This window comes from Oceanicella sp. SM1341, assembly GCF_003448965.1.
GTDB lineage: Bacteria > Pseudomonadota > Alphaproteobacteria > Rhodobacterales > Rhodobacteraceae > Paroceanicella.
On record NZ_QRGC01000021.1, the window covers coordinates 1 to 57671 of the forward strand.

Consider the following 57671-nt stretch of genomic DNA (forward strand, 5'->3'; position numbering starts at 1 on the left):
GCTGCCGCCCGCCCCGCCGCCCGCGCCCGGGCCGGCGGAGACCCGGGTGATCGAGCGCGTGGTGCGCGAGGTGCCGGTGCCCGAGCCGGCAGCGCGGGCGCCGCGCGGGCCGCTCACCGCCGAGGCGGTGTCGAAGATCGGCAAGCTGCCGGAGCGCCGCCGCGCCCATACGCTCTTCGGGCAGAGGAGGCGCTGAGATGGCCACGCTCGACCTCTCGCTCGTCACCCTCACGCTGCGCAACCTGCTGCATGCCAACGTGCGCCGGCTGCTGGGCGGCGTGCCGCCCGACATGCTGCAGGTCACCACCATGCCGCCCGAGCAGGTGGAGGCCGGCACGCCGACGCTGAACCTCCACCTCTATGCCGTCCGTGAGGACCCGCATTTCCGCAACGCCGTGGGCCTGGCCGGTGCCGTGCCGCCCATCGCCGGCCAGCCGATGGCCCTGCGCCTCTACTACATCCTCACCCCGCACATGACCGTGTCCGAGCAGTTCGACGCCGAGACCCAGCAGCGGGTGATGGGCATGGCGCTCAAGACCTTCCACGACCACCCGGTGATCTCCGACACGCTGGCAGTGGCGCCGAACCCGGTGGAGGGCCCGCTCACGGTGATGGAGCCCGCGCTCGCCGGCGACGGCAACCGCATCGAGGTGTCGCTGCGCCCGATGGAGCCGGAGGAGGCGGTGAATTTCTGGGCCGCGGAGGACCAGCGCACCGCCCGGCTTTCGGCCTTCTACGAGGTGCGCACGGTGCTGATGGAGCCCGAGCAGCCGGCCTCGGCGCGCGGCACGGTGTTCGACGTGGGGATCTACGCCCGGGTATCGGCGGCGGCGCGCATCACCGGCTCGCGCGCGGTGCTGCCCTTCGAGATGCCGGCGCAGACCGGCTTCGGCGCCCGCGAGATCGCGGTCACCCCCGCCCGCGCCACCCTGCGCGCGCCGGCCACGCCCGGCCGCCCCCGGGTGCGGGTGAGCGGGCACAACCTCACCTCGGGCGATGCGCGGGCGGTGCGCATCCGCGCCTTCTCCTGGGACGCGGCGGAGGTGATCGACCCCGCGCTCAACCCCGACTGGGCCCTGGCGCTGGAGACCAACGAGATCAGCTTCGTCCCCCAGGCCGAGCTGAGGGTGGATGACGGCGCCGGCGGCGTTGCGGTGCGCGCCATCCGCCCCGGCGGCCACGAGATCGGCCTCGATGTCACCAGCTGGCGCGGGCAGGGCACCGCCCGGCTGGAGGCGCGCAGCGATGCCGGCACCGCCGTGATCGGCCTCGCGCCGCACATCACCGGCTTTTCCGGGCCGGACGGCAACGGCCGGCTGCGCCTCAACGTCGACCCGGTGGTCGACCTGCTCGCGCCGGGCACCTCCGTCACCCTCTCGGTCTCGGGGGAGATCTACGCCGCGGTGCCCGCGCTGCCCGCGCCGCCGGCCGACCGCGGGCTGTTCCGGCTCACCGCCGCCTCCCTGCGCTTCGGCCCGCTGTTCGACGCCGCGCAGCCCGGCGCCCACCCGGTGCGCCTCTCGGTGAACGGCGTGGAAGCGCAACCCTTCTGGGTGGAGGTCTGAATGCCCGACGGAACCCGCCAGCCGAGCCCCGAGACCGACGCCATCCGCATCACGCGCGACGTGGCCGCCCGGCTCGAGCGCTTCGCCGAGGCCGGGCCCGGCGCCGCCCTGCCGCCGCTCGACCTGCCCGATGGCCCGCGCGCCGTGCTCTGCGGGCTCTTCGGGCTGACCCCGGCGGAGCGCGCGCTGCTCGACCTGTGCGTGGCGGTCACGCTGGAGCCGGCGCTGGAGGAGCGGGTGTCCGGGCTGCAGGGCCGCCCCTGGCGCCCGCAGCCCACCGAGGCGCTGGCGCGCGCGCTTTACGGCCTGGCCCCCGGCGCGATCTGTCGCCCGGCCGGGGCGCTGGCGCGCTGGCAGCTGGTGCAGCCGCTGCCCGATCCCGCCGGCGCCGCGCCCGCCTTCCGCGCCGACGCGGCGGTGGCAGACTGGATGGACGGCCGCGCCGCACTCGACGACGGGCTCGTCGGCCTGTGCCGCCTGCCGGCGGAGCAGGGCCCGGTGCCGGACTGGCCGGTGGCCGAGACCGCCGCCGCCCTGCGCGCGCTCGCGGGGCAGGGCGGGCCGGTGCGACTGGTGCTCGTGGGGCCCCGGGGCAGCGGGCGGGCGGAATTCGCCGCCGCGGTCACCGCCGCCTTCGGCCACGGCGCGCTGGAAGTGGAGGGCGCGGGCCTGGCACCCGACCTGTGGCTGCGCGTGCAGCGTTTCGCCCTGCTCACCGGCCGGGTGCCGGTGTGGCGCGGGGTGCCGCCGGCCTGGCCCATGCTGCCCGAGGCCGCGCCGCTGCAATGCCTGCTGCTGGAGGACCGTGCCGCCGCCCCGCGAGATGGCGCGCTGGTGCTCGAGCGGCGCCAGCCCGCCCTCACCGCGGGCGCGCGGGCCGGCATCTGGCGCGCGCTCACCGGGCAGGCGCTGCCGATGGCGCTCGCCCGCGCGCCGCTGGCCGAGCTGCGCGGCATGGCGCCGCTCGCCGCCGTGCCGGGCGCGGTGGAGGGAGCGCTGCGCGAGCGCGCGCATCTCGAGCTCGCCGGGGCGGGCCGCGTGCTCAGCCCCCGGGTGGGGTGGGAGGACCTCGTGGTGTCCGACAGCCTTGCCGCCGCCCTGCGCGGCTTCACCGCCGAGGCGCGCCGGCAGGCCGCGCTGATGGCCGACCCGGACTTCCGGAGGCTGTTTGCGCGTGACGCCTCGCCCTCGGCTCTCTTCACCGGCCCGCCGGGCGTGGGCAAGACCATGGCGGCGGAATGCGTGGCGCGCGAGCTGGGCCTGCCGCTGCTGGTGGTCGATGTCTCGCGCACGCTGAGCAAGTACATCGGCGAGACCGCGAAGAACCTCAGCCGCATCTTCGACGAGGCCCGGCGCTTCGGCTGCCTGCTGTTCTTCGACGAGGCCGACGCCTGGTTCTCCCGCCGCACCGAGCTGAAGGACGCGCAGGACCGCCACGCCAACGCCGACACCGGCCACCTGCTGCAGCTGGTGGAGGCCTACGAGGGCTGCGTGATCCTCGGCACCAACCGGCGCGGGCATATCGACGAGGCCTTCCTGCGCCGCATCCGCCACGTGATCGAGTTTCCCCGCCCCGAGCGGGCTGAGCGGCTGCGCCTGTGGCAGGGGCTGGCGGAGCGGCTGTTCACGCCCGCCGAGCGCGCGGGGGCGGCGGAGGCGCTCGCCACCTGCGCCGAGCGCTTCCCCCTCACGCCCGCGCAGATCAAGGCGGCCCTGCTCACCGCGCGCTACGCGGCCGCGCCCGGCACGCCGCTCGATGCGAGCCTCCTGCTCGGCGCGGTGGCGCGCGAGCTGCGCAAGGAGGGGCGCGGCCTGCCGCCCGATCTCGCCACGCTGGCCGATGCCCGCATGCCCGTGACGCACAGGGAGAGACCCGATGTCGCCTGACGGATACCCCCGCTCGCCCCGGCTTTTCCCCGGCGCCTTCGTGCAGCTGCTGGAGGATATCGTGGGGCTGGTGCCCAACATCGTCGCCTTCCAGTACAACCCCGAGACGGTCACCCGCAGCCTGCAGCCCTGGAACCCGTTCGAGGTCGACCAGGCCGACCGCGGCGCCCAGGCCCCCACCGTGCAGCCCTATGCCCCGGAGGAGACCTTCAGCTTCACGCTCGACTACCACGCCGCCGACGGGATGGAGGCCGGCAACCCGCTTGCCACCGGCTTCGGCGTGCTGCCGCAGATCTCGGCCCTGCGCAAGCTCACCCAGCCCAGCGAGGGCCTGCTGGGCGATCTCGTGGCCTCCGCGAAGGCGCTCGCGGGAAACCCCGGCGCCGCCGCCACCCGGCCCACGGTGCCCATCACCCTGCTGATCCTCGGGCCGGGGCTGATCACCCCGGTGCGCCTCACCTCCATCTCGGTGGAGCAGAAACAGTTCAACCCGCTGCTCTACCCCATCCACGCCACCGTGGCGCTGGAGATGACCGTGCTCACCCCGGATGTCTTCAAGTGCCGCCACACCGTGGCGAATGACGCCGCCATCGCCTGCTACAACTTCACCCGCACGCAGGAGGACGCGCTGGCGCTGGCCAATATCGCCAACTCGGTGCTCGGCCTCGCCGGCCCCCTGCCGCTTTAGGAGCGCGCCATGTCCGTGTTCGACCCCGACAGCCGCTACGTCCGCTTCGCGAAGGTGGTCCCTGCGCGCGACAGGCGGGGCCGCGAGGTGCAGGCCCTCACCCCGGCCGAGATCCCCGCGCGCCCCGAGCTCGGCGAGCACCTGCGCCGCGAGGGCCAGCGGCTCGACCATCTCGCGGCGCATTACCTCGACCAGCCTGCCGGCTACTGGTGGCTGGTGCACCACAACGGCGTCCTCTCGGCCGACGTGCTGGCCGAGGCGCCGGTGATCCGCATCCCGGTGAAGGGCTGAGCCATGGGCTTCGGCGCCATCATCACCACGGGAGACGACAACCTCCCCCTGCCGGACAGCCTCGCGCAATGGCTCGCGGAGGTGCGGGTGGAGGAGGAGCTCTCGCGCCCCACCAAGTTCGCCCTGCGCTTCGAGGATGACCTGTGCGGCGACCGCCCGGCGGTGGAGGGCCGCCCCGAGATCGCGGCCAACGCCATGGTCTCGGTGCTGGTGCCCGACGGCAACGCGCTCGCCTGCCTGGTGCGCGGCCGCATCACCCGGGTGGAGAGCACGGCGCGGGTGGGGGGCGTGGGCTCCTCGCTCACCGCGCACGGCGAGTCGCGCAAGGTGGAGATGGACCGCGAGACCGTGCAGGCCACCTGGGAGGGGCAGGAGGCGCAGATCGTCACCTCCATCCTGCAGGGCTACGGCTTCGAGCCGAAAGTGGCCGATGTCACCACCCGCACCTACACCGCCGCCGAGCAGCTCAACCAGCGCGGCACCGACCTCGCGCTGCTCGACAAGATCGCCGGCGAGAACGGGGTGGAATTCTGGCTGAGCTACAAGGTGAGCCCGCCGCCGCCCCTGCCGCCGGGTGCCGGCTACGGCATCGAGGAGACGGCGCATTTCCGCATCTCGCCCGAGGTGCCCTCCGACACGCCCTTCGACATCGGCGAATTCTCCCTCACCCCGCTCGACGCCGACGCGCCCTCGCTGCGGGTGAGCGTGCCGGGGGATGACTGCCCGAACGTGAACCTGTTCCGCGCCCGGGTGGAGAGCGAGCGGCCGAACCGCGCGGTGGGTGCGGCCATCGACGCCGCGAGCGGCGAGACCGGCCGCACCGACACCAGTGCCGACCCCGCCACCGTGGCCGAGGGCCGCACGCTCGACGCGCTCGACGGCGTGACCCGCACCATCGTCACCTCCGGGCCGGGCGATGACGCCGACCAGTCGCGCCGCGACGCGGCCGCGCTGCGCGAGGCGTCGTGGTTCGTGGAGGCCACCGTCTCCACCTCGGCGCAACTGCTGAAGGGGCGGGTGATCCGCACCCACCAGGTGGTGAACGCGCGCGGCGCCGGCCCGCGCTTCTCCATCCCCTACCAGGCGAAGACCGTCACCCATGTCATCACCGCCGCCGACCACATGATGGACATGACCCTGCGCTCCAACGTGATCGGCGAGGAGGCCTGACATGCCGCGCGACGAGGATCTCTACGCAGCCCTGCAGGACCGGTTCTTCGGCAAGTACCGCGGCGAGGTAGTGAACAACACCGACCCCGAGAAACGCGGCCGGCTCGAGGTGCTGGTGCCCAACGTGATGGGCCCGCAGGCGGTCTGGGCGCTGCCCTGCGTGCCCTATGCGGGCCCGGGCGAGGGCTTCTTCGCCCTCCCCCCCGCGGGCGCCAAGCTCTGGGTGGAGTTCGAGGGCGGCGACACGAACTTCCCCGTCTGGACCGGCTGTTTCTGGGGCTCGGGCGAGATCGACGCGCCGGACGCGGGGCCGGCCGTGAAGTTCCTGCGCACCCCCGCCGCCACGGTGCGCATCGACGATGCCGCCGGCACCGTGACGGTGGAGACCACCGATGGCGCCCGCCTCACGCTTGGCGCCGGCGAGATCCGGCTCGAGGCGCCGCAGGTGACGCTGGAGGCGAACGGTGCGCGGCTGGTGCTCACCCCCGCCGGGCTCGACGTGATGAACGGCGCCTTCGCGGTGAACTGAGGAGAGGAGGACCACGGATGGCAAACCCGGTCGACAGCCTTCCCGGCGGCGTCTCCGACGCGCTCGGCATCCCGGCGAGCTCGAAGATCCCCGGAAACAGCCGCGTGCGCTCCGACACCGGCTTCCTCGGCGTGCTGACGGACGTGCCGGTGTTCGGCGCCCCCACCGCCACCGGGCAATGGATCGTCGGCGCCGCGCGCTGCCGGGCAGGGGGCATCCCCCTCGTCACCCAGGCCTCGGCGGGCATCGGCATCGCGGCCACCGCGCCGCTGCCGCCCTCCACCGGGCCGATCCGGGTGCAGATCCCCTCTGCGCGGGTGAGGGCGCTATGAGCGGCTTCCGGGTGCAGAACGCCATGCGCTTTCCCTTCGCGGTCCACGTGGCGGGCGGGCGCATCCGCGAGGAGGCGGATTACGAGGAATACATCCGCCAGCTCATCCGCCAGGTGCTGCTCACCAACCCCGGCGAGCGGGTGAACCGGCCGCAGTTCGGCTGCGAGCTGCGCCGGCTGCTCTTCGCCCCGCTCAACCCCGCGGCGGCCACCTACGTGCGCACGCTGGTGTTCCAGGCGCTCACCCGCTGGCTGTCGCAGTTCATCCGCCCCGAGCGCATCGAGGTGCGGGTGAACGAGAGCCGCCTCGACGTGGAGGTGGAATACACCGTGATCGCCCGGGGCGAGCGGCGCTTCCTCAACGTGGAGCTGAGCCTGTGATGCCCGACCGTCGCGCCCTCCTGTGTCAGCAGCCAGCGCCCCCGGCCCTCACCGGCATCGACTTCGTGCAGGTGCTCGACCACACGGTGCAGACCGTGCTGCGGGTGTTCTTCATCATCGACCCCGACCGGCTGGAGACCCCCGGCACCGGCCTGCCGGCCATCCCCGAGGCGGCCGCCTTCGGCCCGGCCGATCTCTCCGCCCTCTCCCTCGCCTCCACCGCCGGCGGCGCGGAGGTGGAGATCCTGCGCGCCGACTGGCTGAGCGTCACGGTCGACGGCCTCGCCCGCACCGTGCTGGAGATCGAGGTGGAGGCGCCGGGCGATTTCACCCTCTACCGCGTGGCCCTCGACCACCCGGGTGTCGACCGCTTCTTCGCCGCCGCCACCTTCAGCTTCAAGCAGGCCTGCCCCACCGGGCTCGACTGCAAGGGCTGCTGCCACTGCAGCCCGGAGGCGCTGCGCGACGTGGCGGTGGACTATCTCGCGCGGGACTGGTCGAGCCTGCGCCGCGCGCTGCTCGATTTCGCCGCCGCCGAGTTCCCCGAGTGGGAGCACCGGGTGGAAGCCGACCAGGCGATGATGCTGCTCGAGATCCTCGCCGCCCTCGGCGACGAGTTCGCCTACCTGCAGGACGCCTATGCCCTCGAGGCCACGCTTGCCACCGCGAGCCAGACCCAGAGCGTGCTCGACCTCGCACGCCTGGTCGACTACGCGCCGGACCGGGGGGCTGCCGCCACCACCCCGCTCCTCCTCACCCTCGGCCCCGGGGCGGAGCGCTGGTCCGAGCCGGGCGACCCGCGCCAGGCCATCGCCCCCGATCTCGCCTTCGCCGCGCGCGAGGATGTGGGCGCCATCCCCTTCCGCCTCGCCGAGCGGGTGTTCCTGCACCCGGCGTGGAACGCGGCCCCGCTCTACCAGCCCGACAGCGGCACGCCCTGCCTGCCCGCCGGTGCCACCGAAGCCTGGCTGAGCATCGCGCCGCCCGTGGCGGGCCAGCTCCCCCCCGAGGTGGTCTTCGCCGATCCCGCCGACATCTGGCTCGGCCGCCGCGCGGTGCTGCGCTCCGGCCTCGGCCGGCCGGAGGAGCCGGACCGCGCCCATGCCCTCACCATCACCGAGGTCGAGGGCTGGACCGACCCGCTCGACCCCGCGTCCGCCCCGCTCACCCGCATCGCCTGGGCCGAGCCCTTGCCCTTCCAGGTGCCGGTGGCCTTCGCCGCCGTGTATCTCAACGCGGTGGAGGCCGAGGCGGGCGAGACGGTGGAGGAGACCTTCCGCATCGGCCCGGACAGCGCGCTCGCACAGCGCTTCGCCGGGGCCGACGCGGGCCAGATGCGCGCCCTCACCGCTCTGCCACGCGCCACCGAGCGGCAGGGCGCCTGCTCGGGCGGGCAGCGCGGCCGGGTGCTGCGCTACGGGCTGCTGGAAAGCCCGGTCGCCGGCCTCTCTTGGCGCGGGCAGGCGCCGGTGCTCACCCTGCTGGAGATCACCCCCGATCTCTCGCTGCCGCAGGTGGTGGATTTCGCGCCCGACCCCGCCTCCGAGCTCTGGGACTTCACGCCCCGCATCACCGACGCCGACGCCGAGGACCGCGCCTTCACGGTGGAGGCCGGGCTCTGGCGCGAGGTGCTGCGCTTCCGCCGCCCGGCGGGCGACGTGGTGCACCGCGACTACGCGGGCGACGCCGGCTTCTCCCTGCGCTTCGGCGACCGCGATTTCGGCATTGCCCCGGCGGACGGCACGGTGTTCCGCGCGATATACCTCTCGGCCCCCGGCCTCGCGGCGAACCTGCCGGCCGACACCATCACCCGCACCGCCCGGCCCGGCGGCGACGGCACGCCCACGCTGCCGGGCGTGACGGCGGTCACGAACCCGTTCCCGGTCACCTCCGCCCGCGCGCCCGAGAGCGTGGAGAGCATCCGCGCCAACGCCCCCGAGGCCTGGCGCGCCGTGCTGCTGCGCGCCGTGCGCCCGGAGGATTACCGCGAGATCCTCGGCCGCAGGCCCGACCTGCAGGCCGCCCGCGCCACCCCGCGCTTCACCGGCAGCTGGACCACGGATTTCGTCTCGGTCGACCCCGTGGGCGCACAAACCCTCTCGCCCGCCCTGCGCGCGAGCGTGGAGGCGGAGATCGACTGCATCCGCCAGGCCGGCCGGCAGGTGTGCCTGCGCGACGCGCACTACCTGGCGCTGGACATCCGCATCGAGGTCTGCGCCGCGCCCGAGGCCTCCAACAGCCGGCTGGTGCGGCGCATCACCCGCGCGCTCGCTGATTTCCGCGACGCATCCGCCTTCTTCCACCCCGACCGGCTCAGCTTCGGTGACGATCTCCTGCGCTCGCGCCTCATCGCCCGGGTGCATGCGGTGGAGGGGGTGCGGGCGGTGGAATCGGTGCAGGTCCGCCGCCGCGGCCTGCATGGGTTCCGCGAGCTCGAGGCGGTGCTTCCCGTGGCCCCCCACCAGATCCTGCAACTCTCGAACGACCCCGCCCACCCGGAGCGCGGCCATCTCGAGGTCAGCGTACACGGAGGCGGATGATGCCCACCTGTCCCTGCGACGCCCACCCGCCCGACACCTGCCCGGAGATCCCCGCCGGGCTCACCGACCTGCCGCTGCCCGCCACGGGCTTCCCCGAGTTCCGCCGCGCCATGCTCGAGGACATCGCCGGGCGCCCCGCGCTCTCGGGCTGGTCGGCGGAGGCGGAGCAGGATCTGGGCGTGATGCTGCTGGAGATGTGGGCCTATGTGCTCGACATCACCCGCTTCTACGACGCGCGCATCACCGGGGAATTCTACCTGCCCACCGCGCAGCGCCGGCTGAGCGCGGAGCGGCTGGTGCGCCTGCTGGGCTACCAACCGCGCCCGGCGCTGAGCGCGCGGGTGTGGCTGGCGGCCGAGGCGGGGGGCACGGGCGCGCTGCCGCTGCCGGTGGGCACCGCCTTCCGCTCCGAGGCCTTCGGCGACGAGCCGCCGCAGGTGTTCTCGCTCACCGAGGCGCAGGAGATCCGCCCCGAGCGCAACGGCTGGGCCCTGCGCCCGGTGCCGGGCAGCAGCTTTCCCGGCCGGCTGCTGGCCGGGGCGGGGGATGCCGGCCTGCCGAAAAGCGGCGTGGTGGCCTTTCGCGTGGGGAGCGAGGCGGTGCATGCGGGCCGCATCGTCGGCACCCGCACCCTCACCGGCCCCGACGGCGCGCGCTACCGCGAGACCGAGCTGGAGGAGGGCACAGGCCCGCTCGCCGGCCGGGCCGTGGCCGACATCCGCCAGCGCCTGATGGGGCTTGAGGCCGGGCCCACCGCCTTCGGCGACGGTGTCTCGGGCGGCGCACTGGTGCTCGACGGGCTCTACCCGCAGCTGCGCCCCGGCCAGATCGCGGTTCTGGAAACGGGCGGCACGCTCTACCCGTTCATCATCCCCGATGCCGGCGTCTCCACCAAGGCGGTGGTGGTGGGCCGCACGCCGGCGCTGAGCGAGCCGGAGGTGCCCGCGCAGGACATCACCGCGCCTGCGAGCACCGTGGCGCTCCCCTCCGGCTTCGCGCCCGTGCCCGGCGCCACTGCGCGCTGGCGGCTGCATTTCAACCCGCTGCGGGCCGGCCGGCCGGCCGCACCTGCGCGCACGCAGCTCTCCCAGCCCGATCTCGGCGCCGGCATGGCGCTGGAGATGCCGGCCCGCCCGGGGGGGCAGGCGCTCTCCGGCCCCTTCGTGCTGCAGGGCGAGGCGCCGCGCGGCGTGCTCGTCTCCGGCCAGGTCACCACCGACCCGGTGACCGGCGAGGCGCGCTTCTCCCCCGGCACCGGCATCGCCGCCTTCCCCGACGCCCTGCGCGCGCCCTTCCGGCTGCGCGGCAACCTCGTGCGCGCCGTGCGCGGCGAGCGGGTGGCGGGCGAGGTGATCGGCTCGGCCGACGCGGGTGCTGCTCTCAACCGCTTCCGGCTGAAGAGGAAACCGCTCTCCTGGGTGGAAGACGGCAGCGCCCCCGGCGGCATCCGCCCGCTGCTCGAGGTGCGGGTGAACGGCGTGCTCTGGGCCCGCGTGCCCACGCTCTACGCCGCCGGCCCGGCCGACCGGGTGTACATGCTGGAGACGGAGGAGGACGGCGCCACCCATGTGCGCTTCGGCGACGGCCGGCGCGGCGCCGTGCCCGAGACCGGGCAGGGCAATGTCACCGCCACCTACCAGCACGGCGCGGGGGCCGCGAAGCCCCCCCCCGGCAGCATCCGCCAGATCGTGAAGCCGCCCAGGGGGCTCGAGCGGGTCGTGAACCCGCTCCCCGCCGAGGGCGGGCGCGACGCGGAGACGGCCGAGGAGCTGAAGCGCAACGCCCCCGCGGCCGCGCTCACCCTCGGCCGGGCGGTCTCGGTGCAGGATTTCGCCGCACTGGCGCGCAGCTTCGCGGGGGTGGTGAACCTCTCCGCCGGCTGGGCCTGGGACCCGCGCCGCCAGCGCGCCCTCGTCTCCATCCGGGTGATCGGCGACGCGGAGGACGGCTCGGGGGTCGACACCGTGGCCCTCGAGCGCTGGCTCGCCGGGCAGGCCGCGCCCGATACCCCGGTGCGCGTGCAGCCGGCGGTGGCCGATGCGCATGCCCTCGCCCTCAGCCTCGCCGTGCGCCCCGATCACGAGGCGGCGACCGTGCGCGCCGCGGTGCGCGATGCGCTCTTCGACATGCTCTCGCCCGCGCGGGTGGAGGTGGGCGGCGTGCTCTACCGCTCGCGCCTGATCGCCGCCGCACAGGGCGTGCCGGGGGTGGAGGCGGTGACCGCGCTGCGCCTCGACGGTGCCGAGCTCGCCTGGGCGCTGCGCGTGCAGGCCGGGCATTACCCGCGGTTCCACAGCGTGACGGTGAGCTGAGATGACCCTCCACACCCTCCCCGACACCACCCCCGCCGACGACGGTTTCGAGGCCTTCTACGCCGAGAAGATCTGGGCGCTTGTCCCCGGCCTCTACCGCGACGAGGACGCCCGCAGCCGCACCCCCGGGGCCCTGCGCGCGCTGGTGGAGGTGCTGGCGGGCCAGGCGGCGGCCGAGCGGCGCAGCATCGAGCGGCTGCGGGCCGACGCGCAGGTGACCGATTGCGATGACTGGGCGCTGCCCTACATCGGCGCGCTGCTCGCCACCCGCCTCGTCTCCGAGCTCAACGGCGCGGGGCGGCGCAACGACGTGCTCAACACCATCCGCTACCGCAGGTTGGGCGGCACGCTGCGCCTGCTGCCGCTGCTCGCCGACGACATCGCCGGCTGGGACGCCGCCGCCTCCGAGGGCTGGAAGCGCCTGTTCCGCCTGCCGCACGGGCTCGACTGCCCGGCGCCCGAGGGGCCCAGCACCGGCAGCCCGCAGCACGGGCTTCCCCGCATCGGCCGCGGTCGCCCGGCCGAGCTTGCCGGCACGGCGTGGGACGAGTTTGCCCGTTTCCCCGATGTCCGCCGCCTGCGCGGCGAAAAGGGGCGCTACGGCATCGCCAAGGTGAACCTGCACATCTACCGCCAGTTCGCCTTCCGGGTGCTGCGCGGCACGCCGCACCGGCTCGACGACCGGCACTACACCGCCGACCCCTCGGGCCGCGACATCGCCCTGTTCCGCCCCGGCCGCCCGCTCACCGGGGGTTGCCGGCAGGGGGCGGAATGGGAGCTGCGCGGGCCGATCTCCTGCGGGCTCATCAACGAGGCAGGTTACCGCCCGGGCCCGGAGGCCGCCGCCGCCTCCATCGGCGCGGGCCTGCTCGCGGTGGCGGGCGAGACCTTCCACGGCGCCGCGGCGCTGGTGGCGCGGGCCGAGCACATCAACGGCGCGCCCCTCACCGCCGCCGAGGGCCGGGGGCTGCTCGAACACGCGCTGCTCGAGGCCTCCGCCCGCGCCCAGCTCCTGCCCGACGCGCTGGCGCTTGCCATCGGCACCGACCCCGAGGACACCCTGCCGAGGCCGGACCTGATGGGCGGCGACCTCTCGGCCTGGGAGAGCCTCGACCCCGCGCCCTGGCCCTGGGTGCGCGCCGTGGTCGACCCCGCCCGCGGCCGCATCTGGCTTGCCGAGGCGCCGGGCGCGGAGGCGGCGCTGCACCTCACGCGCCATCACTACGGCCTGTTCGCCCCGCTCGGCGCCGGCACGCATGAGCGCGGCGCGGGCCTCGCGCGCGAGGGCCTCACGCCCTTGCCCGACCCCGCGCCTGCCGACAATGACCCCGGCCCGGTGCCCGGCCTGCGCCTGCCCGGCGCGCCCGGGCCCGGCGCGCCGGCGGGGCAGGGGGCGTACCAGGTGAACGACAGCCGCACGCATGTGCACCTCGCCGCCCCCGGCCTCACCCTCACCGGCGATCTCACGCTGCAGGCGGCCAACGGCGAGCGGCCCTACCTGCGCCTGCCGCTGGAGCCGGGCACGAGCCGCTGGGAGATCGAGGGACAGGGCGGCGCCCTCACCCTCGACGGCCTCTGGCTGGGTCTCTTCCCCGACGGCCACGGGCCCGTGGCCGACCCCGCGCCGCCCGTGGGCTGCGCGCTCGTGCTCTCGGGCAGCTTCGACACCGTCACCCTGCGCCACATGACGCTCGACCCCGGCGGCGCGCGCGCCCGCATCGCCCCGGGCCTCACCGAGGTCATCCCCGCCGTCACCCTGCTGGTGGAAGGCGCGGTGGGGCGGCTGGTGATCGAAAGCAGCATCCTCGGGCCGCTGGAGGAGAGCCTGCTCGCGGGCTCGCCCTGTGCGGCGAGGGAGATCTGCATCTCCGACAGCGTGCTGGTGGGGGGCGCGGACGGCGTGGCGATCCGCACCCGCTACGCCGCCCTGAGTCTCGCGCGCAGCACGGTGCTCGGCGCGGTCTCGGCGGCGCGGCTGATGGTGGAGGACAGCATCGTGCAGGGCACGCTCGGCGCACAGGACGCGCAGGGCAGCTGCGTGCGCTACTCCGCCGCCGTGGAGACCGCCACCGCCGGCATCCCCAACGCCTACCGCTGCCTGGCCTTCCCGGGTGCGATGCCCGACCACCTGTTCGTCTCGCGCCGCTTCGGCGACGCGGGCTTCGCCCAGCTCTCCGCCACCGCGCCCGAGGCCCTGCGCCGCGGCGCGGAGAGCACCTCCGAGATGGGCGTGTTCCACGATGCCATCGACGCGGTGAAACGCGACGACCTGATCCGCAAGCTCGCCGAATTCAGCCCGGTGAGCGTGATCCCCCAGCTCATTTTCGAGACGTAAAGGAGAGCGGCCATGCTGTCCCTCGACCTGTCCAGAGACTCGTTCCAGCGCCCGAAGAACTTCACCGGCATGCGCTGGCAACAGGGACGCATCCCGCTCGACTCGGAGATGAACGAGGGTGCCGACATCGCCGCCGAGGAGCTGCGCCGCGCCATCCGCGACGTGATCTGCGCCTCCGGCACCCCCGATGACGGCTTCCGCGTCTCCGCCCCGCGGGTGACGGACGGCGCCATCGACTTCGACATCGCCCGCGGCACCTACTACATCGGCGGCCTGCGCTACGACATGCTGGCGCCCGCGCGCTTCCTCGCCCAGCCGGACTGGCTGCAGCTGCCCCTCGACCTCGCGCCGCTGCCCGCCCCGCCGCAGGGCGGCACGCGGAGCGATTTCGTCTATCTCGAGGGCTGGGAGCAGGATGTCTCGGCCACGGAGGACGCGGAGCTCTTCGAGCGCGCCCTCGGCTCGGGCGCCGATGGCGCGGGCCGGCGCAGGCGGCTTGCCCGCGTGCATCTCGTGCCCGGCAGTGCCGACACCTGCGCACAGGCGCTGGCGGATGTGCGCGGCGCGCTGCAGACCGACCCGGTGACCGGCGCGCTTGTCTCCGGCGCGGGGCTCACGGTGGGGTTCACCGACGAGGGTCTGGAGGAAAACCTCTGCGCGCCGCAGACCCAGGGCGGCTACCTCGGTGCCGAGAACGAGAGCTTCCGCGTGCAGCTCACCGCGCCGGACCGCTTCATCTGGGGGCGGGACAATGCAGCCCCCCTCTACCGCGTGCAGCTCGCGCCCGTCGACCCGCCGGCCGACGCCCCGCCGGGCACCCCGGCGCAGACCCGGGTCACCTTCCTCACCCGCCCGCGCGACGCGGTGAGCCAGCCGCTCGCCGGCCAGGCGGTGGAGCTGATGCGCTGGACCACGCGCCTGCCCGACGGCGAGAAACTGGCCGAGCCCATCGGCACCCTCGCCACCGTCGCCACCGACTATTCGCCCGAGGAGGGCACGCTGCTCATCGACCACGTGCTCGACCCCGGCTGGACCGACTGGTTCACCGGCGCGGGCGCGGGCAGCGAAAACCCGCTCGATGACCCGGACATGGCGACGTATTTCTACCTCCGCGTCTGGAGCGGCGGCTCGGGCGAGGCCGGCGCGCCGGACCATCTCATCACGCCGGGGCCCATCGCCCTCGGCACCACCGGGCTGGAGGTGAGCTTCGCCCCCGCCCTCGCCCCCGGCAGCTTCGGCGTGGCGGGGGAGTTCTGGGTGGTCGCCGCCCGGCCGAACGCGCCGGACGTGGTGACGCCCTGGCGTCTGCTGGAGCCGGGCGCGGAAACCCCGCCGCCCGCACCCCCCATGGGCCCGCTGCGCCACCTCGCCGCCCTCGGCATCATCAGCTGGACCGCGGTGGCGGGCGGGGCCGTGCAGGCCACCGTTTCCGACTGCCGCGAGCGCTTCCGCAAGCTGTGCATGCAGCCCACCTGCTGCGAGGTGACCGTGGGCGACGGCATGCGCAGCCACGGCGACGTGAACTCCATCGCCGAGGCGCTGGCCCGCCTGCCGGCCTCGGGCGGCAAGATCTGCCTGCTGCGCGGCCGGCACACCGCGAGCGTGGAGATCACGGGGCGCAGCGACATCCGCATCTCCGGCTGCGGGCCCGAGACCCTGTGGCTGGCCGACGAGAGCCAGGACGACTTCCCCGCCGCCCTGCGCCTCACCGGCTGCGCGCGCATCACCCTGAGCGATTTCGAGATGGAGGCCGAGGCGGGCGACGCGGTGCTGATCGGCGCGCGCGAGGGCGAGAGCGCGGAGGAGGCGCGCTGCACCGACGTGACCTTGCGCAACCTCGCCCTGCGCGGCCGCGACGCCTCGGTGCTCTGGCTCAACGGCTGCGACGGGCTCACGCTCGAGCACTGCCGCATCACCCAGCGCGAGCTCACCGCCGCGCGCACGGAAGACACCGCGGCGGGCACCGACCCCGCGGTCTTCGCCCTGGGCGACGGGCTCACGGTGGAGCGCTGCGAGGTGACGGTGGACCTCGCCATCCCGGCCGAGCGCCGGCCGCTGGGCGGCATCACCATCGGCGGCACCTCCACCCACGTGGCCTTGCGCGAAAACCGCATCACCGGCGGCAAGGGCCACGGCATCACGCTCGGCCATATCGAATGGGTGGCGCAGGACGGCGGCTTCACCGGGGTCTGGACCTTCGGCGGCGGCTTCACCGTCACCCCCGCGGGCTGCCTCGTGCCGGGCTGGTACCCGATCCCGCCGCGCCTCACCATCGACATCCCCGAGCGGCTCGACCCGGTCTCGGGCGGCGAGATCCGCGACATCGACATTGCCGGAAACCTCATCGCCGACATGGGGCTGAGCGGCATCTCGGTGGCGCATTTCTTCGACCTCGAGACGGCGCCCGACTTCATCACCGTCGCGCGCGCCCGCATCCGCGACAACGAGATCACCCGCTGCCTGCGCACCGACCTCGACACGCCGCCGCTGGCGCTGCGCTACTTCATGGGCCACGGCGGCATCGCGCTCGCGGCCTGCGAGCTGATCGAGATCGCGGGCAACCGCATCCATGCCAACGCGACAGACCTGGCCGCGCCGAACTGCGGCATCTTCCTGCTGCTGGCCTCGGGCGCGGTGATCCGCGACAACCGCATCCACGACAACGGCGCGCGGGCCGCCCGCGGCACGGTGCTCGACCCCGGGCGGCGCGGCGGGGTGAACATCGGCTGGTGCGTCACCTACGCGGGCGAGGACACCGACGCGGACGCCGCCGCCGCCCCGCCGCGCATGGCCGCCCTCGAGATGTCGGGCAATTTCGTCGACAGCGGCCACGGCCCGGCGCTGAAGCTCGTCGCCCTCGGCCCGGTGCGGGTGTGCGACAACCGGCTGGTGGGGGCGGGCACCTCGGCGCCCGAGCTCGCGCTGCTGGGCTTCCGCCTCAGCCTCGACGCCTCGATGAGCGGGCTTCTCGGCGTGATCGCGGCTCTCATCGCGCTCGACCCCGTGGTGCGGCGCGACTTCGCGGAGGACAGCCTCGCCCTCACCGAGCTCTTCATCGCCGCCCTCGGCGGCAACGCGGTGTCGATCTTCAACCTCGCCTTCCTCGAGGAACTCACCGGCGGCCTCGACGACGGCCCGCAGGAGCAGAGCCCCCTCGCGGTGGGCGGCGAGACCATGTTCGACGCAAACCAGGTGAGCTTCCGCCCGCACGGGCTGGAGGCGGCGAGCAGCGTCTCCTCCGTGCTGGTGGCGAGCCTCGACGACGTGTCGGTGTCCAACAACCAGCTCGAATGCGAGACCGGCTTCGACATGGTGCTGACCAACGCCTTCGCCCTCGGCGCCTCGGTGCGCATGCTGGGCAACCGGCTGCAGGAGCAGCTCGGCCGCACCCTGTTCTCCGGCTACACCCACGGCCTGCTGCTCAACACCACCGCGATGAACCAGGGCACGCATTGCTTTGCCATCACCACGCTCGGCACCCCGAGCACGCTCAACCGGGTGGCGGCGGCCAACCTCTCGCTCATCGACCAGTTCGCGCTCGGCGACAACCGCTTCTGCCCGCTGCTGCTCGACTATCTCGACGATATCGGCGGCGGCGACGGGCAGGGCGACATCACCATCACCAACGATTTCGTCTCCATCCCCGGCGGCGGGCACACGGCCTATCCCGGCCGGTCGAGCTGGGGGCGGATGAGCTACACCACGACCATGCGGCGCGCCTGAGCGGCCGGGGAGGACATGATGCGCAAGGGCAGCTACCACATCTTCACCGAAACCGAGACCATCGCCGCCGCGGGCCTGCGCGAGGTGGGCGTGCAGGCGCGGGTGGCGGCACTTGGCGGCGCGCTCGCCCTCGGCCGGGCGCGCACCGCCCAGCTCACGCGCGAGCGCGACCGGGCCCTGCGCCGCGGCAAGGCGGCGCGCGCGGCGGAGCTGGGCGGGCTGCTCCTCGCCCATGAGCGCCAGCTCGGCGAGATCGGCTCCGAGCGCGAGCGCGAGGGCATGGTGCCCGCGCCGGTGAGCCCGAACGAGGCGATGCTGCGCGGCCGGGTGACCGAAGCCAAGCGCGGCGTGAAGGGCATCCTGCTCACCCTCCACCGCGGCGACGGTGCGGAGGTGGCCCGCGCGCAATCCGACACGCGCGGCGGCTTCGAGCTGCCCCATGCCCCGCTCGACGCGATCCTGCTGCGGGTCACGAGCCCCTCGGGCGCGCATCTGCTCGACCGCAAGGACATTCCCGCCCCGGGCCCGGGCGAGGCCTGCTACGTGGAGATCCGCCTCGACGGCATCGTGCCCATGCCGCCGCCGCCCAAGGGCCCGGGGCCCGACAGCCGGCCCGGCCATGTCAGCGTGCCGAAGCTCACCGGCGCCACCGAGGCCGAGGCCCGCGCCCTGCTCAAGCAGGCCGGGCTCACCGGCACGCGCAGCGGCGAGGCGCCCGCGCTGCGCATGGCCGGCCGCGTGCTGGAGCAGACCCCCCCGGCGGGCAGCCTCGTGACCCCCGGCAGCAGCGTGGCCTGGGTGGTCGGAGCCGCCGCGGGCGCCAGTTTCCCCGACCTGCGCGGCCAGGCGTTGCGCAGCGCGGTGAAGCAGGTGGAGGAGATGGGCCTCACCGTGCGGGAGGTGGAGATGGTCTCCGACCCGCAGCGCGCCGGCCGTGTGGTGGGCCAGTTCCCCGAGCCCGACAGCCCGGTGGGCGACAAGGACCGCGTGCTGCTGCGCGTGGCCGCGGGCGAGGACAAGGCCGATCTCTCCACCCTCTCCTTCCTCTTCGCCGCCGACCCCCGCGCGCCCGACACCGGCCTGAGCGAGGCCACCTTCCGCCGCCGCCTCACCGATGGTGGCATCGGCAGCGTGAAGGAGCTGAACGCACTGTCACGCGCGAAGCCGGACACGGTGGGCAAGAGCCTCAAGCTCGGCGGGGACAGCGAGGCGCGGCTGGTGCAGCGCATCGTGGCCGACCTGATGGCCCGCTTCCCGAAGCAGGGCTGACGCCCATGGCCCGCACCGCGCCGCCCCAGGCCCCCCCGCAGCCGGCGCGCGCCGCCCCCGCGTCGCGCCGGGCGGCACCCCTGCTGCAGGCCCGGCTCGCCATCGGCCCCGCGCATGATCGCCACGAGGCCGAGGCGGACCGTATCGCGGACCGCATCCTCGCTTCCGGCGAGACCGCGCCGCGCGGCGCGCCCCCGGTCATCACCCCCGTTCCGGCCCCCCGCGCGCAACGCGCGCCCATTCCCTCTCCGCCGCCCTCGACAGCGGTGAGCACCCGCAAGATCCCCGAGGCGGAGGAGGAGAAGGAGGCGCCGGAGACGAAGCTGCAGCGCCGCGCCGATGGCCCCGCCGTGGCCTCCGCCGCCGCCGAAGGCGCCATCGCCCGCATGCGCGCCGGCGGCGGCGCGGCCCTGCCTTCGGCGCTGCGCGATTCGATGGAAGCCGGGCTGGGCCGGCCGCTCTCTGCCGTGCGGGTGCATGACACGCCCACGGCGCACGGGGCGGCGAAGGCGGTGGGGGCGCAGGCCTTCACGGTGGGAAACCACGTGTTCTTCGGCGCCGGCCGCTACCGGCCCGAAACCCGCGGCGGCCGCCACCTGCTGGCGCATGAGCTGGTGCACACCCAGCAGCAGAAGGGCCTCGGCACCGCGGCGCAAACCATGCCGCTGCAGCGCGCGACCGAGGGCGAGGAGGAGGAGGCCGAGGTGGCCGACCCCGGCACCAGCTTCGCCCGCCCCGGCAATGCCGGCGCGCGCATCGAGCTTGACGCGGCGCGCGAGAGCGGCCGCATCTCGCTGCCCCTGCTGAAGGTTCCGCGGGTGGGGCGCGCCTTCAAGGGCACGGCCGACAACAGCCTCGCCCCCGGCGTCGCGGACCCCGATTTCAACCCGCTCCCGGGCAGCGCGCCCTTCATCTGGCGCGGCAAGAACCCCCGCGGCTCGACCACCGCGCGGCAATCCTTCCTGCGCGCTGCCTTCCTGCAGGTGGCCGAGCAGGAGGTGGAACCGGCGCTGCAGGGCCATTTCGGCGCGGTGGAGGGCTGGGAGAACGCCGCCGACGTGACCGCGGGCGAGGATGGCCCGCGCCGCTACTACCTGCGCCGCAAGCGCGGCCGCACCCGCGACGCGGCCTCGCTCATCGTCGGCACCGAGGCCGAGCTTGCCGACCACGAGCTGATCAAGCTCCCCGACTACGACAGCGCGGGCAATTACCACGCCTTCGACGTGGACCACATCCTGCCGCTGCTGCTCGGCGGGCTCGACGGCTGGGAGAATTTCTGGGTGTTCGACCGCTCGGCCAACCGCTCGGAGGGCTCGAAGCTCAACAGCTACATGGAGCGCGAGATCAACGGCGTGCTGGACGCGGCGCGCGAGCGCAACTTCTTCACCGGCCCGAACGCAGGTCTCGCCACCAGTTACTCCGCCATCAAGGACATGCGCGCGCCCTGGGACGTGGAGTTCCGCGCCCTCGGCGCCCTCAGCGTGAGCGGCGACCCCGGCGTGTACTGGACCCGCGCCCAGATCACCGCCGGCGCGCACCTGTCGCTGCTCAAGGCGCTCACCATGGACGAGGTGATCGCCGAAGGCCTCGTTGTGCGCACCGACGAGGCCGGCCGCCCGGTGCGCCCCAAGGTCGTGAGCGTGTTCGCCAAGCCCGGCGGCGGTTTCCGCCAGCGCTTCAAGGTGACCGCCCAGGGGGTGGAGCCGGAGGGGGGCGGGCGCGCGGGCTTCCGCGGCTTCGGCTTCCAGGGCGCGACGGTAACCGACAGTGACCCGCTGGAGCCGCCCTATATCCGCAGGCTGGAGGGCGAGGTGTTCCGCCTGCGCGACGGCGCGCCGCTCAACCCCACGCCGGCCACGGGCGAAAACGGCATCCCGGTGCTGGCGGCAGACGGCCTCGGCTTCTCCGGCTACATCGACCAGGCCGCGCTTGACGCCCGCATCCGCGCCGTGCCGAAGGAGGCGACGGGCATGAGCCCGGTCACATTCCTGCAAACCGGCATCAGTGCCGAGGGCGAGATCTTCGCCGACGGCATCATCACCGCCACCAGGCTGCTGTTCCCCGGGCTCGAAGTGCCGTTCTTCATCCGCGGCACCGATATCTTCGTGGAATTCCCCATCCCCAGCGACCGGCTGAACCTCGGCCCCGTCACGGTCACCGAGGCCGCGCTGCAGATCGGGGTGGGGGACGCGGGCTTCTTCCTCGAAGGCAGTGCCGGCGTGGAGGTGGCCGCCCTCGGCTCCGGCCAGCTCACCGCCCGGGTGCAGCGCGGCACCACCATCCTCGCGGGGGATTTCGACTTCGACCTCGATTTCCTCGACCCCGCGAAGGCGAGCTTCGCTTACGACTTCGGCGCCGACACGCTCACCCTCGGGCTCGAGGCCGGGGTAAAGGAGGGGGCGCTGCCCGGCGTCGCCTCGGGGCGGGTGAGTGCCACCTTCTCGCGTGAGGGCATATCGGTGAGCGGCAGCCTGCTGCTCGGCGGCGCGCTCTCGGGCACCGAGGTGAGCGTGAGCTATGCGCCCGAGACCGGGATCGCGCTGGGGGCCGAGAACATCCCCCTGCCGGTGGCGGCGGTGCCGGGCGTCACCTCGGCCACCGCCTCGCTCTTCGCCCGGCAGGACCCCGGCACGGGGGAGTGGAGCTTCGGCGGCGGCGGCGAGGCGGTGATCGGCATCGCCGGGGTGTCCGGCCGGGTGGGCGTGCTGGTCGACGGCGCGCGGGTCACCATCACCGGCGGTCCGCTCACGGTGGAGAAGGGCCCGGCCAGCGGCACCCTCTCCTTCACCGCCACCAATGCGCCGCTCGACGAGGAGGGCAACCCGGTGGAGGGCGCGGCGCTCGACACTTTCACCGTCTGGGGCGCGGGCCGGGCCGAGATCACCTTCGGCGAGGTGCTGCACGGCGCGGCCGCCATCACGCTGGGGCCGGATGCGAGCCTGCGCATCGAGGGCAGCATCGGCCTGCCGCCCAGCTTCGAGGTGTTCCCCGAGCGGCGCTTCGAGAAGGATCTCCTGCATGTCGAGACACCGGATTTCCCGATCTGGGGCGTGTCGCTCGGCGGCGTGGGCTTCGGCATCTTCGCCTTCGCCGACGCCGACCTGGGCTTCAACGCCTTCATCGGCCCCGGCCAGCTCGTCGACACCGAGGTGACCGCCGCGATGGACCTCGACGCGCCGGAAGACGCGACGGTGACCGGCTCGGCCCGCTTCCTGGTGCCGGCCGGCGCCGGGCTCACGCTCGACATCGGCGGTGGGTTGCGGGCCCGCGCCGCGGTGGCCTACGTGCAGGGGCGGGTGGGGCTCGACGGCGAGCTCGGCATCGACGCCGAGGCCTCCGCGGGCGTGGATGTCGCCTGGTCGCGGCAGGCCGGGCTCACGGTCGCGGCGGATGTGGAGGCGAAGGCGCGGCCGAAGTTCCGCGTGGGCGTGAATGCCAGTGTCACCGCGGGGGTGGATCTCTGGGTGACCGACATCTCGAAGACATGGGGGCCATGGCGGCGCACGCTGGGCGAGTTCGGCCCCGAGATGGAGATGGGCATCAAGGTGCCCGTGGGCTGGAGCGAGACCGGCGGCACCGATTTCTCGCTCGAGGACATCGAGATCACCCGGCCGGACATCTCGGCGCGCGACATGCTCAAATCCGCCTTCGAGGAGCTGGTCTGAGGGGTTCAGAACGGCAGGGGCGCGGCCTCCTTCACCTCGCGGATCACGAAGAAGGTGCGGATCTGGCGCACGCCGGGCAGGGCGATGAGCTGCTGGCCGTGCAGGCGGTTGAAATCCTTCATGCCGCTCACCCGGATCTTGAGCAGGTAGTCGAAGTCTCCCGCCACCAGGTTGCACTCCAGCACCGCCTTCATGCGCATGGCCGCGGCCTCGAAGGCGGCGAAGCTCTCGGGCGTGGAATGGTCGAGCACCGCGCCCACCATCACCAGCGCGCCGAGGCCCACCGGCTCGGGGTCGATGCGGGCATGCACGCCGCTCACCACCCCGCTCTCGAACAGCCGCTGGGTGCGGCGGTGGCAGGTGGCCGGGCTCACGTTCACCCGCTGCGCCAGCTCGGCATTGCTGAGCCGGCCATCCCCCTGCAGGGCGCGCAGGATGGCGAGATCGATTCGGTCCAGATCATGCGTGGAAGGATCTTCCATCATATACCCCGGTAGGTGATGACTCCGCGCATTGAGACGGCATTATGCCGGGAATGCAAGCAGCGTGGCGCTGAAATCAGGAAGCACCTTCCATGCGGGGCTTGCTAGGCTCATGGCCGGACGCAAACCAGGAGACCCCGCCATGTCGCTGCTCGAGAAATTCGACCGCTACCCCCTCACCTTCGGCCCGACGCCCATCGAGCACCTGCCGCGCCTCTCCGAGGCGCTCGGCGGCAAGGTGGAATTCTACGCCAAGCGCGAGGATTGCAACTCCGGCCTCGCCATGGGCGGCAACAAGCTGCGCAAGCTCGAGTACATCGTGCCCGACGCGCTGAAGGAAGGCGCCGACACGCTGGTGTCGATCGGCGGCGTGCAGTCGAACCACACCCGCATGGTGGCCGCCACCGCTGCGAAGCTGGGCATGAAATGCGTGGTGGTGCAGGAGAAATGGGTGCCGCATTACGACGCGGTCTACGACCGTGTCGGCAACATCCTGATGACCCGGCTGATGGGCGCGGATTCGCGGCTGGTCGAGGACGGGTTCGACATCGGCATCCGCCAGAGCTGGGAAAACGCCATACAATCGGTGAAGGACGCGGGCGGCAAGCCCTATGCCATCCCCGCCGGCGCCTCGGTGCACAAGTACGGCGCGCTCGGCTACATCGGCTTTGCCGAGGAAGTGGCCCAGCAGGAGGCCGAGCTGGGCTTCAAGTTCGACTACATCGTGGTCTGCGTGGTCACCGGCTCGACCCAGGGCGGCATGATCGTGGGCTTCGCCGCGCAGGACCGCGCCGACCGGGTGATCGGCATCGACGCCTCCGGCACCCCTGAGCAGACCCGGGCGCAGGTGCGCTCCATCGTCGACAACACCGCCGAGCTGGTGGGCCTCGGCCGCGCCGTGCGCGAGGACGAGATCGTGATCAACGAGGATTACGCCTATCCCGCCTACGGCGTACCCTCGGAGGAGACGAACGAGGCCATCCGCCTCGCCGCGCGCACCGAGGCGATGATCACCGACCCGGTCTACGAGGGCAAGTCGATGCAGGGCATGATCGACCTCACCCGCAAAGGCTTCTTCCCCGAGGGCTCGAAGGTGCTCTACGCTCACCTCGGCGGCGCGCCGGCCCTCAACGGCTACAGCTACTACTACAAGGAGGGCTGAGCGCCCGCCGCCTGACCCCCCGCGCCGCCCGGACCACCCCGGGCGGCGCGCAAGAAAGCACCGCACCCCGGGGAGACCGCAGAATGCCGATCGATATCGTGCCCACCGATGCCGCGCATCTGAAGACCGTCGAGCAGCGCCTGCTCTGGCTGTCGCACTGGATGATCCACAACGCGAACCATGTCCGCCCCAAGGTGGACGGGATCAAGACGGGCGGGCACCAGGCGAGCTCGGCCTCGATGGTGTCCATCATCACGGCACTCTACTTCTCGGCCCTGCGGCCGGAGGACCGGGTGGCGGTGAAGCCGCATGCCTCGCCGGTGTTCCACGCCATGCAGTACCTGATGGGCAACCTGCCGCGCGAGAAGATGGAGGCCTTCCGCGGTTTCGGCGGCGTGCAGAGCTACCCCTCGCGCACCAAGGACGTGGACGACGTGGATTTCTCCACCGGCTCCGTCGGGCTCGGGGTGGCGATGACCTCCTTCGCTTCGCTGGTGCAGGATTACGTGGCCGCCAAGCGCTGGGGCGGGGTGGAGCGGCTCGGCCGCATGGTGGCGCTGGTGGGCGATGCCGAGCTCGATGAGGGCAACATCTACGAGACTCTGCAGGAGGGCTGGAAGAACGACCTGCGCAACACCTGGTGGGTGATCGACTACAACCGCCAGTCGCTCGACGGGATCGTGCGCGAGGGGCTGTTCGGCCGGGTGGTGAAGATCTTCGAGGCCTTCGGCTGGGACGTGGTGCGGGTGAAATACGGCGCCCTGCAGCGCGCGGCCTTCGTGGAGCCCGGCGGCGAGAAGCTGCGCGACTGGATCGACGGCTGCTCCAACCAGGAATACTCCGCCCTCACCTACATGGGCGGCGCGAAATGGCGCGAGCGGCTGATGGAGGACCTCGGTGACCAGGGCGACGTGAGCGCGCTCATCGACCGCCGCTCGGACGCCGAGCTGGCGGCCCTGATGGAGAACCTCGGCGGCAATTGCGTGGAGACGCTGGCCAATGTGTTCGCCGCTGTCGACCATGACCGGCCGACCTGTTTCCTCGCCTACACCATCAAGGGCTGGGGCACGCCCATCGCCGGCCACAAGGACAACCACGGCGGGCTGATGACCAAGGCGCAGTTCGCCGAGTGGCAGGCCCACATGGGCGTGGCGCAGGGCGAGGAGTGGGAGCCGATGGCCGCGGTGCGCGACCCCGAGGGGCTGCGCGGCTTCCTCGGCCGGGTGCCGTTCTTCGCCGGCGGCCCGCGGCGGCTGACGGATGCGCGCCTGCCCGTGCCGGAGCTGAAGGCGCCCGCCGGGGCGAGCCTCTCCACGCAAGCCGCCTTCGGCAAGATCCTCGATGCGCTGGCGCGCGGCGACAGCCCGCTTGCCGAGCGCATCCTCACCACCTCGCCCGACGTGACCGGCACCACCGGCCTCGGGCCCTGGGTGAACCGCCGGCGGCTCTTCGCGCGCGAGGCTCTGGCCGATGCCTTCGTGAGCCATGCCATCCCCTCCACCGCGAAATGGGAGTTCGACCCCGAGGGCCAGCATCTCGAGCTCGGCATCGCGGAGATGAACCTCTTCCTGCTGCTCGCCGCCGCGGGCCTGTCGCACAGCCTGTTCGGCAAGCGGCTGCTGCCGGTGGGCACGGTGTATGACCCGTTCGTGGCCCGCGGGCTCGATGCGCTCAACTACGCCTGCTACCAGGACGCGCGGTTCATGATCGTGGGCACGCCCTCGGGCATCACGCTCGCGCCGGAGGGCGGGGCGCATCAGTCGATCGGCACGCCGCTGATCGGCATGAGCCAGGACGGGCTCGCCGCCTTCGAACCCGCCTTCGCCGACGAGCTCGCCGTGATCATGGCCTGGGCCTTCGACTACATGCAGCGCGACGGCGAGGGCGACCCCGACGAGCGCACCTGGCTGCGCGACGAGACCGGCGGCTCGGTCTACCTGCGCCTCACCACCAAGCCGCTGGAGCAGCCGGGCCGGCGGGTGGACGACGCCTTCCGCCAGGGCGCCATCGACGGCGGCTACTGGCTGCGCCGGCCGGGGCCGAACTGCTCGGTGGTGATCGCCTATCAGGGCGCCGTGGCCGACGAGGCCATCGCCGCCGCCGGGATGATCGGCGAGGTGCGGCGCGACATCGGCGTGCTCGCCGTCACCTCCGCCGACCGCCTCAACGCCGGCTGGACCGCCGCACAGCGCGCCCGGGCCCGCGGCAACGCGGCCGCGCGCGCCCATGTCGAGACGCTGCTCGAGCCGCTGCCGCGCGAGTGCACCCTCGTGACGGTGATCGACGGCCACCCCGGCACGCTCTCCTGGCTCGGCGCCGTGGCCGGGCACCGCACGGTGCCGCACGGGGTGGAGCATTTCGGCCAGACCGGCACGATCGGCGACCTCTACCGACACTACGGCCTCGACCGCTACTCCCTTGCCAATGCGGTGAGCGCCCTCACCGATGGCAAGCGCGCCGCCGCCTGGGCGGCAACCCCCATCGGCTGAGCACACCGGGGGGCGAAACGCCCGCCTCGCCGAGGGGGCTTGCGCCCCCGCAGCTCGGCGGGCGTGGCGAAGGCCCTGAAGGGCCTCCGCCGGCGCGGGGTGTTGGCCGGCGGCGTCGTGGTAAGAAGGGGTCCCGGCTCAGCCTTCCTGCCCGGGCGACCAGCCCGGGCCGCGCCCGACCCTCCCCCCGGGAGGGCGCGCTGGCGATGTCGGTAATGGTTCAGCCGTCGCCCGGGGCTTTCGGGATAAAACGCCCATGCCGGGCGGTGCTGCGCCCACCCAGGGTCGGGCGCGTCCCTCGGTGCTCGGTTCGGAGCGATGAGGGGCTTGCGCACGGTATGACGGCCCCGCAGGTATCCGAAGCCCGAAGCCCGAAGCCCGAAGCCCGAAGCCTGAAGCCCGAAGCCGTGAGTGGCGCGAGGCGCAGCGGAGACCCGGGCGCAAGCCCTCCCCCGGACACGTTCGCCAGGGCTTCACGGAGGTCCGCCACCCGCCCGTCTCTCTGGCGATGAACGCCGCCATCCCGGCCCGCTTGCCCGCCTTCCCCACCGGTGACGCACCCGGCGGAGGGCCACCGGCCCTTCGCCACGCCTGCCGAGCTGCGGGGGCGTGAGCCCCCTCGGCGAGGCAGGCGTTCCCCCCGAGGATCACTCGAAGCTCAGGAACCCCTCCGCTTCGGCGATCGCGGGTGCAGCGCGCAGGGCGGCGAGGTCGGGGGCGCGCGGCGCGAGATCGGGGATCCCGGCGATCACCGCCTCGAGCTCGGCCGCCACCGCGAGCACGCCGATATCGTCGTGCCGCCGGCCGATCACCTGCAGGCCGAAGGGCATGCCCTTCGCGTCCGTCCCGCAGGGGATGGTGATCGAGGGGTGGCCGGCCAGTGTCGAGGCATAGGCCATCGCGAGCCAGTGGTAGTAGCTCGAGGTCGGCACGCCGTCGATCTCGGTGGGGTAGAGCTCGCGCCAGGGCCGGGGGCTGATGGTGACGGTGGGGGTCACGAGATAGTCGGTCGTCTCGAAGAAGCGCTGCCAGGCGCGGTAGAAATCGCCCTGCATGTGCAGCGCCTGGGCCACGTCCTCGGCCGAATAGCCGCGCCCTTCGGCGACATTGTCGGTGACATTGGGGCCCACGAGGTCCGGCTGGGTGTCGACCATCTTCGCATGCTTGCCGAGGAACTGCACCGCGCGGAGCACGGCGAAGATGCGGTCGGCGCCCGTGCAGTCCGGGCTCGCCTCGTCGATGCCGGCGAAGGCGGGGGCGAGCAGGCCGAGCGCCTTGCGGAATTGCGCGCGCACCAGCGCCTCGGTGGGGGCGAAGCCGAAATCCTCGGTGGCGGCGATGCGCAGCGAGGAGAGGTCGCGGCGCGGCAGGGCGGCGAAGCCCGCGGGGTCCCAGGGCGTGCGGCCCCCGGTGAGGATGGTGAACGGGTCGTCGCGGTCCGGCCGGGCGAGCACGGAGAGCATCAGCCCCGCGTCGGCCACCGAGCGGGCCATCGGCCCGGAGGTGGGCAGCGGGATCAGCGCCGTGCCGCGGGTGTTGCCGGGCACCACGCCGGGGCTGGGCCGGTAACCCACCACGCCGCAATAGGCGGCCGGGTTGCGCAGGCTGCCGCCGGTGTCCGAGCCGGTGGCGAGGGGCGCGTAGCCGCAGGCCAGCGCCACCGCCGAGCCGCCGGAGGAGCCCGCACAGGTGCGCGTGAGGTCGTAGGGGTTGGGTGTCACGCCATAGACCCGGTTGCGGGTGTTGGCGCCGGCACTCCATTCGGGGTTGTTGGTCTTGCCCAGCGGCAGGCCGCCCGCGGCGCGCATGGCCGCCACGATGGCATCGTCCTTCGCCGCGATGTTGTCGCGGAAGATCTCCGAGCCGAAGGTGGTGGGCAGGCCGGTGACGTCGATCATGTCCTTCACGCCGAAGGGCAATCCGTGCAGCGCCCCGAGCGGCGCGCCGGACATCACCGCCGCCTCCGCCGCCCGGGCCCCGGCGCGCACCGCCTCGAAATCATGCGCGACGAGCGCGTTCACCGCGTGGTCCAGCGCCTCGACACGGGCGATGCAGGCCTCGGCCAGCTCCACCGGCGAGAGCGCCTTGCGGGCGATGAGGCGGCGGGCGTCGAGGGCGCCGAGGTCGGCGGGATCGGTCGGGAGGGTCATCTGTCAGGTCCTGTGGAGGTCGAAGTCGGAACCGAGCGCGCGCCCGGTGTCGAGAAACCGGGTGAACTGCGCCGCGGGCACGAAGCTGCCGCCGGTGGCCCAGACGACATGCACCGCCCGCGCGGCGAGCGCCCCGGGCAGGTGCCGGGCACGGAAGGCAGCACCCTGCGGGCTGCGGGCGGTGAAATGGGCCCCGGCGAAGCCGGCGGTGGCCGAGGGCTCGAGCTGCAGCCCCGCGGCGTCATGCGCGAGCGCGAGGTAGCGCATCAGGTCATCGTCGCCCACGGTGAACACGCCGGCGAGCCGCTGCTCCATGCGCTTGGCCACGAGGGCCGACATGGTGGCCACGGCCATGCCGTCGGCCTCGGTGCGGTTGCTGAGCCCGAGGTCGTAGACCGACACCGGCTGCCCCACGCCATGCGCCATCTGCACCAGCGCCGAGGGCGCCTGCACCGGCTCGGCGAAGAAGGCGTGCACATGTGCCCCGAACATGCCGCGCGCGCCCTGCGCCACGCCGCCGGGCGCGCCGCCGATGCCGCAGGGCAGGTAGAGGAGCAGCGGGCGCTCGGGGCCGATGGGCAGGCCGAGCGCGTCGAGCTGGCCGGCGAGCTCGGCCGCCGCGGCGCTGTAGCCGCGGAACAGCAGCTCCGAATCCTCGTCGTCGACGAAGGCCGACAGCGGGTCGGCCTGCGAGGCGGCGCGGGCAGCCGCCACGGCGGAGGTATAGTCCGCCTCGTGCTGCACCACCTCGACACCGAGGGCGCGCAGGCGCTCGACCTTCCAGGGCTTCGCGTCGGCCGACATGTGCACCACGGCGCGGTAGCCCAGGGCGCGCGCGGCGATGCCCACGCTGAGCCCGAGATTGCCGGTGGAGCCCACGGCGATGCTGCGCTCCGCGAAGAAGGCCCGCGCGGGGGCGGAGGCGAGGGCGGCCACGTCGGCGCCCGGTGCCAGCAGCCCGGCGGCGCGGGCCTGGGCGATGGCGGTCATCACCACCTCGAAGACGCCGCCGCGCGCCTTCACCGAGCCTGCCACCGGCAGGGCATGGTCGGCCTTGAGGAACAGCGGCCCGGCCGCGTGGCCGAGCGCGCCGCGCAGGGGGGCGAGGTCGACGAGGGGCGAGCCGATCACCCCCGCCTCGCCGACCTCGGGGAAGAGCCGGGCGAGCAGGGGGGCGATGCGCGCCCAGTCGGCCACGGCCTGCGCCAGGGCGGCGGCGGCCTCGGGGTCGTCGGCCGGGGTGTAGGCGGGGTTGGTCCAGAGCGTCGGCCGGCCGGCGCGCACGGGGTCGAAGAGCGGGTCGGTGAGGGCAGTCATCCGGTGATCCCCTTGCGCAGCATGTTGCCGGCGAGCAGCAGCAGGGTGACGGCGAAGACCACCCGGAGCTGCGCCGGCGTGAGCCGGTGGGCGAGGCGCACGCCCAGCGGCACGGTGAGCATGGTGGTGAGCACGATCAGCACCACCGCCGGCAGGTTCACGTAGCCGTAGGTGAAGGGCGGCTTGCCCGCCACATGCCAGCCGGTGAGCAGGAAGGTGGCGAAGGCCGGCACCGAGATCAGCAGCCCGAAGCCCGGCGAGGTGGCCACGGCCCGGTGCGGCGCCACCCCGTAGGCGGTGAGCAGCGGCACGGTGAAGGAGCCGCCGCCGATGCCCATGAGCGCGGAGAGAAAGCCGATGGTCGCCCCGTAGACCCCGCTCAGCGCCCGGCCGGGCAGGGTGTCGGACAGGCGCCAGTGCCGCCGCCCGAAGGCCATGTAGAGCCCCAGGCTCACCCCGATGCAGCCGAAGACGAGCTGCAGCTCGCGCGAGCGCAGGGCGGCGGCGGCGAACACCCCGGCCACCGCGCCGAGCGCGATGAACGGCCCCCAGCCGCGGATCAGCTCCACGCTCACCGCGCCGCGCCGGTGATGGGCCATCACCGAGCGCAGCGAGGTGAAGATGATCGTGCCGGTGGAGGTGGCGACGCAGATCTGCATCAGCTGGTCCGGGTGGTAGCCCAGCGTGGTGAAGACGTGGAAGAAGGCGGGGACGAGGATGATCCCCCCGCCCACGCCCAGCAGCCCGGAGATGATGCCCGCCAGCCCGCCCGAGACCGCGACGAGCACCAGCAGGCTCAGGGTGTCCTGCATGGCTCAGGCCCCGGCGGAGGGGAGGTTCTCGCCCGCCGCGATGTCGGCGAAGAGCCCGGTCATGCCCATCAGCGCCTGGCGGGCCAGCGGCTTGAGGATGTGCTCGTCGGGCGCGTGCTGCGAGCAGCCGGCATAGGAATGCGGCACCCAGATGGTGGGCAGGGCCAGCACCTCGGCGAAACAGTCGTTGGGCAGCGAGCCGCCGAGATTGGGCAGCAGGTGCGGCGCAAGCCCGGTGGTGCGCTCGAGCGAGGCCGAGGTGAAGCGCACCCAGGGGTGGTCGGGGTCGAGCCGGGTGGCGGGGAAGCTGCCGCGGTTCGCGGGGATGATCTTTACCGCCTCGAAGCCGTGCGCGTCGAGGTGGCGGCGCAGGGCGGGGAGGATGTCGTCCACCTCGGTGCCGACCACGAAGCGCAGCTGGCAGGTGGCGCGGGCCCAGCCGGCGATGGCGTTCACCGGGGCTTCCGGCACGCCGGATTTCATCGCCAGCACCGCGAAGCTGTTCCAGCCGAACACGCGCTCGGCGGGGGAGAGGCTCTCCTCGCCCCAGTCGGCGTCGAGCGGAATGCCCGCCTCCACCGGCGGCAGCACCGAGAGCACCTCGCGGATGCGCGGGGTGAGGCTGTCGGGCCGCCACTCGGGCACGCGGATCTGGCCGCGGGCGTCGGTGATCGAGGCCAGCGCGTGGGCGAGGATGATCGAGGGGTCGGCCAGCAGCCCGCCGAAATTGCCCGAATGGTGCGCGCCCTCGCGCAGGGCGACCTCGAGGGTGAACATCATGCCGCCGCGCGAGCCGGTGAAGATCGTCGGCCGGTCGGGCGAGAGGCGCGGGCCGTCGGAGGCGATGAGCACGTCGGCGGCGAGCAGATCGCGGTTCGCCTCGCAGAAGGCCTTGAGCCCGGGGGAGCCGGATTCCTCGCCCATCTCGATCAGCACCTTGGCGTTGAAGCCCAAGCGCCCGTTCGCCTCGATCAGCGCCGCCCAGGCGCGCAGGTTGATGAGGTGCTGGCTCTTGTTGTCGGCCGAGCCGCGGCCGTAGAGCCGCTCGCCCTCCTCGATGAGCTCGAAGGGGGTGAGGCCTTCGCGCCACTGGTCGGTCTGGGCGCGGATCACGTCGCCGTGGCCGTAGCTCAGCACCGTGGGGAGCGCGGGGTCCTCGATGCGCTCGGCGGTGAGGATGGGGCCGGCGCCGGCGGGGTTCTCGTGCAGCTGCGTGGTGAAGCCCATGCCGGTGAGCATCGGGATCATCGCCTCGGTGAGATAGGCCATCAGGTGGGGGGCGCCATGGGGCTCCTGGCTCTCGGTCGGGAAGGCGACCAGCCGGGCGAGGTCGGCCTGGAAACCGCCATTGTCGAAATACTGCGCGCTGACCTTCAGCGCCGCGTCACGTGTGCTCATCTCTGCCTCGTGGGTCTTTCGGGGGTGGCCCGGCGCGCGGGCGCGCGGGGGGCCGGAAGGAGGGCGCGCCCGGGGAGCCGGGCGCGCGGGGAAGGGGTGTCAGGCCCGCGCGGGCGGGCCTGCCTCGCTCAGCCGGGGGAGGGCTCCGCTCACACCATGCTCCGGGCGGTGAGGGCGGGGTCGGCGGCGGGGGGCAGCTTCGAGATGTCGGGCACCTCCCAGGCCTGGCCCGGCTGGGCCGCCAGCAGCTTGCGGGTGTAGGGGTGGGAGGGGGCGCCGAACACCGCGTCGACCGAGCCACGCTCCACGACTTCGCCCTGCTGCATCACGATGAGATTGTCGCAGACCTGGGCGGCCACGCGCAGGTCATGGGTGATGAACAGCACGGTGAGGCCCATGCGGTCGCGGATCTCGTTGAGGAGCTTCAGCACTTCCTTCTGCACCGACACGTCGAGGGCGGAGACCGCCTCGTCGGCGATGAGCACCTTGGGGCCCACCATCAGCGCGCGGGCGATGCAGATGCGCTGGCGCTGGCCGCCGGAGAACTGGTTGGGGTAGCGGTTGAGCGCGTCGGGCTCCATGCGCACGATGCGCATCAGCTCGCGCGCCCGCTCCATCGCCTTGCCCCGGTTCTCGCCGAAGTTCACCGGCCCCTCGACGAGCTGGTCGCCGATGGTGCGGCGCGGGTTGAGCGAGCCGTAGGGGTCCTGGAAGACGATCTGGATGTCCTTGCGGAAGCGGTGCAGCGCGCGGCGCGAGTAGCCGGCGATGTTGTCCGCCCCCACCCAGACCGCGCCGTCGTCGGGGTCTTCGAGGCGGATGAGGCATTTCACCAGGGTGGACTTGCCCGAGCCGCTCTCGCCCACGATGCCGAGGGTCTCGCCGCGGCGCACGGAGAAGGTCACGTCGCGGCAGGCGGCCACGGTGCGGGCGGGGCGGAACATGGTGCCCTTCACGTGGTAGGTCTTGTTGAGCCCGGCCACGCGCAGCACCTCCGGCCGGCCCTCCAGGCTGTCGCGCTCGGCGCGGGTGCGGCGGGGCACGGCGTCGATCAGCAGGCGGGTATAGGGGTGCTGCGGGCGGTTGAGCACCTCCTCCGCCGTGCCCTGTTCCACGATCACGCCGCGCTGCATCACCACCACGCGGTCGGCGATCTCGGCCACCACGTCGAAATCATGGGTCACGAACATGATGCCGGCGGAGTGCTTCTCGCGCAGCTCCTTGAGCAGGTGCAGGATCTGCGCCTGGGTCGAGAGGTCGAGCGCGGTGGTGGGCTCGTCGGCGATCAGCAGCGCGGGGTCGAGGGCGAGCGCCATGGCGATCACGATGCGCTGGCGCTGCCCGCCCGAGAGCTGGTGCGGGTAGGAGGCGTAGATGCGCTCCGGCTCGGGCAGGTGCACCTCCTCGAGCAGGCGGATGGTGCGCGCCCGCCGCTCGGCGCGGGGCAGGGCGGTGTGCTGCTCGAACATCTCCTCGATCTGGTCGCCCACCGTGTAGCACGGGTTGAGCGCCGACATCGGCTCTTGGAAGATCATCGCCATGCGCGCGCCGCGCAGGGCGGCATGCTCGCCGGGCGAGATCTTCAGCAGGTCGCGCCCCTCGAAGACCACTTCGCCCGCCGAGGGGGTGAGGGCCTTGGGCAGCAGCCCCATGGTGGTGAAGGCGGTGATCGACTTGCCCGAGCCGCTCTCGCCCACGATGCAGACAATCTCGTTGGGCCGGATCTCGAGGCTCAGCCCCTCCACGGCATGGGCGCGGTCCGCCCGCTCGGGCAGGTCCACGGTCAGGCCGCGGATCGACAGGATCGGTTCGCTCATCAGTTGCGGCCCTCCGGGGCGGTCACGTCGCGCACGCCGTCGCCGAGCATGTTGATCGACAGCACGAGGAAGAACAGGGCGATGCCGGGAATGGTGATCAGCCAGGGCTCGAACAGCAGCATGTTCTTGCCCTCCGAGATCATCAGCCCCCAGGACGGGGTGGGCGGCTGCACGCCGAGCCCGAGGAAGGAGAGTGCGGCCTCCAGGATGATCGCATGCGCCATCTCCAGCGTGAAGATCACGATGAGGTGGTTCATCACGTTGGGCAGGATGTCCTTCCACAGCACCCGGGGCAGGGAGGCGCCCAGCACCTCGGCGGCGGCCACGTACTCGAGCTTGCGCACCTGCATGGTGGCGGCGCGCAGCACCACGGCGAACCGGTCCCACAGCAGCAGGCCGAGCACGGTCACCACCACGTTGAGCGAGCCGCCGAAGAGCGCCACCACCGCCAGCGCCACCAGCACCACCGGCATGGCGAGGCGCACGTTGATCAGGAAGGTCACCACCAGGTCGACCCTGCCGCCGAAATAGCCGGCGAGGATGCCCAGCACCGAGCCGATGACGGCCGAGATGATGGCCGCGAACAGGCCGATCATCAGCGAGATGCGCGCCCCGTAGGCGAGGCGGGCCCAGTAGTCGCGCCCCAGCGCGTCGGTGCCCAGCCAGTGCTCCTCGGTGCCGCCGAGGAACACGGGCGGCTTCATGCGGGCGAGCAGGCTCTGCTCGTAGGGGCTCCAGCTGGTGAGCAGCGGCGCGAAGACCGCGATCAGCACGATGATCAGCATCACCGTCCCGCCGAAGAGCAGGCCGCGGTGGCGCAGCGCGCGGCGCAGCATCACCTGGCGGGGGGTGAGGGCGGCAGCCCGGGCGGCGGAAGGCGCGGGGGCCATGGTCGTGTCGGTCATAATGCGCTCCCTCAGCCCACGCGCAGGCGCGGGTCCATCCACGCGTTCAGCACGTCGGCAAAGAAGGTGAAGAAGATGTAGAACATCGAGAAGACCAGGATCAGCGCCTGCATCACCGGCAGGTCGTTGCGCCCGATCGATTCCCAGGCGAGGTAGCCGGCGCCGTGCAGGGCGAAGATGGACTCCACCACGATGGAGCCGCCGAGCATGAAGCCCATCTGCACCGCGGCGAGCGAGATCACCGGGATGATCGCGTTGCGCAGCGCGTGCTTGAACAGCACCTTGCGGCTGCTCAGCCCCTTGGCGCGGGCGGTGCGGATGTAATCGGCCGAGAGCACCTCCAGCATGCCCGCGCGGGTGAGGCGCATGATGGCGGGGGTGGCGTAATAGCCCAGCACCACGGTGGGCAGGATGAAATGCTGCCAGCTCGACGAGCCGGAGGCCGGCACCAGCCGCAGGTTGATCGAGAAGACCACGATCAGGATGAGCCCGAACCAGAAGGAGGGGATGGCCTGGCCCACCACGGAGATGAACAGCGCCGCGCGGTCGATCAGCGAATTGGGGCGCACCGCGGCCGCGACACCCATCGGGATGGCAAGCAGCAGCGCGAAACTGATGGCAAGCACGCCCAGCAGCATGGTGACGCCGAGCCGGTCGGTCACGATGTCGGTCACCGGCAGGTCGAAATACCACGAGCGGCCGAGATCGCCCGAGAGCGCGCCGAACAGCCAGTCGCCGTATTGCACCAGCAGCGGGCGGTCGAAGCCGTAGCGGGCGGTGATCGCGTCCACGTCGGCCTGGGAGGCGTTCTCGCCGGCGATGGCCGTGGCGGGGTCGCCCGCCATGTAGAGCAGCCCGAAGCTGATCGCCGACACGGTGAAGGCGACGCAGACCGCCAGCGCCAGCCGTTTGAGAATGAAGAGAAGCATGTGCTGCGTCCTGCTTGCCAGCAATATCCGGAGGGCCCGGGCCGGGGTGTTCCGGCCCGGGCGGATGCGGTTACTTCCAGTCGAAGGCGTAGAAGCGGACGATCTCGTCATCCGTGGGGGTGTAGGCCACGTCGGGGCCGAGCACGTAGTTCACGTTGTAGGTGAACAGCGGCACCCAGTAGGCTTCCTCGACGATCTTGGTGAGGGCCTCCTTGTAGAGGGCCTTGCGCTTCTCGCGGTCGGTGGTCGAATCCGCCTGGGCCAGCCACTCGACGATCTCGGGGTCCTGCGCGTCGTCCCGGTCGGTGCCGGTGAAGAACTCGCCGGTGCTCGCGGAGGCGTCGGCCACCGAGTTCGAGCCCCAGGTGAGGAAGGAGAGCGGCACCTCGCCCTTGATGCGCTTCTCGCGCAGGGCGGAGTACTGCATGAACACCAGGTTGGTCTTGATGCCCACGGCGTCGAGATAGCCCATCATCGCCTCGGCATAGGGCCGGTCGCGGTAGGCGTAGAAGTCGATGGTGAAGCCGTCGGGATAGCCGGCCTCGGCGAGCAGGGCCTTGGCCTTCTCCGGGTCGTAGTCGTAGGTGGGCAGGTCCTGGGCGCAGGCGAACTGCACCGGGGCGCAGGCGCTGTCGATCACCTTGGAGGAGCCCTTCACCAGCGCGTCGAGGATCGTCTGGCGGTCGATGGCGTGGTAGATCGCCTGGCGCACCTTGGCATTGGTCATCGGGCCGTCGGGGTCGGCGCGGCCGGCGGCGTCCATGGTCACGTAGCCGATGCGCATGGCGGGCGCGTTCACCACCTCGTAATCGCCCATGGAGGCGAGCTGCTCGGCCTGGTCGGCCGGCACGTTCCAGATGAAGTCCAGCGTGCCGTTGAAGAACTCGGCGATCTGGGTGTTCACGTCCGGAATGGTGCGGATGTCGACCTTGGAGATGGCCGAATGGCCCTTCGGCCCGTCGAAGTAATCCTCGTTGCGCTCCAGCACGTAGTGCTTGCCGGGCTCGAGCTCGGTGATCTTCATCGGGCCGGTGCCGACCGGCTTCAGCCCCATGCCGGAGGGGCCCACCTCGGCGTAATACTCGTTGGGATACATCGCCAGCGGGCCGGCGAGATATTCCTCGGCCGCCGGGAAGGGCGCCTTGAGGATGATGCGCACCGTGTAGTCGTCCACCTTCTCGGCATGGTCCATCCAGCCCACGGTGGCGGTGTTCTTCACGCCGTTTTCCGGGTTGGTGACGAAATCGACGGTGTAGACCACGTCATCGGCGTTGAACGGTTCGCCGTTGTGGAAGGTCACGCCCTCGCGCAGCTTGAACTCGATGGTGGTGTCGTCGACCCAGGTCCACTCGGTGGCCAGGTTGCCCTCGTACTCGCCGGTTTCCGGGTTGCGGTAGAGCAGGCCGTCCCACGTGGCGTGGTCCAGCAGCAGGCCCTCGCGCGCGGTGTTGAAGTAGACGTCGGCGGTCTCGAGCTCCTTGCTGAAGGCAAGGTTGAGCGTGTCGCTGGCCTTGTCGGCCAGGGCCCCGGTTGCACCCGCCATCGTCAGCGCAGTGCCGAGGAGCACGGTTTTCATTCGCATGTCTGGTTACCCCACTGTTGCAGTCACTTGGTTGTCGCGAAGATTGCATTCTGATTTTTATTTTTGTACACAATTCGTATCCGATTGTATCTTGTCAACGCAGAAAGCCCCATGGACAGCAAATCTCGCGTGGCAGATCGCATCCGCTCAGAAATTGAGCAGCGAATTGCGATGGGTGACTATCTCGACGGCGAAAAGCTGAACGAAGTGGCGTTGGCGGACCAGTTCCAGGTGTCACGCACGCCGCTGCGCGAGGCGCTTCAGGGGCTGCGGGCGACTGGGCTGGTCGAGCTGATCCCGAACCGCGGCGCCTTCGTGCGCCGGCCCTCGATGACCCGGCTGGTGGAGATGTTCGAGATGATGGGGCAGCTGGAGGCCTGGTGCGTGTCGCTGGCCACCCGGCGCATCACCGGGGCGCAGCGCATCTACCTGCGCCAGGCGGCGCGGGATTGCGAGGCGGCGCTGGCCGAGGGCCGGCACGACGCCTATTACGCCGCCAACAACCGCCTGCACCGCACCATCTACGAGGCTTCGGGCAACGAGTTCCTCGCCGAGGAAACCCAGCGGCTGCTCGAGCGGCTGCATCCGTTCCGCCGCAGGCAGCTCGACGTGACCGGCCGCCTGCAGCAGTCGATGCGCGAGCATTCCGCCATTCTCGACGCGATGGATCTCGGAGACGCCGACCGTGCCGCCGAGCTCATGCGCGGTCACATCAACACGCTCGGCGATACCTATTACCAGTATATCAACCTGGTCGAGGACCGGCGTTCCTCCGGCACCTGACGCGGCCCCCCGCGCGGCTCCGCTGCTGCAGGCTGCGTGTCCCCGCGCCTGTATGCGCTGTCATCCGGCCGGCCCGGCCCTGCCGGCGGCCGCGCGGGGCAAGAGTGAATCAGTCCGCCCAGGGGCGCGCGCGCTCGCGCGGCGCTGCAACCTGAAAGTTCAGATGCGCGTCCCTTCCCCATATACTTGTATAAATGCAACCGATACGCGTAAAACATGCATGCAATCGGCTTTGCGAAATTTTAAATGAATATAAAATTAAATTGTTTTGTTGCGATCATCGGCGATATCGGGGTCAGATCAGGCATGACCTGAAGCAATTTTATCATTTATTCAGATTTAAGAGGTTGAGATGATCTCGATTTCCTTCGTCGATCTGTCCGATACCCTTGTGTCCGGCGTCATGGGGTCCGGGTTCGAAACCGGAGCCCCGGAGCGGCTGCGCATCGTTGCGGATCTGGACAGCCTGGGCGCGGTGCAGAGCTTCTCCGTGCAGCTCACCACGGCGGAGGGCGCCGCGATCACCAGCATCGAGGTTCCGGCGGGACCGGTGGTCTACATCGACGGGCTCGGCTTCGACGGCCTGGCAGACGGGGGATACGCGCTCACGGTGCAGGCGCTCGATGGAAGCGCAACCATCCTGGGGGAGACGAGCGGCAGCTTCAGCATGGGCCCCGTGGACGACACGGCGGCGCCCCTGCGCATCGAGGCGGAGGACGCCGCACTGGGCGCTGCGGAGGACGCGAGCACCGGCACCGAGGCGCCGGTGATCGTGAGCAACGACCCCGCGGAGAACGAGGGCAGCGCCGGCACCCAGGCCCAGCTCGACAATGCCAGCGGCGAGGCCTTCGTCGACTTCTCCGGCCTGCCCTCGGGCACCAACAACTTCAACCTCGGCGGCGGCGAATGGGTGGAGTGGACCGTCACCGTGGCCGAGGCGGGGGAGTATGACATCGCCATCGGCTATGCCTTCAACAGCAGCGGCGCGACCAACAGGCCGATGCGGCTCGACGTGAACGGCACCCTCTTCGACCGGGTGTTCGACCTGCGCAGCACCGGCGACAACGCCACCTACGGCGAGGCCGGCACGAGGGTGAGCCTGCAGCCGGGCGAGAACACCATCCGCCTCACCTCCAACGGCTTCAGCGGCCCGAACATCGACTATCTCGAGCTCCGCCCGGCCGACCCGGCGGTGTTCTCCGTGCAGGCCGAGGCGCTGAGCCTCACCGGCAGCAATGTCGCCGTCTCCGCCGAGACGCTGGCCGACGGCTCGGACACCTTCCGCCCGGGGGCGGAGGGCGGCTCCTACCTCGACTGGGGCACCACGGCGGGCACGGCCGGCTTCGGCTTCGACGCCCCCGCGGCCGGGGTCTACGAGGTGCGGGTGACCTATGCGCAGGGCGGCACCGCGAACCGCCCGCTGCAGCTTCTCGGCGAGGGGGGCGCGCCGCTCGCCGGCTTCACCTTCGCGCCCACCAACGGCACCGACCAGGTGCTGCGCGGCCTGCCGGACGATCTCGACGACCTGCCGGAGGGGGTGGTGGTGTCCAATACCGCCGGGCTCGCCGCGGGCTGGGAGGGCTGGAGCACCGAATCGCAGACCATCACCCTCGGTGCCGCCGGGGCGACGAACCTCGTGCTGTCGGGCAGCGGCGGGCCGAACATCGACAAGATCGAGGTCATCCTGGTCGCGGCCGCCCCGACCGCGGTGGGGCTGCAGAACGACTCGGTGCTGGAGAACGCCGCCGGCGTCGATGTCGGCCGTATCCTGGTGAGCGGCGATGACGGGCCGTTCACCTTCGCTGTGGACGACCCGCGCTTCGAGGTGGTCGACGGAGTGCTGAAGCTGGTCGACGGCGTGAGCCTCGACCACGAGGCGGAGGGGCTGCTCACCCTCGGCCTCACCGCCACGAATGCCGCCGGCAGCGTGACCGGCTCGGTGCAGCTCGTCGTGGGAGACGTGAACGACGCGCCCGTCCTTGCCGGCAGCATCGCCGATCTCGACGTGCCGGCCAGCGGCGGCACCATCGTGCTCGAGGGCCTCACCGCAACCGATCAGGACGGCGACGCGACGACGCTGGAGGCGGCCGGAAGCCTGCCGCCCGGCATCAGCTTCGACGGCAGCGCCCTTACCGTGGCGCCGGGCACGACGCAGGGCGTCTACACGATCGGGCTCGTCGCCTCTGACGTCGCGCTGTCCTCCGGGCCCGTGTCCTTCCAGCTCACGGTGGGCACCCCGGGCGAGACCGGCTTCGAGACCGTGTTCGTGCAGGGCGAGGACATGGCCATCCTGCCGGGCGGCGACACCAGCCTGGTGCGCACCCGCCTGCAGAACCAGGAGCGGGCGGGGCTCAACGACACCACCCTCCAGGCCGGCACGGCGCTGGAGTTCGACGTCTACGGCCTGCGGCACGACTATACCGGCGAGGGCTATTTCGACATCAACGGCCTCGCGGGCGAGAAGGCCGCCTTCACCTTCGAGGGCCCGGCAGGCACCTATGACGTCACCCTGCGGCTGGCGAACGGCTCCAGCGCCGAGCGCCCGCTCGCCCTGGCAACCACCGAGGGCCAGACCGCCGCCCAGGGCACCAACACCGGCACCTTCTACGAGTGGGAAACCCGCACCTTCACCATCACCGTGACCGGTGAGGGCCCGCATGAGGTGGTGATCGTGCAGACCGATGACGCCGGCGCGCCCAACATCGACGCCATCGCCATCTCCGCCCCCGGCGCGGAGGTGACCTTCCCCGACCCCACGCCGCTCTACCGCGACCCCACCGCGCTAGACGGTGACGCGACCACCGACGAGGACACCGCCGTGGCCGTCGACATCGCGGCCCTGATCGCGGACGCCGACCAGCCGGGCGCGCCGGTGGTGACCGGTGCCACCTCGCCCGACGGCACGGTGAGCATCGAGGGCACCGTGCTCACCTTCACGCCTGCGCCGGACTTCTTCGGCGAGGCCACCATCACCTACACCGTGGAGGACCGCGAGGGCGCCACCGCCACCGCCGGGGTCACGGTCACGGTGGCGGGGGTGAACGATGCGCCGGAGCTCTCCGGCAGCATCGCGCCCGCCACCGTGGGGGCTGAGGGCGGCGCGATCGCCCTCGAGGCACTGGTGCTCAGCGACGTGGACGGCGACCCCCTCACCCTCGTGCTGGGCGGCGCGGTGCCCGAGGGGGTCACCCTCGAGGGCAGCACGCTGAACGTGGCGGAGGGCGTGGCGCCGGAGGTCTACGAGATCCCGGTGCTCGCCGATGACGGCGCGCTCACCTCAGCGCCGGTGGTGATCTCCCTCACCGTGGAGGGGCCGGCCCCGGCCGCGCTCGGCCTCGCGCCGGTGGCGGTCACCGAGAACGTGGCGGGCGCCGTGGTGGCCGACATCACCGTGACCGGCACCGACAGCACCCCCGCCGCGGGCGACATCGTGCTGAGCGGCGCGGACGCGGCGCTGTTCCGTGTCATCGGCACCCCCGGCGCGCTGCAGCTCGCCCTCGCCGAAGGTGTCGCGCTCGACTACGAGGCCGCGAGCCAGCCGGAGGTGACGGTGAGCTTCGGCGATCTCTCCGCCGGCTTCACCGCCGCCCCCGCGAACGACCCCTCGGACGATGCGCCGGTGCCGGTGCTGTTCCCGGCCTCGGCCATCTCTTCCTACGGCGGGCAGGACCGGCCGGGCGATGGCGGCGCCGGCGCCCAGCCCTCGGAGGACGAGACGAGCCTCACCCTCTCGGGCAACCTGTGGAAGCGGGTGGAGCTCTCCGCCCCCTACGAGGTCACCGCCCAGACCAGCCTCACCCTGATCCTCACCCCCGGCGCCATCCCGGCGGAGGTGACCGGCATCGGCATCGACCCCAGCACCGACCCGTTCGACGGCAGCGGCGTGTTCTGGGAGCTCGCCGGCACCCAGGCCCCGCTCTACGGCGGCTTCACCAACCTGCGCGGCACCGCCGCGGTGGAGGATCTCGGCGACGGCCGGCTCGCGGTCACCATCGACCTCTCCGGCCAGGCGGGCCAGACCCTCACCTCGCTGGTGTTCTTCTCCGACGATGACCAGGCCTCCAACGGCCTCGGCGCGCCCGTCTTCTCGAACGTGCAGTTCGTGGAGGGCGACGGCGGCGGCGAGCCCGGAAACCACGCCCCCCGCGTGGTGGGCGGCGGCGTGGCCGACCTCGTGGTGAACGAGGACGGCGCCATCGAGGTCGACCTGCCCTTCGTCGATGATGACGGCGACGCGCTCACCTTCGGCTTCACCATCACCGATGGCGGCGGGGCGGACGTGACCGCGAGCTTCACCGGCCTGAGCCTCGAGGACGGCGTGCTCTCCGGCTCGGTCGACGGCGTGGCGCCGGGCGCCTATTCCGTCACCCTCACCGCGAGCGACGGCAGTGCCGCGGCGCAGGATGTCTTCACCCTCACGGTGGATGACGTGAACGAGGCGCCGGTGGCGGGCGATGCCGCCTTCGAGCCGCTCTCCGGCGCGGTGGGCAGCGCCATCGCCCCCATCGCGCTCGCCGATTTCACCGGCGTCTTCTCCGACCCCGACGGCGACGCGCTCACCTTCACCGTGGAGGGGCTGCCCGCCGGGCTCACCCTCAACTCGGAAGGGGTGATCTCCGGCACGCCGACGGAAACCGGGTCCGGCAGCTTCACCATCGTCGCGACCGACCCCGGCGGCCTCAGTGCCAGCCTCGAGATCGACCTCGTGATCGACGCGCCGGGCATCGGCGAGGTGGTGGTCGTGGAGGCGGAGGACTTCACCGGCCTGGGCAGCGCCACCAACTTCACCTCCACCGGCCAGGCCGGCGCGTCGAACAGCGCCATCCTGCGGGCGGTAAACTCCTCCGGCCCCAGCCTGATCACCACCAACCTCACCGCCAACGGGCTGGTGGAGGGCTGGTACACCGTGGCGATGACCTTCTACGACGAGACCGACGGCAACGCCTCCTTCTCGCTCTCGGTCGGCGACACGGTGCTGGCCGACGGGCTGAACTTCGATGACATCGGCACCTTCGACACTTCCGGGCCCCGCGGCACCGGCGGCCAGGCCGGCAACCTCAAGACCGTGGTCTACGAGCAGGCGGTCTACGTCTCCGCCGGCACCATCCTCACCTATTCCGGCCAGGCGGACGGCGAGATCCTGCGCACCGACAAGTTCACCTTCACCCGGGTGGACGAGCCCAACAGCGCCCCGGTGGACATCGTGCTGGGCACCGACAGCGTGGCGGAAAACGCCGCCGGCACGGTGATCGGCACGCTCTCGGCCACCGACGCGGAGGGCGATTCCATAACATTCTCGGTGGACGCCGCCTCGGATTTCGAGGTTGTCGACGGCGCGCTGAAGCTCAAGGACGGCATCGCGCTCGACTTCGAGGCCGGCGCCACGGTGGACGTGGCGGTGACCGCGACCGATGCGAACGGCGCCTCCACCACCGAGACCCTCACCCTCACCGTGACCGACGTGGACGAGGCCCCGGAGCCGGTCACCATCGACAGCGACACGGTGACGGAAAACGACGCGGGCGCGGTGATCGGCACCCTCTCGGCGGCCGACCCCGAGGGCGGCGCGGTCACCTTCTCGGTCGACCCGGCCTCCGATTTCGAGATCGTGGACGGCGCACTGAAGCTCAAGGACGGCGTGTCGCTCAACTTCGAGGAGGCGGGCACGGCCGAGGTGACCGTGACCGCCACCGATGCGGGCGGGCTTTCGACCGACACCACGCTCATCCTCACCGTGGCGGATGCGGATGACGCGCCGGAGCTGGCGGAGGGCGCCGAGCTTGCCGATCTCGCGGTGGCGAGCGGGGCAGGGGCCACGGTGGCGCTCGACGGGCTCGGCGCCACCGACGAGGATGGCGACGCCGTCAGCTACGCCGTGCGCGCGGCCGGCGAGGGCACGCTGCCCGCGGGCTTCGCGGTGGTGGGCGACGAGCTGATCGTGCCCACGGACGCGCCGGAGGGCGTCTATGCCCTCGAGGTCTATGCCGAGGCGGGCGGCCTCGCCTCCGCCCCGGTGAGCTTCACGGTGACCGTGGGCGAGGTGGCGCCCTTCGTGCCCTTCATGGTGCAGGCCGAGACCGGCGCCATCACCCTCGCCCAGACGGCGGACGCGAACTCCACCCAGGTGCGCGACCCCTCCAACCCCGAGACCGGCTCCGTGGCCCTGCGGCCCGATTTCACCGGCACCGGCTATCTCGATTTCGGCAATGACGCCGGCGACACGGTCACCCTCACCATCGATGTGCCGGTGGCGGGCAGCTACGACCTGAGCGTGCGCTACGCCTCCAATTCCGACCGCCCGCTCGACCTCTCGGTGAACGGCGGCGCCACCGTGCTGATGCCGTTCCTGAGCACCGACCCCGACGGCACCGGCACCGAGGAGGGTTTCGACCACTGGGAATACTCCACCCAGACCGTCACCCTCCAGGCGGGCAGCAACACCGTCTCCTTCGCCATTCCCGCCGGGCTCACCTCGGGCCCGAACCTCGACCGCATCGAGATCACCGAGGCCGGCACCGGCCCGATGGACCTCTCGGCCGACGAGGACGGCGACCTGTTCCTCGACGGGGTGAGCGGCACGCTGAACGAGACCCAGGCCGCCTCGATGAACTTCAACATCGCCGGTGTCGACGATGACATCGTCAAGATCGAGATCAGCTTCGACAACGGCACCACCCGCACCGACATCACCGGCATCCCCGACGCGGACGGCGATTTCGTCTTCGACGGCTCCACCCTGCCCGAGGGCCCGGTGACCGCGTCGATCTTCGTGACCGATGCCGCCGGCAACGAGGCGGTGGCCACCCGCAGCTTCACCATCGGCGGCGACGGCATCCCCGACCGGCCGGAGGACGCGGAGGTCTTCACCCCGGTGGTGAAGATCAACTTCGAGGCCCCCGCCGCCTCCGCCCCCGCGGGCTACGAGACCCCGGAGGGCTATCTCTCCGACACCGGCCAGGCCTACGGGCTGCAGTCCAACGGCTTCACCTATGGCTGGGTGGACGTGGAGGACGGCGCGGTGACCGGCACGCCGCTCGCCCAGCCGGAGAATTCGGCCCGCTACAAGGGCGATGTCGCCGAGGCGAGCGACCTGCAGAAGACCTACCTGCATTTCGAATACCCCGGCGCCCCGGCGGCAACCAACGAGCGCGCCTGGGAAATGGCGGTGGAGAACGGCGTCTACCAGCTCACCGTGGCCATCGGCGACACGGCGGGGCAGTACGACTCGACCTACCGCATCAACGTGGAGGGCCAGCAGTTCGGCCCCGTGTTCGAGCCGGTGAACCTCGACGGGGTGAAGCTCACGGGCGGCGCCTATGATGCCTCCTATGACGGCGAGGGCTTCCGCTCGAACCTCTACACCGGCATCGTGGAGGTGACGGACGGGCGGCTGACCATCGACTCGATCGGCGGCGAGAACACCGAGATCCAGTGGCTCGACCTCGACCTCGTGCCCGACCTCACGCCGGACGACGACCGCAGCGCCGACCTCGACTACTCGAAATTCGTCGATGCCGTGGCCGCCTCGCTGGAGGATGGCCAGGTCTCGATCGAGATCGGCGATGACGGGGCGGTGCCCATCGACATCGACCCCACCTCCGACATCGTGGTGGGCGTGCAGCTCCAGGCCATCGACCACCGCGGCCCCAACGTGACCTTCACCGACCAGGTGAAGCTGGTCGAGACCCTCACCGGGGTCGAGGTGGCGATCAACGTGCAGGTGACCGGCGGGGCGGATTCGCTCACCATCCGCCCGCTGCAGGACCTGAAGGAAAACACCTCCTACACCCTGCAGATCAAGGACGTGCTCGACCTCGGCGACCTCACCGACAGCAGCCAGCCCCTGCGCCAGTTCCAGGATTACTCCACCACCTTCGTCACCGGCGAGGCGCCGGAAGTGGTGCCGCGCGAGGTGGCCTTCACCGACGAGATCCAGCTCGACGGCTTCGGCGAGGGCGGTGTGGCGCTCACCTCCATCGAGTTCGGGCCGGACGGGCATCTCTACGCCGTCTCCATCGGCGGCGAGCTGAAGCGCTGGGACGTGAACGAGGACGGCTCGCTCGACCTCGCCTCGGCCGAGACGCTGAACCTCGGCTATTTCCAGGACACCGGCCGCAGCATCATCGGCCTCGTCTTCGACCCCGAAGACCCTAATGTCATCTGGGTGACCGATAACGCCCCGGTGCCGGTGGACGGCAAGGCCGACCAGACCCCGGACTTCTCCGGCCGCATCTCGAAGATCACCCTCGGCGAGGACGGCGCCTTCGAGGGCGCCTCGGCCGAGACCTACCTGCACGGCCTGCCGCGCTCGGGCGGTGACCATGTCACCAACAGCCTCGAGTTCCGGGCAAACCCCGATGCCGGGCTGGAGGGGGAGCCCGCCTACCTGCTCTACCTCACGCAGGGCTCCAACACCGCCGCCGGCCGGCCGGACAACGCCTGGGGCTTCCGCCCCGAGCGCCTGCTCAACGCCGCCGTGCTGGAGGTGGACCCGCGCCGCGAGCCCCCCGAGGGCGGCTTCGACGTGCAGACCGAGCCCTACGACCCGGACGTGAACGCCCCCACCTACCGCACCGGCGATCCGTTCAACACCGACGGCACCTTCGCGGGCTACTACAATCCCTTCGCGGAGGACGCCGTGCTCTCGATCTACGGCGAGGGCATCCGCAACGGCTACGACCTCGTCTGGCACTCGAACGGCTTCCTCTACGTGCCCACAAACGGCACCGCGGCGGGCGGCAACACGCTCGACGACCCGAACACCGCCATCAACGAGGAGACCACCAACGCGCCCAAGCAGTACGACTTCCTGTTCCAGGTGCAGGAGGGCGGCTACTACGGCCACCCCAACCCGCTGCTCGGCCACTACGTGCTCAACGGCGGCAACCCCACCGCGGGCGTGGACCCCAACGAGGCCAACACCGGCTCGGGCGGCAGCCAGTCCTACCCCGTGGGCGTGATGCCGGACCCGGACTACGACGTGGAGGGCGCCTATTCGCTGGACTTCAACAAGTCGCCCAACGGGGTCACCGAGTACACCTCGAATGTCTTCGGCGGCAGCCTGCAGGGCGCCATCCTCTTCGCCCAGTTCTCGCAGGGCGACAACGTGCGGGTGATCAAGGTCGACCCCGTGACCGGGCGGGTGACCGGCGACGACGTGCTGCGCCGCCCCGGCGGCGAGGTGATCGACGATTACATCGACCCGCTCGACATCGTGGAAAACCCCGAGACCGGGCAGCTCTACCTCGTCACCCTCAACCGCGGCACCGGGGCGAGCCAGATCATCCTGCTCACCCCCGCACCGGGCGATGACATCTCCGACCCCACGGCCGACGAGGGCGGCGACCTCACCCTCACCGTGCTCGACGCGAGCGTGCCGGGCGCGGTGATCTTCGCCGTCACCGGGCTCGACGAGGACATCGAGGAGATCGAGATCGCCTTCAACGGCGGCGCGGCCACCGCCGTCACGCTCAACGCCCAGGGCCAGTTCACCTTCGACCTCACCGGGCAGGAGGGGCCGGTCACCGCCGTGCTCACCGTGCGCGACGAGGTGCCCAACACCGCCAGCGCGGCCGACAGCTTCACCGTGGGCGAGAGCGAGGGCATCTGGATCGATGCCATCGAGTTCACCGTGCTGAGCAATCTCACCGGCACCGAGGCCACCCTCGTCCGCCGGCTCGACGACCCCGCCACCCACGAGACCGGCACCGGCTACGACGCCAATCTCGACGGCATGAACGACGGCTATGACGGGCTGAGCTACCTCGACCCCAACGGCGGCGCCGAGGACAAGGCCTCCTTCGAGGTGACGGTGGAGGCGCCGGGCACCTACACCTTCACCTTCCGCATGGCCTCCACCACCGAGCGCCCGCTCGCCATCCGCACCGGCGACCAGTCGGTGGCGATCACCGGCACCAACACCGGCAGCTTCGACGTGTGGGAGGATTTCTCCATCGTGCTCACGCTCGAGCAGGGCACGAACACGATCATCATCGAGCAGACCGGCGCCGCGGCGCCCAACATCGACAGCGTGTTCATCACCCCGCTCGACGTGACCGACCCTGACGTGACCGCCGACGAGGACGGTGACCTCGCCCTCGCGCTGGTCGATGACACCGACCCCGCGGCGATGGTCTTCGAAATCACCGGCGACGACGATGACCTCACCTCCTTCGAGGTGAGCGTCAACGGCGGAGACCCGGAGACCGTGACGCCGGATGCGAACGGCCAGTTCACCCTCGATCTCAGCGGCCTGTTCGGCGCCGTCACCGTCGCCCTCGTGGTGACCGACGGGGTGGGCAACATCGCCGACGCCTCCGCCGACATCACCATCGCCGGCGTGCCCAACGACGGCACGGAGGACGTGGACGGCGTCAGCTTCGTGAAATACGAGGCGGAGAACGCGGCCCTCGGCGGCAACCCCGCCATCGTGCTCGACACCGAGGACGACCGCGGCCAGAGCGGCGGCGGCTTCGTCGACGCCACCACGCCGGATGACGACACCATCACCTGGACCATCGAGGTGCCGGAGGACGGCGAATACCAGATCGACATCCTCTATGCCCTCGGCGCCGGCAAGGAGGCGCGCCCGATGGTGCTCAGCCTCGACGGCGCGGAGGTGGAAACGCTGGCCTTCCCGGCCAATTCCAACGCCGCCGAGGACATCTGGGGGCCGGAGACCGCCACCCTCACCCTCACCGCCGGCGTGCACACGCTCTCCGTGGTCGCCCCCGGCGGCAACGGTGCCAACATCGACTACCTGCGCATCACCGAGGCGCCGCTGGGCGGCGAGGTGGATGACACGGCCGACGAGGGCGGCGACCTCGCCGTGACTCTGCTCGACGCGAGCGACCTCTCGGCCGTCGCCTTCGCCCTTGCCGGGGTGGATGACGACATCGTCTCCATCGTGGTGAGCCTCGACGGCGGCACCACGCCGCTGCCGGTCACCTTCACCGAGGCCGGCTTCACCGCCGATCTCAGCGGCCTCACCGGCGCGCAGACCGTCACCATCACGGTGAACGACGATGATGCCAACACCGCCGCGGTCGACACCGGGATCTTCCTCGGCGGCGACGTGCCCGATGACGGCACCGAGGACGTGGGCGGCATCATCTTCGTGAAATACGAGGCGGAGAACGCGGCCCTCGGCGGCAACCCCGACATCGTGCTCGACACCGAGGACGACCGGGGCCAGAGCGGCGGCGGCTTCGTCGACGCCACCACCCCCGGCGACGACACCATCACCTGGACCGTGCTGGTGGAGGAGAGCGGCAGCTACCAGGTCGACATCCTCTATGCCCTCGGTGCCGGCAAGGCCGCGCGGCCGATGGCGCTGAGCCTCGACGGCACGGAGGTGGAGACGCTGGAGTTCCCGGCCAATTCCAACACCGCCGAGGACATCTGGGGGCCGGAGACGGTGACACTGGAGCTCACCGCCGGCGTCCACACCCTCTCGGTGCTCGCCCCGGGCGGCAACGGGCCCAACATCGACTACCTGCGCATCACGCAATCCCCGATCACCGGCGATTTCACCGCCGACGAGGGCGGCGACCTCGCGGTCACGCTGGTCGACTCGAGCGATCTCGCGGCGGTGGAATTCGGGCTCGCGGGGGTGGATGACGACATCATCTCCATCACCGTGAGCCTCGACGGCGGCACCACGCCGCTGCCGGTCACCTTCACCGAAACCGGCTTCGTCGCCGATCTCACCGGCATCACCGGCCCGCAGACCGTCACCATCACGGTGAACGACGACAATGCCAACACCGCCTCGATCTCCGAGCCCTTCACCTTCACCTCCGTTCCGAATGACGGAACGGAGCAGGTGGACGGCGTCACCTACGTGATCTACGAGGCGGAGAACGCGGCCCTCGGCGGCAACCCCGACATCGTGCTCGCCTCCGAGGACGACCGGGGCCAGAGCGGCGGCGGCTTCGTCGACGCCACCACGCCGGACGACGACACCATCACCTGGACCATCGAGGTGCCGGAGGACGGCGACTACCAGGTCGACATCCTCTATGCCCTCGGCCTCGGCAAGGCACCGCGCCCGATGGCGCTGAGCCTCGACGGCACGGTGGTGGAGACGCTCGATTTCCCGCCCAACTCCAACTCGGCGGAGAACATCTGGGGGCCGGAGAGCACCACCCTCACCCTCACCGCGGGCGTGCACACGCTCTCCGTGCTCGCCCCGGGCGGCAATGGTGCAAACATCGACTACCTGCGCATCACCCAGGCGCCGATCGAGGAATACGACGCCACCTATGCCGACGTGGGCACCGACGGGCGCATCGAGCTGGAGGCGACCGACGGCTCCACCCGCACGCTGGGCGAGAGCACGGCGGAGTTCTACTTCACCGTGTCCGAGGACGGGCTCTATGCCCTCGACCTCGCCGCGAATGCCGGCGCGCCGGATGGCGGCGGGCTCACCATCCTCCTCTCCGCCGATGGCGGGCCCAACGAGGAGGTGGACCAGTCCGCCTTCCCGGGCCTCGCGGACACCGGCGAGGTGACCACCTACACCCCCCTGCAGGCCGGCGTGGAATACCGCGTGACGGTGATCTCGGATGCGCCGGGCGCCAGCGCGCTCGACTATCTCGATGTCCGCGCCGTGGCGGGGGCGGAGAATGCCGAGGTGGAGGTGCAGAGCCTCGACCCCGCCTTCTTCGACGACCGCCTGCACTTCTCCTACATCGAGAACCCGGCGGAGGCCGACGGCTCGGGCAATGACCGCGAGTTCAAGAGCTCGGGCCAGGTGCAGATCTCCAACACCGGCACCGAGCCGCTGGAGATCCTCGACGCCGACGTGACCGGGCCCTTCTCCCTCGCCGACCCCTCGGTGTTCGACGGGCTGGTGCTGGGCGCGGGCGAGAGCATCACCGTGACGGTGAATTTCGACCGCTCCCTCTACACGCCCCCCACCGGCTCCAACGGCCAGATCGACGCCACCTCCACGGTGTTCGAGGGCGGGCTCACCCTGCGCACCAACGATGCCGACAGCCCGATCGCCACGGTCGATCTCGCCGGCTTCTGGCAGCGCATCCCCGAGGGCGGCAACGAGCCCAACGTGAACGAGGTGTGGAAGATCTTCGGCTTCGGCAACTTCATCGAGGGGCTGAGCTACACCGGCGGCGGCGAGAACTCGACGCTCTCGACCTTCGACGTCTTCGCCCAGACCGACGAGACCGAGGTGCTCTCGCCCTACTGGGCGCTGGCAGACGGGGTGACGGAGGCACGCATCACCCATATCGCCGCCTTCCACGGGCCGGGCGGCGCCTCCCTTGCCATCCACAACCCCGGTGACGGCAACCAGCAGGTGGGTCTCGGCAGCCATTTCGGCGACGACAACCAGACCATCCTGCCCAATGCCGGCAACAACACCGCCTTCCAGACCCGCACCATCACCTCCGGCACCATCCCGGACGGCTGGCTGGGCGAGGAGGTGTTCGGCATCAAGGTGGCCGGCCTCTCGACCGACCCGCGCCTCAACCCCACGGGCGACGTGATCGTGCCCGGCGCGCAGCAGGGCCACACGGTGAAGGTGTTCCAGGCACTGGACACGGAGGGGGTCGCGATCCCCGACACCTACCTGATCATCATGGACTACACGGGCATCAACTACGACTACAACGACAACATGTTCGTGATGGAGGGCGTGAAGCCGATGGGCTTCGGCGACAGCATCGTGGTTTCCGGCCTCGATGACGCCGCGGCCGACGACCGGCTGGTGTTCACCAACATCGACAACCCGGCCAACGGCAGCCAGCTGTTCCGCAACGAGGCGGTGATCACCCTCACCAACGAGGGCTTCGTGACCACCACCGTCACCGGGGTGACCATCGGCGGGCCGAACGCGGATGATTTCGAGGTGGTGGGGGCGCTGCCCACCCTCGCCCCGGGCGCGAGCGCCCAGATCACCGTGCGCTTCATCGGCTCCGACCCGGTGGACGACAATGCCGCGGTGCTGCTGCGCGGCAACCTCACCATCGAGACCGACGGGCTGATCCAGCCCGGGGTGATCGAGCTCGCGGGCCTCGCGCAGAACCAGTCGGAGAACGGCGAGGAGCCCAACGTGGCCCAGATCGTCGAGGCCTTCGGCTACGGCACCGACATGGCCCTCGGCCAGCTCGCCAACGGCGGGCAGGTGGAGACGGTGGGCGACGAGGTGCTGCTGCCCTATCTCGAGCGGCTCGATGACAGCCGGCCGGTGGAGGTGATCCAGCTCGCCGCCTTCCTCAACCAGGGCAACGTGGCGCGGCTGAGCATGCATGACCTCGACTCGGCCTCGCTCACCGAGCTCTTCGCCGCCGACGACCAGCAGGGCCAGACCATCCTGCCCGACGGGCTGGTCTCGGGCCCCGGCAACACCGGCACGGTGGCGCGCGCCAGCTTCAACCCCACCGAGCCCTTCGGGCTGAAGGTGACGGTGGACGGAAGGCCCACCTACCTCTCCTGGACCGACCCGGAGATCAACCGCATCGACCCCGACATCGGCCACCTGGTGAACGACAGCCAGGGCCACCTCATCCGCTACTTCGAGGCGAAGGACGCGGACGGCAACGTGATCGAGGGCACCTACATCGCCATCCAGGATTATCCCGGGGCGGGCAACTACGACTACAACGACCACATGTACATCATCCGCAACGTGCAGGGGCATGCCCTCACGGCCGATGAGGATGCCAATGCCGACGGCATCAACGACGCGCTCCAGACCGACGCGGACGGCGACGGCACCGTGGCCTTCTTCGACCCCGGCGACACGCCCTCCGAGTTCGGCGACTACGTGGTGGGCTTCAACGTCGGCGGCCCTGCGGTGGCCAGCCAGCAGGGGCTCGACGGTGTCGCCCTGCGCGGCGACGGCGACCCGCTGATCTCCTACTCCGGAGACGGCGCCACCCGCACCCCGGGCACCGACAATGCCTCCAACCCCAACGGGGCAAACGCGCTGCCCGGCGCCTTCCAGACCTACCGCGACGGCACCAACTGGACCGCCACCGTCTCGGGCCTGCTCGACGGCGAGTACATCGTGGTGCTCCACACCCAGGAGACCTACTTCAACGCCTCCGGCCAGCGCCAGTTCGACATGCTGATCAACGGCGAACTGGTGGCCGACAACCTCGACCCCTTCGCGGTGGCGGGCGGCGACACGGCCGTCTCCATCACCGCCACGGTGCAGGTGACCGGCGGCAGCTTCACCATCACGATGGACTCGATCGGCCCCGACGGCACCAACAACGCCGCCCTCAACGCCATCACCATCTTCCAATCCGCGGCCAACCCCGGCGGCGGGCTCGATGACGGCAACGAGGCCCCGGTGGCCGGCACCATCGCCGACCAGGGCGCGACCGAGGGCGATGCCTTCACCCTCGACATCTCCTCCGCCTTCTCGGATGCGGACGGCGATGCGCTCAGCTTCACCGCCTCCGGCCTGCCGGCCGGGCTCACCCTCTCTGCCGCCGGCGTGCTGAGCGGCACCGCCACGGCAGACGGGGTGTTCGAGATCACCGTCACCGCCTCGGACGGGCAGGAGAGCGCCAGCACCTCCTTCACCCTCACCGTGGCGCCCGATGAGCCGGGCGAGCAGACCCCCTTCCCGGGCCCCGACGCCCCGGAGGTGGACGGCGCCCCGCTCACCGTGCTCGCGATGAACTACGACACCGGCGGCCAGGGCGTGGCCTACAACGACACGCCCGGCCTGCAGGGCGGCAGCGCAGGCCCCCGCACCGGCTCGGACGTGGAGCTCACCTCCGCCAACGACGTGGGCTGGATCGAGAGCGGCGAGTGGCTGGAATACACCATCGACATCGCCGCCGGCGGGCTCTTCGACCTCGACCTGCTGCTGTCGACCACGGGCGGCGGGCGCTCGGCCACGGTGGCCTTCTACCGTGCCGGCGAGGACACGCCCTACGCCTCCACCGGCCCGGTGGCGAACCCGAGCTCGGGCAGCTACACCACCTTCGTCGACCGCTCGGCCGAGGGCATCGGGCTGGAGGCCGGCGAGCAGGTGATGCGCGTCACCTTCTCCGGCGGCAGCCAGGATTTCCGCTCCTTCACCCTCACCCCGGTGGGTGAGCCCAACCAGGCCCCGGTGGCAGGCGTGATCGCGGGCCAGGAGGCGGAGGAGGACGAAGCCTTCAGCTTCAACGCCGCCACCGCCTTCTCCGACGCGGACGGCGACACCCTCACCTTCACCGCCTCCGGCCTGCCGGACGGGCTGTCGATCTCCGCCGCCGGCCTGATCACCGGCACGCCTGCCGACCCGGGTGACTTCGCCATCACCGTCACCGCCTCCGACGGCATCGCCAGTGCCAGCACCTCTTTCACGCTCAGCGTGGCGGCGGGCGAGGTGGATGACGGCCAGTCGCCCTTCCCGGGCCCCGATGCGCCCGACCTCGCCGGCGCGCCGCTCACCATCCTCGCGGTCAACTACGACGACGGCGGCCAGGGCGTGGCCTACAACGACCAGGCCGGCCTGCAGGGCGGCACCACCGGCGGGCGCACCGGCTCGGACGTGGAGATCACCACGCTCGGCGACGTGGGCTACATCCAGACCGGCGAGTGGCTGGAATACACGGTGGACGTGGCCTCGGCCGGACTCTTCGACCTCGACCTGCTGATGTCCACCGTGGGCAACAACCGCTCGGTGACCGTCGCGGTCTACCGCCCGGGCGAGGACACGCCCTATGCCTCCACCGGCCCGATCGCGAACGCGAACACCGGCGCCTACACCACCTTCCTCACCCGCTCGGCGGAGGGGCTGGCGCTGGAGGCGGGCGAGCAGGTGCTGCGCGTCACCTTCTCCGGCGGCAGCCAGGACTTCCGCTCCTTCACCCTCACGCCCGTGGGTGAGCCCAACCAGGCGCCGGTGGCCGGCGTGATCGCCGGCCAGGACGCGGAGGAGGACGAAGCCTTCGCCTTCAACGCCGCCACCGCCTTCTCCGACCCCGATGGCGACGCCCTCACCTTCACCGCCTCCGGCCTGCCGGACGGGCTGTCGATCTCGGCCGCCGGCCTCATCACCGGCATGCCCACCGAGAGCGGCGACTTCACGGTGACCGTGACCGCCTCCGACGGATCGCTGCAGGCGCAGTCGGCCTTCACCCTCTCGGTGGCCGAGCCCGAGCCGGAGCCGGACCTGCAGGCGCCCTTCCCGGGGCCGGCGGCGCCGGGCTTCTCCGGCGGGGTGCTCACGGTCGATGCCACCAACTTCGACAGCGGCGGCCAGGGCATTTCCTGGAACGACGCGACCGCCGGCAACCCCGGCAACGGCGGGGTGCGGGCGAACACCGATGTCGACCTCGTCGGCGCCCAGGCCGACATCGGCTACACGCAGGCCGGCGAGTGGGTGGAATACACCATCGACGCGCCGGAGGCCGGCACCTACACCCTGTCGCTCAGCGCCAAGACCCCGATCGGCGGCAACACCGTGACGGTGTCGACCGACACGGGCACGGTGCTTGCCACCGTCTCGCTGCCCGATGCGAACGGGGCGGGGAACACCTCCTTCTCCGGCACCGAGTTTGCCGATACGGCGCCGGTCGAGCTCACCCTCGCCGAGGGCGTGCAGACCCTGCGCTTCACCTTCGGCGGCACCCCTGCCTCCAACGGCTACCTGCTCGACATGCGCAGCTTCACGCTGGAGCAGGCCGAGCCGGAGCCGGAGGACGTGATCGGCCTCTCCGGCACGGTGAGCGTCGCGCAGACCGGGCCGGACCAGTGGTTCTCCGTCAGCTTCTCGCAGGCGCTCGACGCGCCCTCGGTGGTGATGGGCCCGCTCACCTCGAATGACGGTGACCCGGCGACGGTGCGGGTGCGCAACGTCAGCGACACCGGCTTCGAGTTCCAGATCGACGAGTGGGACTACCAGGACGGCGTGCACGGGCTGGAGACGGTGAGCTGGATGGCGGTGGAGCAGGGCGTGCACCAGCTCGCCAACGGCGCGGTGATCGAGGCGGGGTCGACGACCGGCCAGACCTCCTACCAGACCGTGACCTTCCAGGCCGATTTCGCCGGTGCGCCGGTGGTGGCCGGGCAGGCGGCCTCGGCCAACGGCTCCGGGGCGCTGGTGAGCCGGGTGACCGGCGTGAACGCCGACCGCTTCCGCTTCACCTTCCAGGAGGAGGAGGCGGCCGACGGCGCGCATGTCGGCGAGCGCTTCGACTGGATCGCCATCTCCACGGGCGATTTCGGCGACATGGCCGCCGGTCGGGCCGAGGGCGCGGTCACTCACCTGGGCGGTGACATCGACTTCCCGGCCGGGTTCGGCGCGGAGGTGGACACGATGGCCTGGCTGCAGACCGTCGCGGGCACCGACACCGCGAACCTGCGCGCCACGGCGCGCGGGCCGGAGGGCCTGTCGCTCTACGTGGCCGAGGAAACCTCTGCCGATGCCGAGGTCTGGCACCGGGCCGAGGCCGTGGGCTGGGTGGTGCTGGAGGATGATTTCATCTTCGTCTGACCCTCCCCGCCAGCACGAGGAAGCGGTCGGCCCCGTGCCGGCCGCTTCCGCTTTTCCGCTCCGCGCGCCGGGGCCGGGCAGGGCGGAGCGCGGCCCGCGGCGCCCGTCGAGGGACGAGCCCTGGCCCGCCCCCCGCGCGGAGGGCCAAAGCCGCGCCGGCCCCTGGGTCCGCCTGCGCCCCGGTACCCCTGCGGCCGCGGGCGTGCCCGGGCGCGCCGCCCGCGCGCCAGGCCGCATGCCCCCATCCCGCCCTTGGCGGCCCGGCCCGGGGCCTGTATCAAGGCGCCCCTGCCACCCGGAGGAGCTTGCCTTGGACGCTGTCGCAGACCGCATCACCCGAAACATCGCCGCCGAGATCGGCGCGAAGCCCGGCCAGGTGGCCGCCACCGTGGCGCTGCTCGACGGCGGCGCCACCGTGCCCTTCGTCGCCCGCTACCGCAAGGAAGCCACCGGCGGGCTCGACGACACCCAGCTGCGCACCCTCGCAGACCGGCTCTCCTACCTGCGCGAGATGGAGGCGCGGCGCGCCACCATCCTCCAGTCGATCACCGAGCAGGGCAAGCTCACCGACGCGCTGGCCCGCGCCATCGCCACCGCCGAGACCAAGGCCGGGCTCGAGGACATCTACCTCCCCTTCCGCCCCAAGCGCCGCACCAAGGCGATGATCGCGCGGGAGAACGGGCTCGAGCCGCTGCTGCG

29 protein-coding genes (1 of these 29 running past the window's edge) are annotated in these 57671 nt (G+C 71.8%); 20 read left to right on the plus strand and 9 right to left on the minus strand.

Annotated features, from left to right (window positions below; all coding sequences use genetic code 11):
- The 15 genes from D3P35_RS17340 to D3P35_RS17410 all read left to right on the plus strand — a co-directional run.
- Positions 1 to 196: hypothetical protein (locus D3P35_RS17340; RefSeq protein WP_198670674.1), on the plus strand; the 196-nt coding region annotated here is incomplete at its 5' end.
- Position 197: 1 nt separating this feature from the next.
- Positions 198 to 1565: a DUF4255 domain-containing protein gene (locus D3P35_RS17345; RefSeq protein ID WP_118136096.1), complete on the plus strand. Its 1368-nt coding sequence runs from the start codon at positions 198 to 200 to the stop codon at positions 1563 to 1565.
- Positions 1566 to 3452: an ATP-binding protein gene (locus tag D3P35_RS17350; RefSeq protein ID WP_118136098.1), complete on the plus strand. Its 1887-nt coding sequence runs from the start codon at positions 1566 to 1568 to the stop codon at positions 3450 to 3452.
- Positions 3442 to 4140: a hypothetical protein gene (locus D3P35_RS17355; protein ID WP_118136100.1), complete on the plus strand. Its 699-nt coding sequence runs from the start codon at positions 3442 to 3444 to the stop codon at positions 4138 to 4140. Before D3P35_RS17350 ends, D3P35_RS17355 begins: the two co-directional genes overlap by 11 nt.
- A gap of 9 nt (positions 4141 to 4149) precedes the next feature.
- Positions 4150 to 4431: a hypothetical protein gene (locus tag D3P35_RS17360; protein WP_118136102.1), complete on the plus strand. Its 282-nt coding sequence runs from the start codon at positions 4150 to 4152 to the stop codon at positions 4429 to 4431.
- A gap of 3 nt (positions 4432 to 4434) precedes the next feature.
- A complete protein-coding gene (locus D3P35_RS17365; RefSeq protein ID WP_118136104.1) occupies positions 4435 to 5601 on the plus strand; it encodes a hypothetical protein in 1167 nt (388 codons plus the stop codon).
- Between the two features lies 1 nt (position 5602).
- Complete coding sequence (locus D3P35_RS17370; protein WP_118136106.1) at positions 5603 to 6130, plus strand: phage baseplate assembly protein V; 528 nt, start codon at positions 5603 to 5605, stop codon at positions 6128 to 6130.
- Between the two features lie 17 nt (positions 6131 to 6147).
- On the plus strand, positions 6148 to 6462 hold the full coding sequence (locus D3P35_RS17375) for a hypothetical protein (protein ID WP_118136108.1): 315 nt from the start codon (positions 6148 to 6150) through the stop codon (positions 6460 to 6462).
- Positions 6459 to 6842, plus strand: coding sequence for a GPW/gp25 family protein (locus tag D3P35_RS17380; protein WP_198670675.1), 384 nt, complete (start codon positions 6459 to 6461; stop codon positions 6840 to 6842). Before D3P35_RS17375 ends, D3P35_RS17380 begins: the two co-directional genes overlap by 4 nt.
- The gene (locus tag D3P35_RS17385) at positions 6842 to 9382 is read left to right on the plus strand and encodes a hypothetical protein (RefSeq protein WP_118136110.1); all 2541 of its coding nucleotides are present in this window, start codon (positions 6842 to 6844) and stop codon (positions 9380 to 9382) included. The genes D3P35_RS17380 and D3P35_RS17385 overlap by 1 nt, the downstream gene beginning before the upstream one ends.
- A complete protein-coding gene (locus tag D3P35_RS17390) occupies positions 9382 to 11694 on the plus strand; it encodes a baseplate J/gp47 family protein (RefSeq protein ID WP_118136112.1) in 2313 nt (770 codons plus the stop codon). The genes D3P35_RS17385 and D3P35_RS17390 overlap by 1 nt, the downstream gene beginning before the upstream one ends.
- 1 nt (position 11695) lies before the next feature.
- Positions 11696 to 14029, plus strand: a complete 2334-nt coding sequence (locus tag D3P35_RS17395) for a hypothetical protein (protein WP_118136114.1) — start codon at positions 11696 to 11698, stop codon at positions 14027 to 14029.
- A gap of 12 nt (positions 14030 to 14041) precedes the next feature.
- Entirely contained in the window at positions 14042 to 17752 is a 3711-nt protein-coding gene (locus D3P35_RS17400) for a right-handed parallel beta-helix repeat-containing protein (protein ID WP_118136116.1), read from the plus strand.
- A gap of 15 nt (positions 17753 to 17767) precedes the next feature.
- Entirely contained in the window at positions 17768 to 19021 is a 1254-nt protein-coding gene (locus D3P35_RS17405) for a PASTA domain-containing protein (RefSeq protein WP_118136118.1), read from the plus strand.
- Positions 19022 to 19026: 5 nt separating this feature from the next.
- A complete protein-coding gene (locus D3P35_RS17410; protein WP_118136120.1) occupies positions 19027 to 22686 on the plus strand; it encodes a DUF4157 domain-containing protein in 3660 nt (1219 codons plus the stop codon).
- 5 nt (positions 22687 to 22691) lie between these two features.
- Here D3P35_RS17410 and D3P35_RS17415 read toward each other — a convergent pair whose 3' ends face one another.
- Entirely contained in the window at positions 22692 to 23168 is a 477-nt protein-coding gene (locus D3P35_RS17415; protein WP_118136227.1) for an Lrp/AsnC family transcriptional regulator, read from the minus strand.
- Positions 23169 to 23310: 142 nt separating this feature from the next.
- Here D3P35_RS17415 and D3P35_RS17420 point away from each other — a divergent pair, with 142 nt between their 5' ends.
- Positions 23311 to 24330, plus strand: coding sequence for a 1-aminocyclopropane-1-carboxylate deaminase (locus D3P35_RS17420; protein ID WP_118136122.1), 1020 nt, complete (start codon positions 23311 to 23313; stop codon positions 24328 to 24330).
- 83 nt (positions 24331 to 24413) lie between these two features.
- Positions 24414 to 26819 carry a 1-deoxy-D-xylulose-5-phosphate synthase N-terminal domain-containing protein gene (locus tag D3P35_RS17425; protein WP_118136124.1) on the plus strand — a complete coding sequence of 802 codons (2406 nt, stop codon included), beginning with the start codon at positions 24414 to 24416 and terminating at the stop codon, positions 26817 to 26819.
- Between the two features lie 647 nt (positions 26820 to 27466).
- Here D3P35_RS17425 and D3P35_RS17430 read toward each other — a convergent pair.
- The 8 genes from D3P35_RS17430 to D3P35_RS17465 all read right to left on the minus strand — a co-directional run bounded on the left by D3P35_RS17430 (position 27467) and on the right by D3P35_RS17465 (position 37723).
- On the minus strand, positions 27467 to 28969 hold the full coding sequence (locus D3P35_RS17430; RefSeq protein WP_118136126.1) for an amidase: 1503 nt from the start codon (positions 28967 to 28969) through the stop codon (positions 27467 to 27469).
- A 3-nt stretch (positions 28970 to 28972) separates the two neighbouring features.
- Complete coding sequence (locus D3P35_RS17435) at positions 28973 to 30286, minus strand: D-serine ammonia-lyase (RefSeq protein WP_118136128.1); 1314 nt, start codon at positions 30284 to 30286, stop codon at positions 28973 to 28975.
- Positions 30283 to 31098 (minus strand): sulfite exporter TauE/SafE family protein, encoded by an 816-nt coding sequence (locus D3P35_RS17440; RefSeq protein ID WP_118136130.1) that lies wholly within the window; start codon positions 31096 to 31098, stop codon positions 30283 to 30285. The genes D3P35_RS17435 and D3P35_RS17440 overlap by 4 nt, the downstream gene beginning before the upstream one ends.
- 3 nt (positions 31099 to 31101) lie before the next feature.
- Positions 31102 to 32496, minus strand: a complete 1395-nt coding sequence (locus tag D3P35_RS17445) for a M20 family metallopeptidase (RefSeq protein ID WP_118136132.1) — start codon at positions 32494 to 32496, stop codon at positions 31102 to 31104.
- 149 nt (positions 32497 to 32645) lie between these two features.
- Positions 32646 to 34313, minus strand: coding sequence for an ABC transporter ATP-binding protein (locus D3P35_RS17450; protein WP_118136135.1), 1668 nt, complete (start codon positions 34311 to 34313; stop codon positions 32646 to 32648).
- Positions 34313 to 35218, minus strand: a complete 906-nt coding sequence (locus D3P35_RS17455) for an ABC transporter permease (protein WP_118136137.1) — start codon at positions 35216 to 35218, stop codon at positions 34313 to 34315. Before D3P35_RS17455 ends, D3P35_RS17450 begins: the two co-directional genes overlap by 1 nt.
- Positions 35219 to 35229: 11 nt before the next feature.
- On the minus strand, positions 35230 to 36147 hold the full coding sequence (locus D3P35_RS17460; RefSeq protein WP_118136139.1) for an ABC transporter permease: 918 nt from the start codon (positions 36145 to 36147) through the stop codon (positions 35230 to 35232).
- A gap of 70 nt (positions 36148 to 36217) precedes the next feature.
- A complete protein-coding gene (locus tag D3P35_RS17465; RefSeq protein ID WP_118136141.1) occupies positions 36218 to 37723 on the minus strand; it encodes an ABC transporter substrate-binding protein in 1506 nt (501 codons plus the stop codon).
- A gap of 117 nt (positions 37724 to 37840) precedes the next feature.
- On the opposite strand from D3P35_RS17465, the gene D3P35_RS17470 reads away from it, so the two are divergent.
- From D3P35_RS17470 to D3P35_RS17480, 3 genes are all read left to right on the plus strand, one after another.
- On the plus strand, positions 37841 to 38512 hold the full coding sequence (locus D3P35_RS17470; RefSeq protein ID WP_118136143.1) for a GntR family transcriptional regulator: 672 nt from the start codon (positions 37841 to 37843) through the stop codon (positions 38510 to 38512).
- 352 nt (positions 38513 to 38864) lie between these two features.
- The gene (locus D3P35_RS17475; protein WP_118136145.1) at positions 38865 to 56972 is read left to right on the plus strand and encodes a carbohydrate-binding protein; all 18108 of its coding nucleotides are present in this window, start codon (positions 38865 to 38867) and stop codon (positions 56970 to 56972) included.
- A 310-nt stretch (positions 56973 to 57282) separates the two neighbouring features.
- Positions 57283 to 57671, plus strand: the 5' end (the start) of a protein-coding gene (locus tag D3P35_RS17480) for a Tex family protein (protein ID WP_118136148.1). It continues 1948 nt past the right edge of the window; only the first 389 of its 2337 coding nucleotides appear in the window; it begins with the start codon at positions 57283 to 57285; its stop codon lies beyond the right edge, outside the window.

Bases quoted from the DNA above. Each gene is read 5' to 3' on its own strand.
- D3P35_RS17345 (WP_118136096.1), top strand. From the start codon at position 198: ATGGCCACGCTCGACCTCTCGCTCGTCACCCTCACGCTGCGCAACCTG.
- D3P35_RS17350 (WP_118136098.1), top strand. From the start codon at position 1,566: ATGCCCGACGGAACCCGCCAGCCGAGCCCCGAGACCGACGCCATCCGC.
- D3P35_RS17355 (WP_118136100.1), top strand. From the start codon at position 3,442: ATGTCGCCTGACGGATACCCCCGCTCGCCCCGGCTTTTCCCCGGCGCC.
- D3P35_RS17360 (WP_118136102.1), top strand. From the start codon at position 4,150: ATGTCCGTGTTCGACCCCGACAGCCGCTACGTCCGCTTCGCGAAGGTG.
- D3P35_RS17365 (WP_118136104.1), top strand. From the start codon at position 4,435: ATGGGCTTCGGCGCCATCATCACCACGGGAGACGACAACCTCCCCCTG.
- D3P35_RS17370 (WP_118136106.1), top strand. From the start codon at position 5,603: ATGCCGCGCGACGAGGATCTCTACGCAGCCCTGCAGGACCGGTTCTTC.
- D3P35_RS17375 (WP_118136108.1), top strand. From the start codon at position 6,148: ATGGCAAACCCGGTCGACAGCCTTCCCGGCGGCGTCTCCGACGCGCTC.
- D3P35_RS17380 (WP_198670675.1), top strand. From the start codon at position 6,459: ATGAGCGGCTTCCGGGTGCAGAACGCCATGCGCTTTCCCTTCGCGGTC.
- D3P35_RS17385 (WP_118136110.1), top strand. From the start codon at position 6,842: ATGCCCGACCGTCGCGCCCTCCTGTGTCAGCAGCCAGCGCCCCCGGCC.
- D3P35_RS17390 (WP_118136112.1), top strand. From the start codon at position 9,382: ATGCCCACCTGTCCCTGCGACGCCCACCCGCCCGACACCTGCCCGGAG.
- D3P35_RS17395 (WP_118136114.1), top strand. From the start codon at position 11,696: ATGACCCTCCACACCCTCCCCGACACCACCCCCGCCGACGACGGTTTC.
- D3P35_RS17400 (WP_118136116.1), top strand. From the start codon at position 14,042: ATGCTGTCCCTCGACCTGTCCAGAGACTCGTTCCAGCGCCCGAAGAAC.
- D3P35_RS17405 (WP_118136118.1), top strand. From the start codon at position 17,768: ATGATGCGCAAGGGCAGCTACCACATCTTCACCGAAACCGAGACCATC.
- D3P35_RS17410 (WP_118136120.1), top strand. From the start codon at position 19,027: ATGGCCCGCACCGCGCCGCCCCAGGCCCCCCCGCAGCCGGCGCGCGCC.
- D3P35_RS17415 (WP_118136227.1), bottom strand. From the start codon at position 23,168: ATGGAAGATCCTTCCACGCATGATCTGGACCGAATCGATCTCGCCATC.
- D3P35_RS17420 (WP_118136122.1), top strand. From the start codon at position 23,311: ATGTCGCTGCTCGAGAAATTCGACCGCTACCCCCTCACCTTCGGCCCG.
- D3P35_RS17425 (WP_118136124.1), top strand. From the start codon at position 24,414: ATGCCGATCGATATCGTGCCCACCGATGCCGCGCATCTGAAGACCGTC.
- D3P35_RS17430 (WP_118136126.1), bottom strand. From the start codon at position 28,969: ATGACCCTCCCGACCGATCCCGCCGACCTCGGCGCCCTCGACGCCCGC.
- D3P35_RS17435 (WP_118136128.1), bottom strand. From the start codon at position 30,286: ATGACTGCCCTCACCGACCCGCTCTTCGACCCCGTGCGCGCCGGCCGG.
- D3P35_RS17440 (WP_118136130.1), bottom strand. From the start codon at position 31,098: ATGCAGGACACCCTGAGCCTGCTGGTGCTCGTCGCGGTCTCGGGCGGG.
- D3P35_RS17445 (WP_118136132.1), bottom strand. From the start codon at position 32,496: ATGAGCACACGTGACGCGGCGCTGAAGGTCAGCGCGCAGTATTTCGAC.
- D3P35_RS17450 (WP_118136135.1), bottom strand. From the start codon at position 34,313: ATGAGCGAACCGATCCTGTCGATCCGCGGCCTGACCGTGGACCTGCCC.
- D3P35_RS17455 (WP_118136137.1), bottom strand. From the start codon at position 35,218: ATGACCGACACGACCATGGCCCCCGCGCCTTCCGCCGCCCGGGCTGCC.
- D3P35_RS17460 (WP_118136139.1), bottom strand. From the start codon at position 36,147: ATGCTTCTCTTCATTCTCAAACGGCTGGCGCTGGCGGTCTGCGTCGCC.
- D3P35_RS17465 (WP_118136141.1), bottom strand. From the start codon at position 37,723: ATGAAAACCGTGCTCCTCGGCACTGCGCTGACGATGGCGGGTGCAACC.
- D3P35_RS17470 (WP_118136143.1), top strand. From the start codon at position 37,841: ATGGACAGCAAATCTCGCGTGGCAGATCGCATCCGCTCAGAAATTGAG.
- D3P35_RS17475 (WP_118136145.1), top strand. From the start codon at position 38,865: ATGATCTCGATTTCCTTCGTCGATCTGTCCGATACCCTTGTGTCCGGC.